The following is a 57,265-nucleotide window of genomic DNA, read 5'->3' as shown; positions in this document are numbered from 1 at the left end:
ACGATCAGGCCGCCGACCGGCAGCATAATGTTGGACGAGATGAAGTCCATCCAGTCGAAGAAGCTTTTTCCAGCCAGCGAAAGGCCTTGGACGGCACCGCCGACGGAAAGCGCCGACGGAAGCCCCACCATGAAGCAGGCTGTGGCCACTATGGCGCTCGCTTTGCTTCGCGACCAGCCCCAGCGCTCCATGACGAAGGCGACGGGCACCTCCAGCAGCGAGACGGCCGAAGTAATCGCGGCGATGGACAGCAGCAGGAAGAACAGCCCGCCGAACAAGGTGCCGAGCGGCATCGCCTCGAAGGCAACCGGCAGCGCCGCGAAGATCAGCCCCGGACCTTGGGAAACCTCAATGCCGAAGGCAAAGCAGGTCGGGAAAATAATGAGCCCGGCCAGCAGCGCGTACAGCACGTCCCCTCCGGTTACCGCCAGCGCTGCCTGCGACAGCGATTGCCTGCGGTCCACATAAGCTCCGTATGTCAAGATCGTGCCCATGCCGAGCGACAGCGAAAAGAACGCATGCCCCAGCGCGGCCAGCACCGACGTCGGCGTCAGCATGCTGAAATCCGGCCGCAGGAAATATTGGACGCCGCTCATCGCTCCCGGCAGCGTGATCGCCCTGATCATCATCATAATCAGCAGAACGAGCATCGCCGGAATGAGCAGCTTGTTGAACTTTTCGATGCCGGCGGCCACCCCGCGCCCGACGACCAGTGCGCAGATCGCCATCACCGCCAGCTGCCAGAACGCCGGAACCCAGCTACTCATCAGCTCCTCGAACTGCTGGCCGTAGCCGACGCCGGAGAACAGCGTGCCGGCGAAAGCCTTGATCGAGTAATGCACTGTCCAGCCCGCAACGACAGAGTAATACGACAAAATGATGAACGGGCACAAAATCGCCAGCCCGCCCAAAACGCCCCACTTCCGCTGGCCCGACAGCCGTCTCATTGAAGCGGAGGGATTCCCCCTGCCGCCGCGGCCGATTGTCAGCTCTGCCAGCAGAATCGGCAGCCCGATAACGAGCAGGCAAATAAGAAACAGCGCAAAAAATGCTGCTCCTCCGTATTTGCCCGTAATATAAGGGAACTTCCACATATTCCCGAGTCCTACAGCGCTTCCGATCGCGGCCATAATAAAGCCTTTGGCGGAAAAACGCTCCTGAGTCGTCCGGTCCGAATGCCCGGCTTGTCCCTGCGCTTGATGCCCTTCCATGTATGCCGCCCCTCTAATTCTGGTTGATTTGTATTTTTTGCCGAAAACAAAAAAAACCTAAGAGTAGTTATAGCCGGAAAAGAGGGGTTTTGTCTATGTAAATATTTTCCACAAGCCACATTTCGAGGGGCAAACGGCCGTCACGCGGCAGCGAATCGTTACCCTCGCCCCAGGCGGGACAACGCATACCGCCGGATAAAATACGCATCCTCCAGCGTCATTTCCGCTTCACTGCCGATTCCGTCCGGCGGGGGCTCGCCGATCCAGCGGATTTCCGCCTCCTGCCGCTCCTCATGCACCCGGCAGAACAGGAGCCGTTCCTCGTCAAGCCCGGCGAGCGCAGCGGCAGGCAGCGTGCCGCTCCACACCTTGCTCTTCAGCCCGCTGACCCACATGCGGGCCGATCCGTAGAAGCGCACCACGCCTTCGTCAAGCCACAGGAGCCGGTCGGCGGCATGGCTCCAATCGTTCAGTTCGTGCGTGGCCACCACGACGACGCTGCGCTGGGACAGCAGCGCCAGCTCATGTATGACCTGCTTCTGCTCCCAACGGTCCAGACCGCCGAGCGGCTCGTCGAGCAGCAGAAACGGCGGCGAGCCGAGGCAAGCCTGGGCGATGCCGATGAGCTGCTTCTGCCCTTGCGACAAGGTGCGGATCGGATGATCGGGATTGCCGCCGAACCGCAGCTTCTCCAGCCATAGCTCCGGCTCGCCGGGCTCCTCGATCCCTTTCAGCGAGCACATATAGCGCAGCAGCTTGCGCGGCGACATCTCCTCGTACAGCTCAAGTCCCGTCGGCAAATACCCGATGTTGCGGCGAATGAGCGGCAGATCGGTCGATACCCGCCGCCCGGCGTATTCAATGCTGCCGCCGTCCGGCGGTATCGCTGTGGCCAACAGCCGCAGCAGCGTCGACTTGCCCGCCCCGTTGCGGCCGACCAGCAGCGTCATGCCGACAGGCAGATCGAGCGACTCGACGCTCAGTTGGAAGCGGCCGCTGCCGACGATCGTATGGCGAAGCGATATCATCCGACCTGCCTCCTGCCGCGGGGAGCGCCGGCGTCCCAGCCCCAGGCGCCGCGCAGGCTGGCCCGGTACGAGACGAAGAGCAGCACCAGGCCGATGGCCAAGAGCGCCAGCTGAATCGTGCCCATAAGCCAGGGGAAGGCGAACAGCTTGCGCCCGAGCAGCTGCCCCATTCCTTGCATGACCGCCCACACGATGACGGAAGCGATCAGGCCGGTGCGAATGCCGCGCCGAAACGTAAGGGACGCGAGAATCCCGCTGATGAACAGCACGCCGCTCAGCCAATTGAGCAGGAAGGCGCCGGAGGGAAACGTCAGGCCCGTCAGCTTCAGAAATAAAGTGCCGGCCAAACCGAAGGCGACGATCATGCCGGTCACCACCAGCAGACGGCTGAGCAGCAGCAGCGCCGGAGGGAACGGAGTGACGCTCTCGACCATGCGCATCTCGGGATTCCAGGTGCGGAACGTGTACACGACGGCGGCCAGCAGGAATATCGGCAACACCAGCGAGAAGGCGTCGGTGAAGCCGTAAGCCGGATGGACGCTGCCGCTGCTGAGCAGCGTCATCATGCCTACCGCCAGGGCGCTGATCAGCCAGAACGGCTTGCCGTAGATGCGCGCCTGCTGGACGCATTGGCCGATCAGGGACGCCTTCCGCAGCGGCAGCGATCGCAGCTCCGCAAGCGTTTTGTCCTGCTCCCCGAGCTGCATGAATTCGGATTGCAGATTCAGAATGAGCCGCTGCGTGTCCTCCATGGTCGGGGTTCGCGTCACGTATTTCGACAGCTTCCCGCGCAGCTCCGTCTCCAGCTCCTCCAGCTCGGCATCGCTCACGTAGGGAACCGTATTATCTTTTTGTTGCATGTGCGGCATCTCCTTTGCCTGAAGGTTCGCCGGAAGAGGCGTCGTACCGGCGCTTAAGCTTTTTCAGCGATTGATACAGGCTCGACTTCACGGCAGACAGCGACATATCCATCACTTCCGCAATGTCCTGCAGCTTCAGATCCTGGAAAAAACGCAGGATCACGATCGCGCGCTGCGCCTCTGACAAGCTGTCCAAAGCCTGCAGCAGCTCCTTGCGCGTCTCCTGCCGCTCGTAGATGTCCACCACGGAGGACAGCGGGTCCGCCCGGTCGGGCAGCGTACCTGAGATCAGCACGTTCGAGCGGCTCTCCGCGCTTCGCCAGTAATCGAAGCAAAGATTTTTGGCGACGCGGTAGATCCACGGCTTCAGCTTCTCGGGAACCGGCCCGCGCCTTAGCTGGCGAATCAGGCGCACGAACGTCTCCTGCACGAAGTCCTCCGCCTTCTGCGGGTTGCGCAGCATGCGGTCCAGGTAGCTCAGCAGCGGCCCGTGATAGCGGTGCACGAACATCTCGAACGCCACCTGGTCGCCTTCGGCCATCCGTTCGGCCAACTGCTCGTCTGTGACCATCTTACCCCTCCTTTGCCTCCTCCCATACCCGGTACCAGTCTTGAGCCGAGATGATCGGGTAGATCTCCCGCTCCAACGAGTCCCGCACACCCAATCCTTCCCGGTAAAAAGCGTTCAAGGCCCTTTTTAGCCGCTCATGCCGGCCTTCGGCGATCTGCCGCTCCACAAAAGCGGCGATCGAATCCTCGCCGCTGCCGCCTGACCCGGGCGTGAATCGCGGCACGAGCGCTCCCCGTTCGCGCGCATCCCCCTGCTCGGCCTCGTACAGCCGGAAGAAGGCGTTTCTGATTTCAAACACGTACGATGGCGGCTCTCCCTGCCGATTCTCGAGGCTGCGGCCCATCTTCCTGTCGCCGAACAGGGAGGCCGAGACGACCTCGGCGAGCTGAAATGCGTCCAGATTATGATGCCTCGATTCGCCGATGATATAGCTGCGGCCGATGAGCAGCTGCTCATGCCCGGCCGTCTCCGACACGTCGCGCAGCGGAAAATAGAAAATGCGGCGGATTCCCGGGAGGGGCGGCTCGATCCATTCGTCGAAATAACGAGTCGCTTCGGCGTAAGCCCGCAAAAACCTCTCGGCTTCCCCCTGATTCGAAGGCGCCGTGACAATGGCCGCATCCGTCTCCGGTACGCGCACCTCGATCAAGCGGCCCGCCACCAGGTAAGCGCCCGCAGCCTGCCCATGGAACGAGCGGATCGGCGCGGAGGCGGCCGTCTCGCCGGCAGGCTCCAGCGTAGAGTACATTTTGCCGGGAAACCCGCTCAGCCGTACGGTGAACCAAGGCTCGCTTGCGGCCGTTTCCAACGCTCCGGCGGCGGCATACCGGTCGCCGTAGGCTTCCGGCGGGCCGGGCAACGGGTACCAGGCTGCCGCGGGCGGAAGATAGACGAACTTCCCGGCAGCGAAAGCGGTGGCCGTCTCCCTCGTCCGCTCGACCTGCGCCCAGTCGAATATTCTTCCTTCGTACGCCACCGTCAGCATGAAGCCCTCTTGCCGGCGAACCGTCCCGGACAGCAGCACCGTCAGGCGCTCCCCTTCCCTGGTCCAGAGCGCTTCCTCCCCGTCCACCTGCAGGCTGCGGACGGACAACCCGCGGTTCAAGGTGAAGTGCAGCTTCGCTTGTCCGCCCGCCGCCTCTGCCGGCAGCTTCATCGTCGCTCTTGCCAGGAGGCGGTCGTCCGCCTCGCGGCTCAGCTCGATGTCATACTCGGCGACGGCGAACCTGGCCGCGGAAGCCGCGCCCTGCGGCAGCGGCTGGGCGGGCTGCCCGGCCTCCCGCCGCTCCGCGCCGGCCATCCGCTCCTGCCACAGCATGGCGTACGGAGCGAACAGCGCGGCGCTGACCAGCACTCCGGCAGCCGCGGCGGCGGCCCAGCGTCCGGCCGATGCGCTCGGCCGCTTTCGCGACAGCAGCCAGACGCACAGGATCAGCAGCAGCGCGGCGAAGGAGATGACGAACCGGCGGGACAGCCGCAGCTCCCGCTCCGCCAGAAACGGTCCCCAGACCGGATTGTCCAGCGGCGAATCGAGCATAAATTGGTTCAAATGAAAAGTTTTCAGCACGTAGTAGCCCGATGCGGTGATAACGAACTGATCCAGAAAAAACGTGCCGAACATCCAGGCGCAAAATCCGATCAAATAGCTGATGCGGCTCGGAATCCCTACGGCCAGCGCCATGCCGAGCGCCAAGGTCACCGTATAAGATGAGGCGTATTGCGCGGCGAAAAAAGCCGTTTCTTCCGCCGCGGCGCTCCACGGCATCCCGCGCTGCAGCGCCAGCGCCGCATAGACCGCCGCCATCGCCGCGGTGAAGGTGTTCATATAGATCCAGGCGGTCGCATACTTCGCCGTGACGGGAATCGCCGCCGAGACCGGCAGGCTGGCCGTCCACTCGAAGCCGGGCCGATGCGTATCGCGGCGCACCAGCACAATGCCGAGCAGCATCGCCAGACCGAGGCTGAGCGTATGCTGCACGGTATGAAATCCGTAAGCGTACACATACAAATCCTGGGATTCATCGCCCGGCAGCCCCGTGAGCGCGCTGGCGAACCACAGCCCGTAGAGCGGCGGCAGCGCCCACAGCAAGGGAAATCCGAACAGCAGGCGGGATTCCAGCCGAAACTGCATCCGCCACTTAATCATGCCGCTCACCGCACATGACGGCAAGATACCCTTCCTCCAAGGAGGGTTCTGCCAGCCGCGCTCCTTCCCCCGGACAGCCCTCCGACAGCAGCCGGCATAAGACGGTTCCCCGCTCCGTGCGCTCGGAGCTTACGATGTGCCGGGAGTCCAGGCTGGCGAGCTGCCGCTCCGCAACCTCCCACTCCCAGACGCGCCCCTTCGCCGCCTCCGCCACTTGGCGCAGCGAGCCGGCCATGGCGATGCGGCCATTCTTGATGACCGCCGCCGACTGGCAGCAGCTTTCGATATCGGCGACGATCTGCGTCGACATCACGACGATGCGCCCGGCGCTGGAGCGGGCCAGCCAATGGCTGAAGCGGACCCGCTCCTCCGGGTCCAGCCCGGCCGTCGGCTCGTCGAGCACGACGAGCCGCGGATCGCCGAGCATAGCCTGCGCCAGGCCGAGCCGCCGCTTCATGCCGCTGGAGAACGACTGCACCTTGTTATCCGCCCGCTCGGCCAGCCGAACCTCCTCGAGCAGCCTGCGTGCCTCTTCCTTGAGCGGGCGGCCGCGGAGCCCTTTCATCGCCCCGATATGCTCCAGCAATTCGGCGGCCGTGAGCTGCCCGTACAGCTGGTACGCCTGCGGCAAATAGCCGATCCGCCTGCGAACCGCTTCCGGGCGCCGGAACGAGACGCCGTCCAGCTCCAGCTCGCCCGCCGTCGGGCGCAGCAGCGCGGCCAAGATGCGCATCAGCGTCGTTTTGCCGGCTCCGCTTGGGCCCAGCAGGCCGAATATGCCGCTGCCAACCGACAAATTGACGCTGCCGAGCGCCCAGCCGGTGCTTTTATAATACAAACTCACGTCCCGAATCGATAGCATAGTTCGGTTCCTTCCTTTGCCGTCTTGCAGCTTCGCCTGCATTTCTATGAATGAAGACGCAGCGGGGCAGCAAAAAGTCGGCGCGGGGACCGAAAAAAAGTTTGCAATTATTCCCTTTGGGCCCTGGACTTCTTCCCCTCGGTCCTGGCTTTGTCCGGGAACAGGCTTTGGGTAAAACGAATCCATTCCCGCGCGGCGATGGACAAATAGCTGTTTTTTCGCCAAATCATCGCCAGATGCCACGGTATGACCGGATCGACCAGACGCAGCGGTCGCGCCCGGGCAAGGTCGAGCGAGCGGCAGATCGTCTCGGGGAGCAGGGCAAGGCCAAGGCCGGCCGCCGCCATTTCGCGGATAAAATCCCATTGCGAGCTTTGATACAGCACCTCGGGCTGAAAGCCGGCCCGGTTGCACTTCTCGATCAAAATGCCGTGCAGGGCAAAATCCTCGCGAAACAAAATAAACGGCTCCGCCGCCAGCTCCTTCAGCGCTACCTGCCGCCGCGCGGCCAGCGGATGATTGACCGGCACGATGACTCTCAGCTCCTCCTGCACGATCGAGTACGTCTCGAACACGTCCTCATTCGTCGGCAGCAGCACGACGGCCATATCGAGCTCCCCTTCGGCCACGGCTTTCTCCAGCTTTTTCGAGCCTTCTTCCACCAGGTGGATGGCCAGGCCCGGATAGCGCTCGCGAAACCGGCTCATCACGCCGGGAAAAAAGCTGGAGCCGACCATGGGAGGCAGCCCGATGCGGATCGTTCCTTTGTTCAGATTCGTCAGATCGCTCAGCTCGGTCGTCAAATTGTGGAACGAATGAAGGATGTTCTGCCCCTGGTTCCAGATGACCTTACCAGCCTCGGTCAATTCCACGCGTTTGCCGATGCGCGCGAACAGCTCGACGCCGAGCTCCTCCTCGAGATTTTTGATCGCTTTGCTGAGGGTCGGCTGAGTAATGTGCAGAGCTTCGGCCGCCTTGGTGAAGCTGCGGTGGCGGGCCAACTCCAACACGTATTGCAAATGCCGAATTTCCATCGTTACCGTCTCTCTTTCTATGAGTTACTTTTCCCCGCGCTGCTCCTTCCTACGCCGCTCCTTCCCGTGCTGTTCCTTCCTGAGCTATTCCTTCCTGCGCCGCTCCTTCCCGTGCTACTCCTTCCTGAGCTATTCCTTCCTACGCTTCCACTGAAAGCTTCCGAATTTCTAATGCAAGTGACCAACGCTATTTTGCTGTATCGTGCCTTTTTCAAAATGTAACGAAACGGAGTAACGCTATTTGGCCAGAAACGCTGAATCTGGCAGCCAAACATGCCAAATAAGACCGCTCACTAGCGTTACAATTTCAAATCGATGGTATTTTGTACAACAACAACAGGACAAGCAACCTATTGACGGCCCAATGTTGTAAAATGTGCAGCATTTCCGGAGATGTTCCCGGATTGGATAGCCGAACGCGCCCAAATTGTTGCACAAAATGCAACATTACCCTTTTCTAGTGCAAAGAGGGCGAAAATACTGTATTTTTTGCAGGATTTGTCGCCTCATGTGCCCTGGGAGGCGATCTTGAAAATTTGGCGGTATACACTGGCAAAATTTCAACACCGAAGCCAACGACCGATGGCGCAAGAAAGCTCTCGTCTTGGCCATCTATAGACAAAAGGCATGTAAATCATTCGATATATTCATTGTACCAATGAAAAAAGTTCGTGTACACTTTTTTATCAAGAGGTGTCATCAACGATGGTTAACTTGATTAAAAGCTTAGGGCAAGTGCTGTTTTTTATTCTCGTATCGCTACTGATGAATCGTCTCGCGGATTGGCTGCATTGGAAAATACCGGGGAGCATTCTGGGGATCGGGCTCGTGTTCGCGCTGCTGCAGCTGAAAATTTTGAAGCTCGAATGGATCGATCTCGGGGCCAAGTGGCTGCTTGCTGAGATGCTGCTGTTCTTCATTCCGCCCGCGGCAGGCATGATTCAATATAAGGAACTGCTGCTCGATAGCGGGCTGCGCATTTTGCTCGTGATCGTATGCAGCACTGTCGTCGTCATGGCGTGCTCGGGGCTGCTGACGGAACGATTGGCAAGGGTTAGAAAGGGGGAGCGGTCCTGATGCTGGCTATCGCCTGTCTGCTTATGACCATCGCCATTTATTGGGCTATCAAGCGGCTGTACCGCCTCCGCCCGGTCATCATCCTGTCGCCGCTGCTGGTCACGCCGGTCGCCGTGATCGCCATCCTGCTGTGGAGCGGCATTCCTTACGAAACCTATAATGCCGGAACCCGCTGGCTCAGCGACATGATCGGGCCGGCGACCGTAGCGCTGGCGGTGCCTTTATACAAGAATGCCCATCTTCTGAAAAAGCATGCGCTCTCCATCGGCGTCAGCGTCTTGGCCGGATCGACGGCCGCCGTCGTCTCGTCGGTGTGGCTCGCCCGGGAACTGGGGCTGAGCGCGGAGATCGTCGACAGCCTCGCTCCCCGCTCCGCCACCACCCCGATTGCGCTCGCCATCGCGGGCATGAGCGGGGGATTGCCGGCGATGACGGCCTTGTTCGTGCTGATGACCGGACTGCTCGGCATGATGATCGGCCCGGCGGTGATCCGCCTGCTTAAGATTCGCGGCGACATCGCCCGCGGCGTGCTGTTCGGCACGAGCGCGCATACGGCGGGGACGTCCAAAGCGTTCGAGTTCGGAGCCGCGGCCGGATCGATCTCGAGCATCGCGATGATCCTGACCGCCTTCTTCACGCTGGTGACGGCTCCGTGGATTTTGGACTTGTTCGGATAAGATCGGGCCGCCGCACCGGGGCGGAGGCATTTCAGGCGCAGTCGAGACGAGCTCGCCCTTTTTCGTCGCGCCCCCTTTCACCGCTTGCGCCCGTGCGCCCGGCAACCTTTGCGCAGAGTCCGGCTAAGCCGGTGCCGGTGCCCGTCCGCCCTTCCGGCTGCATGAGGAAGCCCCTTAGCATATCCGATCACCTCCGTACAAAAGGGCCGTCCCCCCGCCCTCATAAGGATGTCAATCGTCCGCGAATCAAACACGTCATCCGTTACGTCATCCCCCCTCATGAGGATGCCCCCTAACGCCCCTATCCTTTAGCACTCCGTTACCACTCCGTCACCGAGCCGTCGGCGTTGCGCCACACCGGGTTGCGCCAGCGGTGGCCGGCGGCGGCCATCTCGCGCACCTTGGCCTCGTTGATCTCGATGCCCAGCCCCGGAGCGGTCAGGCGGCGTACAAAGCCGTCCTCATAATGGAACACCGCCGGGTCCTGCAAATAATCGAGCAGGTCGGAGCCTTGATTGTAATGAATGCCCAGGCTCTGCTCCTGTATGAAGGCGTTCGGCGTGCAAAAATCGAGCTGCAGCGAAGCGGCCAGCGCGATCGGCCCGAGCGGGCAGTGCGGCGCGACGGCGACGTCGAACGCCTCCGCCATGGCGGCGATTTTGCGCACCTCCCAAATGCCTCCCGCATGGCTGAGGTCCGGCTGGATAATGTCGACGCCGCCCTGCGCCAGCAGCCCTTTGAAATTCCAGCGCGTATACATCCGCTCGCCGGTGGCGATCGGCACGCTGGAGCCTTTGGCGATCTCGAGTATCGCCTCGTTGTTCTCCGGCAGCACCGGCTCCTCGATGAACATCGGGCGCAGCGGCTCCATCTCCTTGATCAGCGCCTTCGCCATCGTCTTGTGGACACGGCCGTGCAGATCGACGCCGATGCCCTTGTCCCAGCCGATTGCCTCGCGCACGGCGGAGAGCCGCTCCACCGCTTCCATTACCTTCTGCGGCGTATCGATCCATTCCATCTCGGCGGTGCCGTTCATCTTGACTGCGGTGTAGCCTTCGGCCATCTTCGCCTTGGCTTCCTCGGCCACCTCGGACGGCTTGTCGCCGCCAATCCAGGCGTACACGCGCATCTTGTCGCGCACCGGGCCGCCGAGCAGCTCGTACACGGGAACGCCGAGCCGTTTCCCCTTAATGTCCCACAGCGCCTGCTCGATCCCGGAGATCGCGCTGGTCAGCACCGGGCCCCCGCGGTAGAAGCCGCCGCGGTACAGCACCTGCCACAAGTCTTCGATATGCCCCGCTTCCTTGCCGATGAGAAAATCGCTCATCTCCTCGACCGCAGCCGCCACCGTATCGGCCTTGCCCTCCACGATCGGCTCCCCCCAGCCGGCTATGCCGTCGTCCGTCGTCACCTTCAGAAACAGCCAGCGCGGCGGCACCTTAAAGCACTCCATCGAACGTATTTTCGCCATGTTGTCCTCTCCCCTGTTTACGTCGTTTGCTTGCCGTTTCCATGTTCGCTGTCCGCGAATTCCCGCTCGAACGCGGCCTTCATATCCTCCAAATGGCTGCGCATCAGCGTCCGCGCCTGCGTCGGATTGCGCTCTGCGATCGCCCGGGCGATCAGATGGTGGTACGCCGAAGCCTTCTCGTCCATTCCCGGCCATTTCATGGAGCGCCTGCGGCTGTCTGTCAGCAGATCGCCAATGAGCGCCAGCATTTGCTGCATGATTTCGTTGTGCGACGCCTTGGCGATCAGCTCATGGAACAGCACGTCCTCCTTGAAAAAATCTTGCCGGCGCTCCACCTTCCGCTTCATCGCCTCCGCCGTCCCGACAATCGCCTCGACCTCCTCCGGCGTCGCCTTCTCGGCGGCCAGCGAGGCCAGCTCCGGCTCGATGATGAGCCTCGCCTCGGTCAGCTGCAGCATGGTGGCCTGCTCAAGGAAAGCGAGCCGGTCCTGCGGCTGTTCGCTCAGATCGTCCTCCACATACGTGCCTCGGCCCTGCTCGATGCGCAAAATTTTTTGCTTGCCGAGCACCCTGACCGCCTCGCGCACCGAGGAAACGCCGACGCCCAGCTCTTCCGCCAACTGCTCCAGCGGCGGAAGACGGTCGCCGGAGCGCCAGACGCCTGTTTGAATTTTCCGCTTGATTTCCTCGTAAACGGTTTCATAAGTCAGCTTTTTGCTCATGGTGAGTTGCGACAAATTCCTCCTTGCAGGCGGCGTTCATCCTCCAAATGCCAGAATATTGAAGATGAATTCGCTACATAATCATCTGATGATATTTTTAATTTATCATATTCATCATATGTTTTGAATAGTCAAATTCATTTTTTGGAACAATTTCTAGGCAGCAAAAAACCGGAGGAGGCTTTTTCCTCAACTCCGGTTATCGTACGGGCTTATGCTGCTGTCCGACTTATGTACGCCCCGTCCGGGCTCACGGCCGAAATCCGGCTCCATTCATGGCGTCATTGTGATATGTTCCTCGAACGACGGGTCCAGCGGCACGATCATAATATGCGTTTGCCCCGGGGCCAGCTTCGCCTCTTTCCCATCCGTCTCAAACCGGAACTTGGCGCCGCTGTTCTCCCGCTGCCACTGCCCCTGAACAGCCTTGCCGTCCTGCAAAATCCAGGCTGGGCCGCTGCCGGTCAGCTTCACGTCGCGCCGCCCTTCGCTGTCCAGAACGCGATGCCGGGCGCCCATAATAATGACGTTGGCGGCAGTAAGCTGCTCGTCGTTGTCCATGTCCTGATGCGGCTTGTCATTGACCAGGCGGCCATATACGCCCTTCTCTTCATCCCACTCGTAAGATACTTTGTAGCTTTGCAGCAGGAACGTAATGTCCGCGCGGGATACCGGCGTCGACGGCTGCGCCGCCGCGCTGACCGCTTCCCCCCGGGCCGTCCGCGCGAACGAAAACACGGGCGTCTCGGTTACCGGCGCCTTCGTATCGTAGCCGCGGTTTTCGGCGCCGGTCCGCAGCTTGTCCAGATTGGTGTACAGGTTGTGCGGCGCCTTGCGGAAGCTTTCCCGCCAATAAGAGCTACTTGCCATCGTAATCTCGTCCAGCGCCTCGATTTTTTCCTTGCGGATCTTTTCATAACCGTCCGGGCTGCCGCCCGCATGCGCCTGAATCGCGCCGAAGCTTTTGCCGATCTCGATAAAATAAGGCCGAATACTGCGCACCGGACCGATCGGGTCGTCGAAATCGCGGCTTTGGAACAAGGCGACGAGGCGGGTCACTTCCCCCTCCGCCAGCACCTCGAACAGGATATCCGCCTGGGTCAAGCCGCTCTGCGGCCTTGCTGCAGGATGATTGTTGATCATGACCATGATGGGGCGGTACTCTACCTTTTCCTGCAAGCCTTCGCCGGTCAACGGCGCAAAATAACGAGGCTCCGGAGGCTTAGGGGGCTCCGGATCAGGCTGCACGACGGGCGGGACCGGCTCCGCGGGCGGCGACGCAGCCGGCTTGGCCCCGCAGCCAGCCAGCGCCAACGCCAGGCAGCCGGCCAGCGCCGCGGGAAGTCCCCTTCGGCGCAGCCAACTCCTTATCTTCTGCCAGCGCGTTTGTTTCATGAACGAAATCACCTCTTCTTGTGCGACTATCTTGAAAATTCGACGAAGCTTATCGGCAAACTTTCAACACCGAAGGCGACGACCGATGACGAGGGGGGCACTCGTCATAAGTGTCTATTAATCTATATTTTGCCCTGCGCAAAATAGAATCATCAGGCCGAAAAAAGCTTCGGCCCCCGCCGCTGCCGGCTCACAGCAGGCTGTATCCAACAGGCCGCAAAACCGGCTAGCGCCCTTCTCACTATGCATCCGAACAGCCGGAAATCGCTTCGCGGCCTAGATGGCCCAGTTGTCATTTTCTCACATCTTTTGTCAAAATGGAATGGCAACTCTGCAAACAATGCCATAAACTGGCAGTGCGCTGCGGATTTTGTTACATTTTCCATTTCGCAGACGATGCCTTCATAGTAATGGCCTGTGGCCTCGACGCCTGGGAATAAGCGTACAGCCTCCGTGGCAGCAACAGCTTGCTCGATTTTGCGGCAAAAAAATTTCATATCCTAATCGCTCACCGAAAAAAAGTTTTTTTCAATGATGGAATCGAAATAATTGCATATCAAGGCTTTTTGGCGGAGCTTGGCCGCATCGATTGCTACGATGATGACTTGCTCCAGGTACATGGAATGAAGTTTCAACCTCGCTCACAGGTTTGACAATCGGATATCACCCCCCGGTGGCTTTACAGTTGGGGCATCCTGGACCAATAATGTTCCACAATTCTGGTCAGTTGCTGATCAAGATTACGTAACTTTCCAGTAAATAATGGGGCTGTCCCAAAAGTAGATTTACTTGCTTGATGGATAATTCAGCGGATCAAAAATCATGCGAAACAAAGAAATGGCGGTATCAGGAAGTTCACTCCTCCACCGCCATTTCTAAGCTCTTATGCCGCCTTTTTCTGCCGCGCCAATCTTCAGCCGTTTGGCCACTTACTCATCCAACGCCGCTCAATCCAGCCAACTGCGGACTTGCTGCGCAAATTGCGAGAGCAGCTCCGCCGATTCATACTTGCCGCTGAAGTCTTCGACACCGATATAGCCGTCGTAGCCGACCGATTTCAGATCGTCGATCACCTGCTTCCAGTTCACAATGCCCTCGGCAATCGGTTCCCAATACGATACCCAGCCTTGGGAGCCGTCCTCGCGCAGTTCGCCTTTTCGCCACCCGGTGTTCTTGATATGCACATGAGCCAGGTAAGGACCGAGCAGCTCCAGCCCCATCCGGAAGTTTTCGTAGCCTTCGTGAATCATATTGCCCGGATCGAACAGCACGCCGATATGCTCCGGGTTATAGCGGCTGACCAGCCGGTGAGCCAGCCCGGCGCTGGGGGTAATCGTGTGATGGTGGGTTTCCACGAGGCAGCGGATGCCGTACCGCTTGGCCAGCGGCTCCACCGCATCCAAATACCGGACCGCAACGTCGAACAGGTCGTTGTAGTTTTGCGTCCGGTTATAGCCCGGCACTCCGACGCGGATCATGGAAGCGCTTAGCTTTTGGGCCACCTGCAGCACCCGCTCGGTGCCTTCGATATCCCCGGCCGTCAAATAAGGCGTTACGGACAAACTGACAAGCTCGTGATTCTTGGCGGCGCGGTCGAAGCGGGCGATCTCCTCGTCGCTCGCTTGCGGATCGATGGAGCAGCGATTGTTGCGCCAGAAGGACGGCTTCTCTCCCTTCACTTCCTCGGGGACCTCCTTGAAGCGCCATTCGATGCCGTCCAACCCGGCGGCTTGCGCGGCGGCGGCCATCTGTTCCGGGGTCAGGTCGGGCGTCACGACGGTAAAAACGGATAATTTCATGCCGATTCCTCCAGTCCGTAATTTGCTCTACAGACCGATTATAACAGCCCCTTCCAGCCATAGCCAGAAAAATGTTCACGTGAACATAAAACGCTTACAAATAAGCGCAAAAAATTACCCGAACAGCCAACCGCTCAGGCTCAGTGTCCCCCACAAATATTGACGGTGCAGCAATTTGGCCAGGCGTCTGCCACCGTCTGCGCTCCCCATGGCGATCAGCAGCGGGGCGAGCTGCTCCGGATGAGGCACCGCTTCACGGGCGAAGGGAGCCAGCGTCTCATACCGAAACAGGTGCTCCGTGTTCCATGTCTCCAGATGCCGGGCCAGCCAGCGGTCGAAGTCCAGCGCCCAACTTCGGACATGAAGGCTTTTCCAATCCAGCTTCTCCATATTGCACACCGATCCGCCGCTGCCGACGATCAGCACGCTCGCGCCTCAGCCTGCCGAGCGACCGGCCGATGCGGTAATGCTCCTCGGCAACGAGCGCCGGGTTCACGGACATGGCGACGACCGGTATATCCGCGTCGGGATACATCAGCATCAGCGGCCCCCAAGCCCCGTGATCGAGGCCGCGGCTTCCGTCGAGCTCGCTGGCGATTCCGTCCGCGGCCAGCAGGCTGCGGATGCGCCTGGCGAGAGACGAGTCTCCCGAGGCCGGATATTGCAGCCGGTACAAATGGGCGGGGAACCCGAAGAAATCGTGCAGCGTCTCATACGTATCCGCGCAGCCGATGCGCTGCACCGGCGAAGACCAATAAGCGCTGAACACGACCACCGCTTCAGGTCTGGGCAGGATGCCGCCGAGCTTTCGGAGCCACGCGGCGTAATCGTGCTGCTCGGTCGCGAGCGTCGGCGCTCCGTGCGCCAGGAACAATGCGGGCAGTGCGGATGCGGTCACCGGGTTCCCCCCTCGGAATATCGATGCTTACAGATGCGGTTCAACCAGCGCGCTCAATTCCTGAGACGGTCTGAAGCCCACCTGCGTGCCGACTTCTTCGCCGTTCTTGAACAGCTTCAGCGTAGGAATGCTCATGACGCCGTAGCGGGCAGCCGATTCGGGATTGTCGTCCACGTTCACCTTGGCGATCGTCAGCTTGTCGCCGTATTTGACGCTCAGCTCCTCGAGCACGGGAGCGATCATTTTGCAAGGACCGCACCACGGAGCCCAGAAATCGACCAGAACGACACCTTCTTTAACCGTTTGCTCGAAATTCGCGTCGCTGACATTGATGATTGCCATCGCCATCATCCTTTCTATTATACGTTTGTTTGATGCAGAGCATGAAACTGAGACAACTCGGGTAACAGTTCAACCCTAAGAAAAACGTCTGTCGACGTCTACTCAAGGATGAACGACCGCGGTTCAGCGGTTGTTTTTCTTGCTACAGAAAGTCGCACTTCGCTTGATCGCTTTAGCAAAGTCAAATTTTTTCTGCAACGTAAAAAAAGAGCACCAGCCGCCGGTCACCTTTTCTCCGCCTGCGCGGCGCGCACCCTTTCCAGCATCCCGCTTACGGTAATTTGCCGCAAGTAATCGATCAGATGAGCCTCTGCCTCGGAGAACACCGCCCCCATCACCGCCGCCATATTGCCGGCGACCATGCATTCCTGGCTGTCGTCGCCGGAGCACCAGGTCGGCTTGATCGAGCCGTACGAGGTTTCCATATACAGATCGGCCAGCGTCACCTCTTCGGGTCTGGACGAGAGCATAAAGCCCCCACCGGTCCCTTCCTTGGCTTCCACATAGCCCGATTTGCGGAGCGAACTCATCACCTTGCGCACGCGGGCGGGATGGGTGCATACGTTGCGGGCGATCTCCTCGCTAGTCGCCATATGATCCGGTTTATAAGCGAGCAGCACCAGACTGTGCACCGCGATCGTGAATTCACTGTTCACCGCAAGTCCTCCCGTTGTTTTTCCTGCTTACTGTTATTATAGTAATTACAGTTACCCCTGTCAATGGGGCTGCTTCCGGTGGAGAGATGTATGGACCCCTGAATCGGCTCCTAACTGTCGAAAAGGATCTTCAGCCTTTGACGGAGCCGACCATCGCCCCTTTGGCGAAATGCTTTTGCAGGAACGGATACACCAGAATGACCGGTATCGTCGCGATCATGACCGCCGCCATCTTCAGCATCTCCGACGGCGGAGGCTGCGTGGAGACGTCATACGCCTCCAGATCCGTGTTGGTCGCGTCGATCAGCATATTGCGCAGCAGCACCTGAATCGGCCACTTTGCCGAATCGTTCAAATAAATGAGCGCGGAGAAGAACTGGTTCCAGTAGCCGACGGCGTAAAACAACCCGAAGGCGGCCAGCGCCGGCAGCGAAAGCGGCAGGATGATCGACGCAAAGGTGCGGATGTCATTGCTGCCGTCCATAGCAGCCGATTCGTCCAATTCGGCGGGGATGCTGTCGAAGAACGCCTTCATCAGCAGGACGCTCCAGCCGTTTGCCAGCCCCGGCAAAATAAGCGCCCAAGTGCTGTCGATCAAACCCAGATGGCGCACCAGCATATAGGCGGGAATAATGCCGGGGCTGAACAGGATCGTCAGCAGCACAAGCAGCATGATCAGGCGCCGGCCGCGCATCCGCCGTCTGGACAGCGCATATGCAAGCGCCGAAGTAACGATCAGCGAGCAGGCGGTGCCTACCGTTGCCAGATAGGCGCTGTTGCCGACGGAACGCATGAACGCCTTGGTCGACAGCAAATACTGATAGGCGGCCAAGCTCCAGTTATCGGGGAACAGCACCCACCGCTTCTGCAAAAATTCGGCCGGATCGGTCAGCGACACCACCAGCACATAATAAAACGGAAAACAGGTGACCAGGGCGAGCAGCCCCAGCACCGCGACATTGAATCCTTGGAACAGCCGGTCCGCAATCCCGGCGCTTGTTAACGATCGTCCCATGCTGTCTCCCTCCCGTTCCGCGCCTTGTTAAGTGAGGCCAGATCCCACTGAGCCCCATTAGACTCCACTAGAGTCCATACTCGCGCTGACGCTGATACTTCAAAAAATGCCGTCCTGCCCCAGCTTCTTCGCCAGCTTGTTGGCCAGCAGCACCAGAATAAGCCCGACTACCGACTTGAACAGCCCGATTGCGGTGCTGTAGCTGAACTCTCCGCGCTGGATGCCGATCCGATAAACATAGGTGTCGAACACCTCGGCGACCTCCGACACTGCCCCATTGTACATCAGAAAAATTTGCTCAAACCCGACATCCATAATGTCGCCGAGCCGCAGAATGAGCAGGATGCATATGACGTTCCGAATGGCGGGCAGCGTGACATGCCACATCTGCCTGAGGCGCCCGGCTCCGTCCATGCGCGCCGCCTCGTAAACTTGCGGATCGACGCCGGCAATCGCGGCCAGAAACACAATGGTGCCCCAGCCCGCTTCCTTCCACATCGACTGCAGCGTCACCAGCAGCCAGAACGTGTCGGGATTAGTCAGAAAGTCGATGCGCTCCCGTCCCGCCGCCTCCAGCAAATGATTGACCAGCCCTTCGCCCTTACCCAGCAGCATGAACGTCAGACCGGCAATGATGACCCAGGACAGGAAATGCGGCAAGTACAGCACCGACTGCACAAACCGCTTGTACAAGGCGCTGTGCAGCTCATTCAGCATTAACGCGATCACAATCGGCATCGGAAAAAAGAAGACGAGATTCAGCACATTGATCGCCATCGTATTGCGAAACAGCAGCCAAAAATCCGGCGTCTCGAAGAAAGTGCGAAAATGCTCCAGTCCGACCCACGGACTGCCGGAAATCCCCGCGAAGGGGGAATAGTCCTGAAAAGCGATGACGACTCCCCACATCGGGACATATTTAAACACCAGAAAGAAGAGAATGCCCGGCAGCGCAAGCAGGTACAAATACGGATCGCGGCACAAATCCCGCATCAGCCGACGCGGATAAGACCTGTGGGGAGGCGTCTTGGACTTGACGTCGTTGCTCCATTCATTTCGGTAGGCAGGGTCCGAACGCTCCATATGGCACCTCCGTTATTATTTGCCGCTGCGTTTCAGATAAGCGTTTGTAATTTCTTCCGTCATCTTGATGAACTGCGGTTCGCTCTGCGTCTTGGCCACAAAGTCGTCCCACGCGGACAGCGGCTCTCGGCCGATAACGATCTTCGCCTTCAGATCGGCGATGCGCTTCTCCAGATCCGGCAGCACCTTCTGCGCCGTTTCCGAGTACAATCCGACGCCAACGTCCGGCCTGCTGATTTTGGCCCGCTCCGCCTGCACCTGCTGCTTCTGTTCGTTAAATGCCTTCAGCTCGTCATTGGCCGGCGGCGACTCCAGCGCCGGATCGATCGAGTTGACGATCTGATTGAAATCGGAGGCGTTATCGGCCCTCAGCTTCTCGGGATCGACCACCTTGACGCCGTTTTGCACCGTGTGATGCACCCCTTCGAGTCCGAACCTTTGTACCGCGGATACCTCAGGTGATAACCAGGCGTCCACCAGCTTCAATATCCCTTTCAGCTTCTCCTCAGGCACGGTCTTCGGAATGGCCAGGATGCCGTCAAAGCCGGTTCCTTTCTGCACGTAGCCGTTCATCGAGACGAGCGGGTAGAAATCGGACTGCTTGTAAGACGGAACGATCTTCTTCAGCTCCGGCGCAAAGACGTTCGGACCGGTGCCGGTCTTGTCGATGACCCCTCCGGCCCTGTTGCCCTTGTAATAATCGCGAGCCTGCGAAAGCTTCAGCACCAGTTGGTCCTCCGGCAGCAGCTTCTCCTTGTACAGCTTGGCCAAATACTCCAGTGACTGACGCGTTTCCGGCAGGAACGGCGCATAGACCAGCTTGTTATCCTCCAGTTTCCAGGAGCCGGTGACTCCCGTGAAAATTTGCTGGAAGGCGCCCGACAGCGAATCGAAAGGCACGGACAGGCCGAACGTATCGTCCTTGCCGTTGCCGTCCGGATCCTGCTCCTTAAACGCCTTGAGCACCTCGTACAGCTCATCGGTCGTCGTCGGGGGCTTTAGCCCCAGCTGATCCAGCCAATCCTTGCGCAAAATCAGGAAGGACACATCGCCCGCGTCCCGTCCGCGGGGAATGCCGTAATTTCGGCCGTCCTCCTGCTTCGTCAGCTCCCAGGCGACTTCGGGGATGCCCTGCTGCAAATTCGGATAATCCTTGATATAAGGGGTAATATCCCAGAACGCCCCCTGCCTGACCAGCGTCCGGAAGGTGGTGCCGAACGGGTCCTTGATGACCGTCAAATCCGGGATTTGGCCGGAGGCGAGCGTAATATTCAATTTTTCCTCATACGCATTGTTAGAAATCCAGTTGATCGTCAGCTTCGTATTCGTACGCTTCTCGATCTCCCGTTTCAGCACATTGTCGTCGGCGGCTGGAGGCGTGCTGGGCGTCAGCGTCATGATGCTGACTTCCAATGGCGCATCCTGCTTGTCGCCTCCTGCATCGCCGGTTGCGGTTGCGCCGCCGGACACCGGTGCAGCCCCGCCGCCGCAGGCGCTGAGCGTCAACAGCACAGCACTGAGCGCCAGCGCGGCGCCAGCGCGAGCCCGTCTTGTTGTCGTCAGCGCGCCCGGCGGGGAGGACCTGTACATACGATGGTTTTCTGCAGTCATGGATATCCTTCTCCTATCCGTTTTAACCAAGTATGCGTCTTGGTTTTGTTGGTTTAATGTTATCATCATAACGCAGAAAACTCCTCGCGTTTTGTCCGATCGCGCCATAAATCGGACGGATTCTGCCTTATGTCAAGGTTGAACCGCTTACGCAAAAAGCCGTCTATATTCCATTTCGGCGAAATGGAATTAGACGGCTCGATTCAATCCGATATTGATTTACGATATGCTTCTTTGCTTCCCCTGCTTGCGGTAGCCGCTCGGGGAGCAGCCCACCAGACGCGTGAACAGCCGGTTGAAAAACGACGTATCGGCAAAGCCTACGGCCGTTGCGATCGCGTCCACGCTGCGGTTCGTGACGGTGAGCATATGCTTGGCCCGTTCGATGCGGATGTGCTGCAATGCCGTCGTGATGCTCTTGCCGGTCTCCTGCCGGAAGACGCGGTGCAGATGCCGCGGGCTGATCGAAAAGCGCTTGGCCAGCTCGGCCGTTGTCATTTTCTGATGGAAATTGTGTTCAAGATACTTGCAGATATTGCGGACCAAAATGTCATGTCCGACGGAAAGCGGCTTCTTCGGCCGTGCCGGAGCCTGCTGCATGCGATAAATGCGGGAGAGGCGGATTAGCATGTTGATTAATAGATGCCTGACGATGAGCTGTGCGCCGGCTCCGCCCTCCTTCCCTTCGCAGATCATATCCTCCAGTTGAGTCAACACTTCCGTCGACTCCCCGGAAGTGAGCGACAGCCTGCGCGGCATGCGAGCGGCGGCCCGATAGAAGGGCTGTATATAGGACAGCTCCAGCAGCGCCCCCGGCTCGGCAGGCAAATACGGCGCGATGGTTTCCCGCTGAAACAGACAATTGACAAGTTCCAGGCTATATTCCTTCACGTCGGGGAACGCATGGCTCTCCCCCGGCATGATGGCAAAAACATCTCCGGGCCGGACCTCATATTCATCCCGATTGATTCGGTGCCTTCCTTTGCCGTGCACTACATAAACCAATTCGATAAAGTCGTGCGCATGCTCCTCAAACAAATTATGCTGGCCGTGCGACGATCGCTGTACTAGGACCTGGCTTCCGTCCCGCTGGTAGCCTGAGAAGTATTTGATCTGCATCGTCATGAGACCCCCTAAAGCAGCTTCGGTTAGCGGCTGGGATTAAATATCCCGATCGGAAAAGTCGTATTAATATCAGCATACATGATAACGCGGATCGGGATCAAGACAATCCGGCCAACAATCTTGCGGATTCGGCCATATCCCCGGTCGTTGCTTTATTCTCCTGCCGTAACCTGTCATCTTGCTCGGGAGAATATCGGCTGCACCGATGAGGGCGCTACAAGAGATGAGAAAAATCGGTCCTGACTGCGATCGTCAAGACCGATTTTTTGATGCGATACGATGAAAGGGTTATTGATACATGCTGCCGCGGGCGTAGGTTTGCTGTTGATTGATTCCGGCCATGCCGAATTGCGCCACGGAATGCTCAAGCTGACGGCACATTTGGATGCACTGCTCCATTTTTTGAATCGCCACTTGATGCCCTTGCAGCGCCATTTGAATCATTTGGACCGCCTGACGCTCGCGCTGAGCCAGCATGTCCAACTGCTGCGCGTTTTGCTGCTCCTGCTGCAGCATCTGCTGATACTGCGCGCTCGCTTGCTGCGTTTGCTGGATCAGCTGGTGGATCGTTTGCTCGCATTGATTGATTTGCTGAGTAAGTTGGTGCATCGCTTGAAGTCCTCCTTAGGATCGCGTAGTTGGACGCCGTTGGACGCATGGCGCCCATTCTATTTTGGATGATCGCTATCTTGTTTATTCGGAGGTAAAATGATGCCAAAAGGCGGCCCCATTCCGCCAAGGAACGAAACCGCCTTAATGATTCATACCGTTAAAGCTTAATGTCGTAATATCCGGCCAACTCTTCCAGCATCTGATTCGCCGCTTTGACGCCCCCGGCCGTGTTCCAGATGACGTCGCTGACTTTGAACGCCTTGTTGTTTTTGACGACGTTCAAGTTTTTCCACAGCGGATCGTTCAAAAACTCCCTTTCCTGCTGTTCGCCCTTGCCGTCTCCCGTTTCATAAGTGAAATAGAACAGCAGGTCGGCGTCCACCTCCGGCAGACGTTCCTTCGGGATCTCCTCCATGAACATATCCTTGCCCTTATAATCTTGCCGGGCGATGCCGATTTGCTCAAAAATGACGCCGGAGAAGGAATCCTTGTAATAGATGCGCGTTTTGCCTGCCATGAAGCGAACGACGGATACTTTCTGCTTCAGCTTGTCGCCCGCCTTCGCTTTGAAGTCCTCGACACGTTTGTCGAAGGCGGCGATGATCTGATCGCCCTGCTCCTTCTTGTTCAGCGCATCGGCGTACAGCTTGAAGTTCGTCTTCCATTCGCCGCGCAGCGTTTCGGAAAAGACGGTCGGCGCGATCGCATTCAGTTGATCGTACACTTTCTCCTGACGCAGCTTGTTGCCGATAATCAGATCGGGCTTGAGCGAAGCGATCAGTTCCAGGTTCGGCTGGCTTTCAACGCCGACGACCTGCACCCCTTCCATCTCATCCTTGATGTGATCGTACCACGGGTCGCCCGTGAACGATTTAACGGCGGCAATCGGCTTGATGCCAAGCGCCAGCAGCGCCTCCGTGCCTTCGTTCGTCAGGATGACGACCTTCTGCGGGTTAGCCGGCACCGCCGTCTCGCCCATCGCGTGCTTGATCATGCGCGTCTCTCCGCCGCCCGTCTGGCCCTCCCCGACCGCCGGCGTCTGCGATGCCGCTCCATTGCCGCCGCTTTCGCCCGAATTGGACGCGGTGCCGCAAGCGGCAAGCCATATGGCCATCACGGCGAGTAGTGCGACCGACAACGCGGATTTGAACCAATGCTTGTTCGTGCTGAATGCCATCTCTGTAAAGACCTCCCGATGATATCGATTGCCGTAATCTTGAACGCAGCGCTCGACGCCCCGTTCCCTTTGATAATGATTATCAATTACAAACCTGATTGTAAGAGGAAGCTCATGGTTTGTCAATCGAATTTTTAATGATAATGATTTTCAAATTCATTGACAGTCGTGCGGCGTTCACTTACAATTAATAAGGTAAAATACGTTTATTCGGCATATCATTTTCGCTTAGAAAGGTTTCGGCATCCATGTTTAACCTGCTGCACCGGACAGCTTCCAAATCGATCGTGCTGATCGCCGCCGCGCTCGCGCTCGCCGCTGCCGTCGCCGCCAGCATCATGTTCGGCGTCACCTCGATCGGACTGGACCAGGTCATCGCTTCCTTTATCGCCTTTGACGGCTCGAACTCCCATATCATCATCCAGTCCACGCGCGTGCCGCGGGCGCTCATTGCCGCCGCCGTAGGGGCAAGCCTTGCTGTTGCAGGCGCGCTGATGCAGGCGGTGACGCGGAACCCGCTGGCTTCGCCGAGCCTATTTGGCATCAATGCGGGAGCGGCTTTCTTCATCGTCGTCTCGACCGCTCTGTTCAGCGCCCTGGAGATGAAGACTTATACCTGGATCGCTTTCCTGGGAGCAGCGCTCAGCGCCGGGATCGTTTACTTGCTGGGGTCGCTCGGAAGAGACGGACTGACTCCGCTTAAGATTACATTGGCCGGTTCAGCCGTCACCGCCTTTTTCGCTTCGATCACGCAGGGAATACTGCTGGTCAGCGGCAAGGCATTCGATCAGGTGCTCGTCTGGCTCGTCGGCTCGGTGGCGGACCGCACGCTGGACATGTTGACCGCCGTGCTCCCTTATATGCTCGCCGCTTTGCTCGGCGCCCTGCTGCTGTCGCCGCACATTAACGTGCTGGCGATGGGCGACGACGTCGCCAGCGGCCTCGGGCAGAAGACGGCGCTGATCAAGGGTCTCGCCGCGGTCGTCATCGTGCTGCTCTCGGGCGGCTCCGTCGCGGTAGCCGGGCCGGTCGTCTTCGTCGGCATTATCGTGCCGCACATCGCGCGCTACCTGGTCGGCACCGATTACCGCTGGATCGTGCCGTACTGCGCGGTGCTCGGAGCGCTGCTGCTGGTAGCGGCGGACATCGCCTCCCGCTTCGTCGCCATGCCGAAGGAAGTTCCCGTCGGCGTCGCCACGGCGCTGATCGGCGTGCCCTTCTTCGTCTACATCGCCCGCAAAGGAGGCGGCGTATCGTGAGAGGGGATTGGATCTTCCGCGGCAAACGGTTCTCCTTCCTGATCGGCAAAAGAACCGCCGCAGTGACGCTCGGCCTGTTCGCCGCCGCTATCCTCCTCGTTATTTTGTGTACGGGGATCGGCAGCACATTCATCACACCGGTCGATGTCGTCAAAACGGTATTCGGCGTCGGCAGCGACATGCACGAGACGATCATCCGCTCGCTGCGCCTGCCGCGCATCATCATTGCGGTGCTCGTAGGAGCGGCGCTGGCGGTATCGGGCGCTATCCTGCAAGGGGTCGTCCGCAACTCGCTCGCTTCGCCCGACATTATCGGGATCACGAACGGAGCGACGCTCGGCGCCGTCGCTTTCTTCTTCTATTTGAGCGACAAAGCGAGCATTGCCTGGCTCCCGGTGAGCGCCATGGCCGGCGCTTTCGGAGCCGCTTTCCTGGTATATACGTTCGCCTGGAAAAAAGGCGTCTCGCCGCTTAGGCTCGTCCTGATCGGCATCGGCCTGTCGGCGGCGATGAGCTCGCTGTCGTACATGATGCTCATTACCGGTCCGATCGTCATCGCCAACAAGGCGCTGACGTTCATGACCGGCAGCATCTACGGCGTCTCCTGGGAGAAGGATGTCTACCCGCTGCTCCCGTGGATGCTGGTGCTGCTGCCGCTCGTCTTCTTCTATGCGCGCCACTTGAATATCCAGGAGCTCGGCGACGATGTCGCCAGCGGCGCGGGAAGCGCGGTGCAGCGTCACCGCCTGATGCTGATTGCGCTCAGCGTCGCGCTGGCCGGCGCCGCCGTGGCGATCGGCGGGGCCATCGCCTTCATCGGCCTGCTGGCGCCGCATATGGCCCGGAAGCTGGTCGGCCCGTCGTTCGGCGGCGTGCTTCCCGTATCCGCCCTGCTCGGCGCGATGATTTTGCTGCTGGCCGATCTGGCCGGCCGCACGCTGTTCGTGCCGCTCGACATTCCGGCAGGCGTATTCACCGCGGCGATCGGCGCGCCATTCTTCGTGTACCTGCTATACCGCAGCCGCGCTCGTTAATATCAGATCAACAGAGAGGGAAGGAAAACGCCATGACCGACATGAACGCTCTCGAGTCCAAAAACCTGTGCTTGTTTTACGGGGACTGCCCGATTTTCCAGGGGCTGAACCTGTGCGTGCCGCAGGGCAAGATCACTGTCTTCATCGGCAGCAACGGCTGCGGCAAATCGACGCTGCTGCGCTCCCTGGCGCGCCTGCTCAAGCCGCGGGACGGCCAGGTCGTGCTGGACGGCAGCGACATCGCTACGCTGTCCACGAAGGAGGTCGCCAGACGCCTGGCCATTTTGCCGCAGGGCCCGTCCGCTCCGGAAGGCTTGACCGTGCTTCAGCTCGTGAAGCAGGGGCGCTATCCTTACCAAAACTGGCTGCAGCAGTGGTCGCAGGAAGACGAGATGATGGTGCGCAAGGCGCTCAGCCTGACGCAGCTGACCGATTTGGCCGACCGCAGCGTCGATTCCTTGTCCGGCGGCCAGCGGCAGCGCGCCTGGATCGCCATGACGCTGGCGCAGGGCACGCCGACGATTCTGCTCGACGAGCCGACGACCTATCTCGATCTGTCCCACCAGATCGAGGTGCTGGACCTGCTGCACGAGCTGAACGCCGGCGAGGGCCGCACGGTCGTCATGGTGCTGCACGACATCAACCTGGCCTGCCGTTACGCGGATCATATCGTCGCCATCAAGGATCGGAAAATATACGCTGAAGGCAAGCCGGAAAACGTCGTGACGGAAGAGCTCATCCGCAACGTATTCGACCTGGAAAGCCGCATCGTGGAAGATCCGCTGTTCCACACGCCGATGGTCGTCCCGTTCGGCAAAGGCAAGCGGCCGTCGGCTGCCTCCGCCCAGGCGGTGGACCGCTCTTGCGGCAAAGAGCTGATATTGGCCGAGGCTTGAGTTGCGGCCGGTGACGATCAGGCGGCTTCTGCCATTGCCCGTGCTATGTGAGGTAGGTAGTGAGCCGATTCTCCGCCTTCGCCGCAGCGACCGCGGATTCAAGCATAAAGGGGCTGTCCCCGCCGTCATCGCCGATGACGTGGGACGCCCCTTTTTATCGCATAAACTACTCCTTGTCCTTACCAAGCTTCTCCCTTATTTTCTCCAGGGATATATGTATCGCTCTAAGGTAACTTATCACGCAAATCAAGCCAATTATTTGAATCATGGAAATAACCTCCACGGATCGCCCCCCTCTCCGCTACTTAAATGATACGGCTGCAATTATTAAAAAATCACCTTGCCTTCAGTTAGACCCTTTATCGTGCAGCGTCGCCTACGTCTCATACAAAACTTGACCCGTCAGCGACAAATCGTAGCCGGAGATAGCCGCAAGCTCGCTGCGGAACGATTCCGACTTCAGGACGCGCGCGACCGCTTCGATCCATCGCCGGTTGGCGGGCGTTTTTAGCATGACCAGGTCGTATCGCTCCTGAATGAGCGGAATAAATTCGACGCCGCCCACAATAGCCGCCGCCTTTTCGATCCCTACGCCAACATCCGCTTCCCCCGCAGCGACCTTCCCGGCTACTCCGAGATGGTTGGATTCCTCCGCCTCGTAACCGTCCAGCCTCTCCCGCGGAATGCCGTGCAGCCGCAGCTGCTCATCGAGCAGGACGCGCGCGCCCGAGCCTTTTTCGCGGTTGACGAAGCGAAGGCCAGGCCGGCGCAAATCCCCCCAACCGCTGATCTGATGCGGGTTGCCGCGCTTGACATACAGCCCCGCACGCCGCGCGAGCAGGTTTACGACAAGATACGAGGAACCGACGAGAATTTTTCGGATATAAGGAAGATTGTATTCGCCCGTATCTCCATCCCACAAATGCGTGCTGACGATATCCGCTTCCCCGCGGTACATCGCGATCAGGCTGTCCAGGCTGCCGGCATAGGCGCGCAGCGGGCGTACCCCGGAAGCCTGCTTCTCCAGATGCTTCGCCAGCAGATCGAGGCTGATATCTTGCCCGGTAATGACGAGCGGCCGAACCGCGTGGTCCGAAGCGGCTGCCGTCCCGGAAGTCCCGGAGGAGGACACGGGTACCGCCGGGGCGGCGTAACGTTCCGCCTGCTGCGCCGCTTTTGCCCGCTGCTTGTAAGCCTCCAGGTCGGCCGCATCGACCCGCATCTGCTTGCCTACGCGGTAGGAGGGAAGCTCGCCCTTCTTGATCAGATCGTAAACGGTAAGCTTCGATATTTTAAGCAAACTGGCGATTTCTTCTGTCGTATAGGATACATCGCTGGCCATCGTGTTCTTCTCCTTGGCAATGTGTAGTTTTTTCCTTTTATTTTAACAAAAATGGCACAAAAGAGAATGGAAGTTCCATAAACGCTTCTGTATAATTATATTTAGTTATAATTAGTTATAATTATATATATTTAATTCAGCAAGGAGAACAGATGGATGATGTCATGGATGAAAAGCAACCGGCTCCCGACGCTCGTCCTTATCGCTCTGCTGCTGTCGGCATGCGGTACGGCCGTGCCTTCTGCTCCAGCGGCGAGCGGCGACATCGCTCCGACGTCCCCGGGCGGCGAGCCAGCCTCCTCCGAGTCTGCCGAGAAAGTGGAGCTAACCGTCTCCGCGGCGGCCAGCCTGACCGATGCGCTCAAAGAGATCGAGACCAATTACAAGTTAAAAAATCCGAGCGTGGCGCTGCATTTCAACTTCGGCTCCTCCGGTTCCCTGCAGCAGCAGATCGAGCAGGGCGCGCCGGCCGACCTTTTCCTGTCCGCAGCTACGAAAAACATGCAGGCCCTCGTCGACAAGCAGCTGATCGCCGAAGACAAGCATACGCCGTGGCTGGCGAACGAGCTCGTCGTCGTCGTTCCGTCGGACGGAGGCGCGGCGTTAAGCGGCATGGACGAGCTGACCAAGCCCGAGGTGAAGCATGTCGCTGTCGGGATTCCGGAGAGCGTGCCGGCGGGCCGCTATGCCAAGGAAGCGCTGGATAACGCGAAGCTTTGGGAGCCGCTGCTGGCCAAGCTGGTGCAGGGCAAAGACGTGCGGCAAGTGCTGCAGTATGTGGAGACCGGCAATGCGGATGCAGGCTTCGTCTACAAGACGGACGCCTTGACTTCGCAGAAGGTGAAGATAGCGTTCACCGTCGATCCGCAAACGTATAGCCCCGCCGAATATCCGATCGGCATCGTGAAGGCGACGAAGCATAGTAAAGAGGCCGGCGATTTCTACGAGTACCTGCAGACGAAGGAAGCGCTGGACGTCTTCGTCAAGCACGGCTTCTCCGCGGCCAAGAGGCCCTGAAGCGATATGATCTGGGCAGAGTTCTGGCCTCCGGTCAAGCTGTCGCTGCAGGTCGCCTTATTATCCAGCGTGCTGGCGCTCATCGCCGGATTATGGGCCGCCTTAAGCATGTCGCGGGCTTCGTTCCGCGGCAAGACGCTGCTGGAGACGGCGTTTATGCTGCCCTTGGTGCTTCCACCGACGGTCGTCGGCTTTTTGCTGCTCGTGCTGCTCGGGCGCAAAAGCTGGATCGGGCGGCTCATCGAGTCGATCTTTGCCGCGCCGATCGTGTTTTCGTGGTGGGCGGCCGTCGTCGCCGCGGTCGTCGTGTCTTTCCCGCTCGTCTATCAGACGATGAAAGCGGCCTTCGCCTCCGTCGATCGGGACCTGGAGGATGCCGGGCGCTCCATGGGCGCGAATGAACGGCAGGTGTTCCGTTACATCACGTTCCCGCTGATATGGCCCTCGTTCACGACCGCCTACATTCTCGGCTTTGCCCGCGGCCTCGGTGAATTCGGCGCCACACTGATGATTGCCGGCAACATTCCGGGCAAGACGCAGACGATCCCGACGGCCATCTACGTGGCGGTCGACGCGGGCAACATGACGATGGCCTGGACCTGGACGGGCGCGATGATCGTCATCTCCTTCATCATGCTGCTGCTGACCCGGCACAGGCCGGAAAGGCCGGAATCATAGCGAACCCGTTCGCCATAAGCGCAGCCGCCCTGCGGTGTCCTGGCAGCGATGGGCGGGACAGTGATCAGTGGGACAGCGATGACCGTGATAGCGATCAGCGGGATAGCGATCAGCGGGATAGCGATCAGCGGGATAGCGATGACCGAGACAGCGATCAGTGGGACAGCGATGGGCGGGACAGCGATGACCGTGATAGCGATTAACGGGATAGCGATCAGCAGGACAACGATCAGCGGCCGCGCAGCCATCTTTTCCTCCATGATCCATGAAAACTAAAGAACCTCCGGAGCGCTCGTCCCGAGCATTCCGGAGGTTCTTGTATCTGGCGAATATCGATCATGATTTCCGATCCGTTAAACGAGCGCTTTCTTGGCAATATCAGTCCGATAGTGCTTGCCTTCGAAACGGATTTTGTCCGCCTCGGCATAAGCTTTCGCTCTCGCCTCCGCGATGCTCGCTCCGAGCGCCGTTACGCCGAGCACACGGCCGCCATTCGTCACCACGCTGCCGTCCTCCCGCTTCGCGGTGCCGGCGTGGAAGACGAGCGCGTCCTGCACGTCCGGCAGGCCTTCAATCGGCAGCCCCTTCGGATAAGAACCCGGATAACCGCCGGAGGCGAGAATGACGCACACCGCCGCTTCGTCGCTCCACTCGATCTCCATCTGGCCGAGCCGACCGTTCACGGCAGCCAGGAATATATCGAGCAAATCCGTCTTCAGCCGCGGCAGCACGACCTGCGTCTCGGGGTCTCCGAAGCGCGCGTTGAATTCGATCGTCTTCGGCCCATCCGGCGTGATCATCAGCCCGGCGAACAGGACGCCGCGGAACGGGCGTCCTTCCGCGACCATCGCTTTGGCCGTCGGCTTCACGATCGTCTCGATCGCTTCCTCGATCACCGACGCCGGAATGTGCGGCAGCGGCGTGTACGTGCCCATGCCGCCGGTATTCGGTCCCTGATCGTTATCGAAGACCGGCTTGTGGTCCTGCGCCGGCACCATCGGCCGGACGACCTCCCCGTCCACGAACGACAGGATCGACATTTCCTGACCGGTCAAAAACTCCTCGATCACGACCTGGTTGCCGGACTCCCCGAACACCTTGGCCACCATGATGTCGTGAAGCGCCCGCTCCGCTTCTTCCATCGTCTGCGCCACGATAACGCCTTTGCCCGCAGCCAACCCGTCGGCCTTGATGACGATCGGCGCGCGCTGCTGCCGCAAATAGGCGAGAGCAGCGTCGTAATCCGAGAAAGACTCGTAAGCGGCCGTCGGAATGTTGTATTTTCGCAGCAGCTCCTTCGTAAATACCTTGCTGCCTTCGATGATCGCCGCGTTGGCGCGCGGTCCGAACACTTGCAGCCCCTTGGCCTCGAGATGGTCGACGATGCCGAGCGCCAGCGGATCGTCCGGGCCGATGACGACGAGATCGATGGCGTGATCGATCGCAAATTGCGCAATGTCGTCAAATTGATCTTCGTTGATCGGGACGCATTCAGCCACCTCGGCGATGCCGCCGTTGCCCGGCGCGCAGTACAGCTCTTGCACTTTGGGACTTTTGCGGAGCGCCCAGCAAATCGCATGCTCCCGGCCGCCCCGGCCTACTACCAGAATCCGCACTTGCTCGTCCTCCTCAGTCTTTGTTCACAATCAGCAGCTCGGCTGCCCCGCTGCCCAGGCGAATCGTTTTGACCAGCAGCGAGATTTTGTTCTCTTCGTTCAGCAGGCTCCAGTACGTATCCGCAATCTGCTGCGCATCGTCGAACAGCGGCACGAGCTGCGGCTCGCCCTGGAAGGACGGCAGCGGATTGCCGTCGCCCTCGTACGTATGGATAACGTGCCCGAACCCGGGCAGCGCCTTCTCGTAGGAGTATACGTGGCGCAGCGTCTGATCCTCCGTATTGCCGCTCGCCTTCAGGATCGACAGCTTGTAGGCGAACTGCGGGTCGCCCAAGTCGACGATGCCGCTGATCCGCGGCGTAAAGTTCGGCGCGTCCGGCTCGTAGGTGCGGCGGTTCAGCGCCGACTCGAATGTGCCGCCGGATTGCAGCTCATCGTAAATCGTATCCGTCTGGTCGCCGTTCGTGATGATATGCTTGCCGTCCTTATGCTTGGCCGGATAATAAATAATGAGCGACGGGTCCGTCAGCTTCGCCGGATCTTTCGCTTCCGTGCGCACGAAGCCATTCTCTTCCTGGATGAACACCCGGTTGCGGCTGTTCTCGCTGCGGCCCATGATCCAATACACCTGCACAAGGCGCGTGCCGTCCGGCGTCATGCCAATGACGATGCCGCGGCCGGGGTAGGCGTTCTCCCGCAGGCGGTTCAAGTAAGCGTCCGCTTGCGCGGCTCTGGACGTTGCTGTGATGGTCACTGTAGCTCCTCCTTCGTTTGCCTTAGTGATGGAACAGGCGGACGCCGGAGTAGCACATGACCATGCCGTAATCATTGGCGGCCTGAACCACTTCTTCGTCGCGCATCGAGCTGCCTGCCTGGACGACATATTTCACGCCGCTGCGGCTGGCCCGATCCAGGTTGTCGCGGAACGGCAGGAACGCGTCCGAGCCATAGGAGACGCCCTGCAGCTTGTTCAGCCAAGCCCGCTTCTCCTCCCGGCTAAGGCGCGCCGGCACTTCCTCGAAGCACTGCTCCCAGGCGGCCTGCTCGACCGGCGTCAGCTCTTCCTCCAGCCACAGGTCGATCGCATTGTTTTGCTCGGCGCGGGACAAGCCTTGGCGGAATTTCATGCCGAGCGCCGTCGGGTGCTGGCGAAGGAACCAGCGGTCGGCCTTGTCGCCGGCCAGGCGCGTACAGTGAATGCGCGACTGCTGGCCTGCGCCGATGCCGATCGTCTGTCCGTCCAGCGTATAGCAGATGGAGTTCGACTGCGTATATTTGAGCGTCACCAGGGCAATCAGCAGATCGCGCTTCGCCGTCTCCGGCAGCTCCTTGTTCTCCGTTACGATATGCTCCAGCGCGGATGCGTCGATGACGGCATCGTTGCGCTCCTGCTGCAGCGTCAAGCCGAACAGCGTGCGGCTCTCGAGCGGGTCCGGCACATAATCCGGGTCGATCTGCAGCACGAGATATTTGCCGCCCTTCTTGGCGCGGAGAATGTCCAGCGCTTCGTCGGTATATCCCGGAGCGACGACCAGATCGGATACTTCGCGCTTAAGCAGGTTCGCGGTCGAGACATCGACGACATCGCTGAGCGCGGCAGCGTCGCCGAAGGAGGACATCCGGTCGGCGCCGCGGGCGCGCGCATAAGCGGTCGCCAGCGGCGACAGCTCCAGCCCTTCGACGAAGTAGGCTTTGGCCAGCTCGGGCGTCAGCGGCGCGGCGACGGCCGCCCCTGCCGGGCTGACATGCTTGAACGATGCGGCAGCCGGCAGTCCGGTCGCTTTCCGCAGCTCGCGGGCAAGCTGGAAGCCGTTCAGGGCATCCAGCAGATTGATGTAGCCCGGGTCGCCGTTCAGGACGCGAATCGGCAGCTTGCCTTCGCCGAACAGCTTGGCCTGTTTTTGATGCGGGTTCATGCCGTAACGCAATTGCAACACATTCGTATCGCTGGCCGTTTGGCTCATTGTGCTATCCCATCCTTTGGTTGAATGATGACCCGGTTGTCGGCAAAGCGGATTCGGCCTTCCGCGATCCCCTGCACGACGTCGGGATAAAGCTCATGCTCGATCCGGTGAATTTTCTCCTCCAGCGAAGCTTCCGTATCGTCCGGCGCGATGGCGAGCGCCCGCTGGGCGATAATCGGGCCGCTGTCCAGCCCCCCGTCCACGTAATGCACGGTAACGCCGGTTACCTTGACGCCGTGGTCGAGCGCCTGGCGCACTGCATGCAGCCCCGGGAACGACGGCAGCAGCGACGGGTGAATATTGATCATACGCCCCCAGTAAGCTTCGACGAGCACGCTCGTAATGATCCGCATATATCCGGCCAGTACGACCAGCTCGATCCGTTCCTCGCGCAGCCGCTCCAGCAGCTCCTGCTCGTAAGCCTCGCGGGACGGGTAATCCTTCGGCCGGAACGTATGTACCGGCACGCCCGCCGCCTGCGCCCGGCCGACGACGGCCGCCGCTGGCTTGTCACAGACCAAAAGCCCGATGGTGACATCGAGCTTTCCGGCCTTCGCCGCATCGACCAGCGCCTGGAAATTGGACCCGCTTCCGGAGGCGAAGACCGCAATGCGCAGCGGCTTCGTCATACGGACACCCCGGAGAAAGCAACCGCCCGCTCGCCCGGCGTGACGCGCCCGAGCCTGTAGGCCTTCTCTCCGTTCGCCTCGAATACGCGCACCGCCGCATCCGCCTGCTCCTCCGAGACGATAACGACCATGCCGATGCCCATATTGAATGTGCGATACATATCGTCCTTGCTGATATGGCCTTCCCGCTGCATCAGCTCGAAAATCGGCAGCACCGGCCAGGAGCCTTCGTCGATGACCACGTTCACGCCTTCCGGCAGCACGCGCGGAATGTTCTCGAGGAACCCGCCGCCGGTAATGTGCGCCAGCCCCTTCAGTTCCACCTGCTCCAGCGCGGCCAGCACAGGCTTCACGTAGATTTTGGTCGGCGCCAGCAGCACGTCGCCGAGACGGCCGCCCAAGGCGTCGATATGCTGATCCAGACGGTACCCTTTCTCCTCCAGCAGCAGCCGTCTGACGAGCGAAAACCCGTTGGAATGCACGCCGCTGGAGGCGAGCCCGAGAACGACGTCTCCCGGACGAATTCGCGAACCGTCGATGATGTTTTTCTTATCGACAATGCCGACCGTGAAACCGGCGATGTCGTATTCCCCTTGCGAGTACATGCCCGGCATCTCCGCGGTTTCGCCGCCGATCAGGGCGCAGCCTGCCTGGAGACAGCCGTCGGCGATGCCTTTCACGATCGCTTCGATCTTCTCCGGAACGACTTTGTCGCACGCCAGGTAATCGAGGAAAAAGAGCGGCTCCGCGCCCTGCACGACGACGTCATTCACACACATGGCGACAGCGTCGATGCCGATCGTATCGTGCTTATCCATCGCGAAAGCGATCTTCAGCTTCGTGCCGACCCCGTCCGTGCCGGAGACGAGCACCGGCTCCTCATATTTATCTTTGTTCAGCCCGAACAATGCGCCGAAGCCCCCCAGCTCGGTCAGCACCTCGGGACGGAATGTCTTCTTGACATGCTTCTTCATCCGTTCAACCGCTTCGTTGCCGGCGGCGATGTCGACTCCGGCCTTTTTGTATGCGTCGGACATAAGTGTCAACCCCTCCCTATCGGATTACAGCCAATTCCGTGCTTAATCGCAGCCGCAGCCAAGCGCCTCTTCGTCCGGCACCGGCGTCGGATAGCGGTTGTCGAAGCACGAGGTGCACATGCCGCGGTTCTCCTCCACATTCGGGCGGCCGATCGAAGCGAGCAGCCCCTCTTTGCTCAGAAAATGAAGCGAATCCGCGTTGATCGCCTGTCGAATCTCCTCGACCGACTTGACGGCTGCGATCAATTCCTTGCGGTTCGGCGTGTCGATCCCGTAATAACAGGGATTCATGTACGGCGGCGAGCTGATGCGCACATGCACCTCGGTCGCGCCCGCCTCCCGCAGCAGGTTGACGATGCGCAGCGACGTCGTCCCGCGCACGATGGAGTCGTCGATCATGACGACCCGCTTGCCCTCGACGACTTTGCGCACGGCGCTCAGCTTCATCTTCACGCCTTGCTCGCGCAGCTCCTGGCTCGGTTGAATGAAGGTCCGGCCTGTGTAGCGGTTCTTGATCAGCCCGAGCTCGTACGGGATGCCCGTCTGCTCGGCAAAGCCGATCGCCGCGGAGATGCTCGAATCCGGCACGCCGGTGACGACGTCGGCGTCGACGAACGATTCGATCGCCAGCTGCCGGCCCATCCGCTTGCGGGCGGAGTGAATATTGATCGCGTCGATGTCGCTGTCCGGGCGCGCGAAATAGATGAACTCCATCGCGCAGATGGCGCGCCGCTTGATCGGCGAGAACCGGTCCTCCGTCAAAGCCCCGGTATGCAGATCGAGAACAAGCAGCTCGCCGGGAGCCATGTCGCGGTAATACGTGCCGCCGACTGCGTCGAAGGCGCACGATTCGGAGGCGAACAGCCAGGCGTTGCCGAGGCGGCCGATCACGAACGGCCGCAGCGCATGCGGGTCCAGGGCGGCGATCAGCTTGTCCTTGGTCAGAAACAGGAACGCGAATGCGCCAACGACCCGCTGCAGCGCCTCCTTGACAGCGCCGACGATATCGTCGTGGCGGGAGCGCGCGATCAGATGCGCGACGACTTCCGTGTCGCTCGTCGTCTGGAAGATCGAGCCCTGCTGCTCCAGCTCGCGCTTGATTTCCGGCGCGTTGGTGAGATTGCCGTTCGTGGCGATGGCCAGATCGCCTTCGCGGTACTTGAAGACGAGCGGCTGGGCGTTCGCCAGCTTGCTCTCGCCGGACGTCGAATAGCGCACATGGCCGATCGCCATGTTGCCGTTCATCCGGCCGAGGTTCGTATGATCGAACACTTCCTTGACGAGCCCCATCCCCCGGTGGTACTCGAAGTTCTCGCCGTTCGTTACGCAGATGCCGCAGCTCTCCTGGCCGCGATGCTGCAGCGCGTGCAGCCCGTAGTAGGAGAGGTTGGCCGCTTCGGGGTGACCGAACACCCCGAAGACGCCGCACTCTTCGCCGAGCTTGTCGAGAAGGCCGGCATGGGCGTTGACGCCCTCGTTATAGTAGTTTCCCGTCCACAGCCGTTGTCCGTCTTTTATTTCATCAGACATGGAATCGCATCCTTCCAGACCTGCTCCATTTGGGCGACAGGAAGCTCAATGGCCGGAGCGCCGTTCACGCGAATGCTAAGCTCCGCTCCGCCGACCGTACCGAGACGCTGAACCGGCACGCCCTGCGATTCGATGAAGCTTTGCAGCTTATCGGCGTTCTCCGGCGCCGCGCTCAGCAGAATGCGCGACTGGCTCTCGCTGAACAGGGCGATATCGCGGCGCAGATCGGTGGCGAAATCGACGCTTGCGCCGAGCCCGCCACTCATGCAGCTCTCCGCCAGCGCGACGGCCAGACCGCCCTCGGACAAGTCATGCGCCGAGGCGACGAGCCCTTGGCGGATCGCTTCCAGCACCGTATCCAGCAGCCGCTTCTCCACGTCCAGGTCGATGTGCGGCGGACGGCCTTCCGTCACGCCGTGAATGACGTACTGGAACTCGCTGCCGCCAAGCTCCGCCTTCGTCTCGCCGAGCAGCAGCACGACGTCGCCCTCGCGCTTGAAGCTTTGGGTCGTAATATGGGCCGTATCGTGCACAAGACCGACCATGCCGACGACCGGCGTCGGATAAATCGCGCCTTTGGCGTTCTCGTTGTACAGGCTGACGTTGCCGCCGATAACCGGCGTATTCAGCTTGCGGCACGCCTCGGCCATGCCGTCCGTCGCCTTCTCCAGCTGCCAGAAAATGTCGGGCTTCTCCGGGCTGCCGAAGTTCAGGTTATCGGTGATCGCCAGCGGCTCGGCTCCGGAGCAGACGTTGTTGCGCGCCCCTTCGGCGACGGCGATCATGCCGCCGATTTCCGGGTCGAGATACACATAACGGCCGTTGCAATCCGTCGACATGGCGAGCGCCTTCTTCGTGCCGCGGATCGTTACGACTGCCGCATCGGAGCCCGGCTGTACGGCCGTGCTGGTGCGCACCATGTAGTCGTATTGATTGTATACCCATTCCTTGCTGGCGACGGTCGGCGAAGCGAGCACCTTGAGCAGTGCATCCGCAAGATCCGTCACCTCCGGATAACGGGTCGTATCGATCGCCGCGCTCGCTTCGTAGTACGCCGGCACCCGGGAAGGCTTGTGATACACCGGACATTCGTCGACGAGCGCCTTGACCGGCATGTCGCCGACCAGCTCGCCGCGGTGAAACAGCTTCAGCCTGCCGTCGTCCGTCACTTTGCCGACCTTGACGCAGTCGAGCCCCCAGCGCTTGTAGATCGCCTTGGCCTGCTCCTCATGCTCCGGCCTTACGACGAACAGCATGCGCTCCTGGGATTCCGAGAGCATCATCTCATAGGCCGTCATGCCTTCTTCGCGCTGCGGCACTTCATCGAGATACAGCTCCATGCCGTTGCCGGCCTTGCTCGCCATCTCCGAGCTGGAACAGGTCAGCCCGGCCGCGCCCATGTCCTGAATGCCGACGACGATGCCGGAATCGATCAGCTCCAGCGTCGCCTCAAGCACCAGCTTCTCCATGAACGGATCGCCGACCTGCACGGCGGAGCGCTTCGCTTCCGATTCCTCCGTCAAATCCTCGGAGGCGAACGTTGCCCCGTGGATGCCGTCGCGGCCGGTGGCCGGTCCGACATAGAATACCGGGTTGCCGACGCCTTTGGCCACGCCCTTCTGAATCTTATCGTGATCGATCAGGCCGACGCACATCGCGTTGACGAGCGGGTTGCCCTCGTAGCTCTCGTCGAACATGACTTCGCCGCCCACGGTCGGAATGCCGATGCAGTTGCCGTAGCCGGCGATGCCGGAGACGACGTGCTCGAACAAATATTTGACGCGGTCGTTCGTGAGCTTCCCGAAGCGCAGCGAGTTCAGCAGCGCCACCGGTCGCGCGCCCATCGAGAAGATGTCGCGAATAATGCCGCCGACGCCCGTCGCCGCGCCTTGATACGGCTCGACCGCGGAAGGATGGTTGTGGCTTTCGATCTTGAACACGACCGCCTGGTTATCGCCGATGTCGACGATGCCGGCTCCTTCCCCGGGTCCCATCAGGACGCGCGGACCTGTCGTCGGAAACTTTTTCAGGACGACCTTGGAGTTTTTGTAGGAGCAATGCTCCGACCACATAACGCTGAACACGCCGATTTCCACATAGTTCGGCTTGCGGCCGAGAAAACCGCAAATTTTGGCGTATTCATCGTCGGTTACTCCGAACTGCTTGTATATTTGCTGATCGGCAATTTGCTCTGCCGTCGGCTCCTTAGCGGACAGCTGCTGCTGCGTCATGTTTTTCCCTCCAGGCGTTCAGGATCGAAGTGAACATCCGGCGGCCGTCCGCCGAACCGAGTATTTCATGCACGGCGCGCTCGGGGTGCGGCATCATGCCGACCACGTTGCCCGCCCGATTGCAAATGCCCGCGATATCGTCGACCGAACCGTTCGGATTGTTGCCGGCCTGATAGCGGAAGACGATCTGGTTGTTTGCTTTCAGCTCCGCCAGCGTCGCCTCGTCGCAATAGTAGTTGCCTTCGCCGTGAGCGATCGGGATATTGATCAACTCGCCCTGCTTGTAGTCGCGCGTGAACGGCGTCTCGGCGTTGACCACTTCGAGCAGCGAGGCGTGGCAGCGGAAATTGAGCGATTTGTTGCGCAGCAGCGCGCCCGGCAAAAGACCCGCCTCCGTCAAAATCTGAAAACCGTTGCAAATGCCGAGGACGTATTTGCCTTCCTCCGCCGCCTTGACCAGCTCGGCCATCACGGGAGCGAAGCGCGCGATCGCGCCGCAGCGCAGATAGTCGCCGTACGAAAAGCCGCCGGGAACAAGAATGCAGTCGTATTTGGAAAGATCGGTGGCCGTGTGCCATACATACTCGACCGGCTGGCCGATCACGTCTTCCACCGCTTTGTAGCAATCGATATCGCAGTTAGAGCCGGGGAACACGAGTACCGCAAAGTTCATTCTGGTTTGCTCCTTCCTTGCCCGGGCCGATTAGTTCAGCTCGAAGCGGTAGTCTTCGATCACCGTATTAGCCAGCAGCTTCTCGCACATCGCCTTCACCCGTTCTTCGGCGACAGCGCGGTCGTCCGTGTCAAGATCGACCTCCAGATATTTGCCGATCCGCACCTTGCCCACCTCGTTAAAGCCCATCGAATGCAGCGCCCCCTGCACGGCGGTTCCCTGCACGTCCAGCACGCTTTCCTTAATCGTTACATACACGGTCGCTTTCAACATCGTCCATCCGTTCTCCCTTCGGTGGGTTGATCGTATTCATTGATGATAGGAATGAGTCCCATGAAGCTCTGCCCGGGCCGGCAACCTACCTCCGGCCTACCTGCCGCCTACCTGCTGCGTCAGCCGCCGGTAAATGTCCCGGTAACGCGCCGACGTCTCTTCCACGACGCTTGCCGGCAGCGGGTCAGGCTTGCTGTTCTTGTCCCAGCCGCTGCCTGCCAAATAGGTGCGCACCGGCTCTTTGTCCATGCTGTCGATCTCGATGTCGTAGGCGAAATTTTCCTTGGCCCAGAATCGGGAAGAGTCCGGGGTAAAAATTTCGTCGATCAAGATGAGCTCGCCGTCCAGCAGGCCGAATTCGAACTTCGTATCGGCCAAAATGATGCCGCGCTGCTCGCAGTAATCGCGGGCGAATTCGTACAGCTCGATGCTCTTCGCCATCAGCTTGTCGGTCAGCTCCGCGCCGACCAGCTCTTTCATCCGCGCGATGGATATATCCTCGTCGTGACCGACGTCGTTTTTGGCGGCCGGCGTGAACAGCGGCTGCGGAAAACGCTCGTTCTTCCGCAACCCGGCGGGCAGCTCCTGGCCGTTGATTTGTCCGCTCGCCTGGTACTGCCTCCAGCCGCCGCCGGTGATATAACCGCGGACGACGCACTCGATGTCGATGCGCTCCGCTTTCTTCGTCACCATAATCCGGTCCTTCATGATGGCCGTATCCGTAATGACATCGCCCAAACGGTCCGCATCCGCATGCACGACATGGTTCGGAATGATATGCTTTGTCTTCTCGAACCAAAATTTGCTGAGACCGTTCAGCACATTGCCCTTGTCCGGCACGGCGGGCTCGAGCACCCAGTCGAAGGCCGAGATGCGATCGGTCACCGCGATCAGATAGTGTTCCCCGAGATCGTACAGCTCCCGAACCTTGCCCTTGTATTTCAGCGGCGCCTTGACATAAGCCTCGGCGCTAGCAATTGCCGTCGTCGCGCTCATCTTGACCTCAGCCTCCCTTTGCTTTAAATCAATCCCAGCTTGGCAAAAATCGTATCGACGTGCTTCAAATGCCAGTTCGGATTGAAGGCATCCTCGATCTCCTCCGGCGTCAGCGCCTCACGGATGGCCGGCGTACTCTCGATAATTTCGCGGAAAGAGCGCTGCTCCTCCCACGCCTGCATCGCCCGCGGCTGCACCGTATCGTACGCCTGCTCGCGGCTCCAGCCTTTGTCGATCAGCTTGGTCATGACGCGGCCGGAGAAGGGCACGCCGTAGGTGCTCTGCATGTTGCGCTTCATATTTTCCGGGAATACCGTCAAGTTTTTGATGATGTTGCCGAGGCGGTTCAGCATGTAGTTGAGCAGCTGCGTCGCGTCCGGCAGGATGATGCGCTCCACCGAGGAGTGCGAAATGTCGCGCTCATGCCACAGCGGCACGTTCTCGTACGCCGACACCATGTGGCCGCGGATGACGCGCGCCAGGCCGGAGATGTTCTCGCAGCCGATCGGGTTGCGCTTGTGCGGCATCGCCGACGAGCCTTTTTGCCCTTTGGCGAAAGGCTCCTCGACCTCGCGGAATTCGCTCTTCTGCAGCGCCCGGATTTCGGTTGCAAACTTGTCGAGCGAGGTGGCGATCAAAGCGAGCGTCGCCATATATTCCGCGTGGCGGTCGCGCTGCAGCGTTTGGGTCGAGATCGGCGCCGGCTTCGTGCCCAGCCTGGAGCAGACATATTGTTCGACGAACGGGTCGATGTTCGCGTACGTGCCGACCGCTCCGGAAATTTTGCCGTACTGGACGCCGTCCGCCGCGAAGCGGAAGCGCTCCAGGTTGCGCTTCATCTCCTCGTACCACAGCGCAAGCTTGAGGCCGAACGTCGTCGGCTCGGCATGCACGCCGTGCGTGCGGCCCATCATCGGCACATCCTTGTATTTCAACGCTTGCGAAGCCAAAATATCGATGAACTGCTTCAGATCGTTCTCCAAAATCTCGTTGGCCTGCTTCAGCAAATACCCGAGCGCCGTATCCACCACGTCGGTGGAAGTCAGTCCATAGTGTACCCATTTGCGCTCCGGTCCCAACGTCTCCGAGACGGCCCGCGTGAAGGCGATCACGTCATGGCGCGTTTCCTGCTCGATCTCGTAAATGCGGTCGATGCTGAAGCTTGCGTTCTTGCGCAGCGCCTGCACGTCCTCCTTCGGAATGACGCCAAGCTCGGACCACGCCTCACAGGCCAGCAGCTCCACCTCAAGATAAGCCTTGAATTTGTTCTCTTCAGTCCAAATGCGGGCCATCTCCGGCCGCGTGTAACGTTCGATCATCGTATATCCTCCGTTCGGGTTACTTGCCGCAAGACGCCGATGGCGCACGAATATGTCGTCGCCGGGCGTCCGCTTCGGTCCGTTGACATTGTGCCGATGGTCCTCATCAAATGTTCAAGCTATTTCCATACCCCGGACCGCTCGATCCAATCGAGCGCGTCCTGCACGTTATCGGTCAGCAGGTTGACATGCCCCATCTTGCGGTTGTCCTTCGCCTCGCTCTTGCCGTACAGATGAAGCTTGGCGGTCACGCCGGGCACGGCGGTCTGCGATTCGGGGCGCACCATCCACTCGAGCAAGGGCTGAACGTGCTGCCCCAGCACGTTGACCATCACGACGCCCGACAGCAGCTTCGCCGGTCCGAGCGGCAGATTGCATACCGCCCGCAGATGCTGCTCGAACTGCGAGGTGCGGCACGCCTCCATCGTATAATGCCCGGAATTGTGAGGCCGGGGAGCGAGTTCATTGACGAACAGTTCGCCTTCCTCGGTAAGGAACATCTCGACGGCGATCAAGCCGACGACATCGAGCGCCTCGGCGATGCGGACAGCCATTCGCTCCGCCTCCGCCAGCACCTGCCCGGAGGCTCTTGCCGGCACGATCGACAGGTGCAGGATGTTGTTCACATGCACGTTTTCGGCGGCGGGGAACGCCTTCACCTCGCCGCGCGGGCTGCGCGCCGCGATGACGGATATTTCCTTGGCGAAGCGGACAAACTGTTCCAGCACGAGCTCTCCTCCCGCCCTGGACAGCGTGCTGTAAGCGTCAGGAACCTCGGCCAGCTGGCGAATCACCCATTGGCCTTTGCCGTCGTAGCCGCCGGTCGCCGTCTTCAGCACGCAGGGCGTGCCGAACGCCTGAACGGCCTCAAGCAGCTCCGCCTCGCTGGCGATCGCCCGATACGGCGCCACCCGCACGCCGGCCGCTTCGATCGCGCGCTTCTCGCGAAGCCGGTGCTGGGTCGTATGCAGGAGGCGGCTGCCCTGCGGCACATACGACTGGGCCATCAGCAGCGCGGTCACGTCCGCGTCCACGTTCTCGAACTCATACGTGATCACGTCCGACAGCTCGGCCAGCTGCCGCGCCGCCGCCGCATCGTGATACGGCGCGGTAATTTGCCGGTCGGCTACCTGCCCGCAGGGCGCGTCGGGAGTCGGATCGAGCGTCACGAAGCGGTAACCCATCGCCCTGCCGGCCAAAGCCAGCATGCGGCCGAGCTGCCCTCCGCCCAGCACGCCGACGGTTGCCCCCGGGGGGATGACCTTGGACGGATCGTATGGCCGTGCAAGGTTCTTCGGTTTATTCTCCGCCGCGTTCATTCAAGCACGCTCTTTTCGATGACGCTGGCGGCGATGCGCTCTCTCCGCTCCGTCAGCTTGGCCTGCAGCGCCGGATCGAAGGCGGCCAATATTTGCGCGGCCAGCAGCCCCGCGTTCGTCGCCCCGGCATGGCCGATGGCCACGGTAGCTACCGGCACGCCGCCCGGCATCTGCACGATGGAGAGCAGCGAATCGAGGCCGTTCAAAGTGGACGACTTCACAGGCACGCCGATGACAGGCAGCACTGTTTTGGCCGCTACCATGCCGGGCAAATGCGCAGCGCCGCCCGCTCCGGCGACGATGACTTTAAGGCCGCGCGCCGCGGCCGTCTCGGCGTAATCGAACATCAGATCGGGCGTACGGTGGGCGGACACCACTTTCTTTTCATAAGGAACGCCAAGCTCCTCCAGCACGTCGCAAGCATGCTTCATCGTCTCCCAATCCGATTGGCTGCCCATAATGACTCCTACAAGCGCAGACATGTCAAACCTCCGTCATAATTAGATTGGATCGATCTTGCCAGAAAATTCTGCGGGATCCACACGCTGAATGTTCAGTGCGCAGGTGACGACCGATGGCGGCGTCCCCCTTAAAAAACAAAACGTCCTTCGGATAGCTTGCCCGCCGCTATACGGTAGATCGGCTATCGGGAGGACGACAAGATTATATCCCAAGCGCAAGCTAAGGCCAGCACCAGGTGCCGACCTTTTCCCGTAGAAAACGCTTGACGCTAAGGCTCGTAGTCCAAAAATTTATGGTTTTTGGGTAGAAACTTTCGGGCCATATCCCCGATATTATACGAGCAGCCTCGACATATTTCTCCAGCATGAAACATCTTTGCCGGTTGTTCAATAATTCCTTCTTTCGATCCTAGTTTATCAATGTTTTACACCGGATGTCAACTACAAAAACCGAACATTTAAGAAATAATCCCAAGCAATAGTTCGCATTTCAATCTCTATTTTTGTCGACTTGTTCGACCTCTTATCGCCCTCTCCAGCGCCGCAGCAGCGCCAGGCTTTCATCCACCTCTGCTGCCGAGAAATTGCCGCGTCGCAAGTCTTCCTCCGCAAGCGCCGACCACCGCTCATACATCCGGATGCCTTCCTCAAGCAGCTTCTCTCTGGTGTCGTTCGGAGATAGCGCATCCGCCTCCAGCAGCCGGAACAGCTCGTCCTCTGCCTTCGCGTAGCGTCCTTTTGCTTCAAAATATTGAATCAGCAGCTTGCGCGCCGCCGGCTCCGCGCCAACGGTATTGCTCTGCTCTAGCAGCTTGTCGATTTCTTCGTCGAACGCTTCCTCCAGCCCCTGCGCATCTCCCGATGTCCGAACGATCAGAAGAATCTCCATCGCTTTCTTCCTCCGCGCGACGGCCTCCGGGCTGTGCCCCATCTCCTCCAGCACGTCCGCTTCCGCGTCCAGCGCTTGGCCGAGCGCGAGCGCTTTGCCCGGATCGGGACCTCCCCCCGGAGACAGCAGCTTGAGCAACTCTCTTGCCGACAATCCTCCGACCAGCTTCGAATTCAGGCCGAGCAGTTGTTTCATCGCCTGTCCGAGCACTTCCATCGCCTGCTCGAACTGGCGGTTTTTCCGCAAAAACACCGTTTCGCCGACCGCCTTGGTCATTTGCTGGATGAGACGAAGTATATAATCCCGCTGGTACACGGTTGCCTCCCCCCTTTTTTCATTATATTATCATGCAGCCAATAAATCTTAAATCGCTGCGAAGCTGCAACCTTTTGAGCCGCTCGTCCGTCTGATGAATTGAAGAAAGCAAAATACGACACAAGCCGACATCCCGTCCCTGCCAATTCCAGGCAAACGATGGATGATTTTGTGCGTTGCGCATATTCCCTTCCCTATGATAAATTCTTAAAAGCCGAATCGGACAAGGTTTTTTACACTTGTGCGTACGGGGGACGATTTATTGGGGTGAATGATTGCACGAGCCGTCAGCCGGCTGGTGCGAGCTAGGGCGCCTGCCTGCCCGAACCCGTCAACTAACCTCGGAGGCTGTCATGGGAGGGACTTATGTTGAAAACACATTGGAAAGGCTTGCTGCTCGCACACATCTTGGCTTTGCTTGTTATTCTTCCTCAGTATCAGCCGGTTTACGCCCAAGAGGAGCCGCCGGTCAAGGCAGCAGAGGATGTGAAGGTGCAGGTCAACCATGAGCTGGTGCAGTTTCAGGGCGCCCAGCCTTTTCTGGATGAGAATCATACGCTGTACATGCCTGCCCGTCCTGTAGCGGACAAGCTTGGCTACGAGACGACCTGGGAACAGAAAGGCAATACGATTGAAGTGATATTGAAAGACGATCAAACGACCGTTTCCTTATTGGCCGGTACCGACCAGGTGCTCGTCAACGGCGAACCGACCGCATCGGCTTACAAAACTTTTTTGCTGGACGGTCGCTTGTACGTGCCGTTCCGGCTCATTTCCAACACGTTCGGCATTCAGACGCAGTGGGACGGCACCAACCGGATCGCCATTCTCGGCGCGGACGGGAAATATCATGCCCCCGCTTGGTATAAAGCGCAGGAGCGGCCGAAGTTCGCCAAGATCATTGAAGCGAAAGCGACGGCTTACACCGCAGCGGCCAGCGAGAACGGCGGCTGGGCCGGCAAAGATTATTTCGGCAACCCGCTTAAGCTGGGGACGATCGCGGTCGATCCCAAGATGATTCCGCTTGGCTCGAAAGTATATATTGAAGGCTATTCACATAAAGGCTTGCCGGAAGGCGGGATGTACGCCGTCGCTTCCGATATCGGCGGCTCGATCAAAGGCAACCGGGTCGATATATTCGTTCCGCAATCGCAATCCGAAGCCCGGCGCTTCGGCGTGCAGCAAGTGAAAATTTATGTACTTAACGAACAGAGCTAATCGTTGATCGTCCAAAGCCCGTTTCTCATCCAAGCACATCGCAGCTGTTTCCTTAAAGCGGGAACGGCTGTTTTTTATTGCCGCCCGTTTTTTCACATAGAATGTCCAGCAGCAAAAAGTAGCCAGCGGCTGACTCCAGGCGTCTCGCCGCACTCGGGGCAAGATGCCAAAAACGGGATTCCTGAAGGAATTCCGTTTTTTAGTGTAGGTGGGGTTTTAGGTTTGTTTTTATTATCGACGTACATTTTGCCGCTGCAACGTCATTCCCCGGCGATGCCGATCATCGCCGGGGAATGAATGACAAGGAGAACTATGCCAAATCGAGCGCTTTCAACTCTTCGTCCGTAAAGACGCGGGACCGCGTCAGGAAGCGGCGTCCTTCCGGTCCTTCCAGCGAGAACATGCCGCCCCTGCCGGGAACGACATCAATAATAAGCTGGGTATACTTCCAATATTCGTATTGCGCTTTGCTCATATAAAAATCGGCTCCCCCGATCTCCCCCAACCAGACATCGTGCTCTCCGATCAGAAACTCGCCTTTGCGGTAACACATCGGGGAGCTTCCGTCGCAGCACCCCCCTGATTGGTGGAACATGATCGGGCCGTGCTTGGCTTTCAGGAGCTCGATCAGCTCCAGCGCCGCGTCGGTGGCCAGAACTTTGCGCACTTCCTGCATGCCCCGCCCGCCTCCGCCCTTAAAAGAATCCCAGGGCATTCGGACTGTAGCTGACCAGCAAGTTCTTCGTCTGCTGGTAATGGGCGAGCATCATTTTGTGCGTTTCCCGGCCGATCCCCGAAACTTTGTAGCCTCCGAAGGCGGCGTGAGCCGGATAGGCATGATAGCAGTTGGTCCATACGCGGCCTGCCTGAATGCCTCTGCCGAACCGGTAAGCGATATTGATATCACGGGTCCAGACCCCCGCCCCCAATCCGTACAAGGTGTCGTTGGCGATCGCCAAAGCTTCTTCCCGATCTTTAAAGGTCGTCACGGCAACGACGGGACCGAAAATCTCCTCCTGGAAGATCCGCATTCGGTTGTGCCCTTTGAACACCGTCGGCTGGATGTAATAGCCTCCTTCCAGATCGCCCTTCATCTCCGCCCGTTGGCCGCCGATCAGGCATTCCGCGCCTTCCTGGTTGCCGATATCGATATAGGACAAAATTTTCTCCACCTGCTCGGAAGAAGCCTGGGCGCCGATCATCGTTTCCGTGTCGAGCGGGTTGCCCTGCTTGATCGCGGCCACGCGCTTCAACGCCCGCTCCATGAACGCTTCGTAAATCGATTCCTGAATCAACGCGCGGGACGGGCATGTGCAGACTTCGCCCTGGTTCAACGCGAACATGACAAACCCTTCTATCGCCTTATTCAAGAAGGCGTCGTCTTGAGCGCATACGTCCTCGAAGAAAATGTTAGGCGACTTCCCACCCAATTCCAGCGTCACCGGAATAATGTTTTGCGACGCATATTGCATGATCAGACGGCCGGTCGTCGTTTCCCCGGTAAATGCGATTTTCGCGATCCGGTTGCTCGAAGCAAGCGGTTTTCCCGCTTCCAGACCGAATCCGTTTACGATATTCAGCACACCCGGCGGCAGCAAATCGGCGATCAGCTCCGCCAGCACCATGATCGAGGCGGGCGTCTGCTCTGCGGGCTTCAGCACGATGCAGTTGCCTGCGGCCAAAGCCGGCGCGATCTTCCATGCGGCCATCAGCAGCGGGAAATTCCAGGGGATGATCTGGCCGACGACGCCCAGCGGTTCATGAAAATGATAGGCGACCGTGTCATCGTCCAATTCGGCGAGCGTTCCTTCCTGGGCCCGAATGCAGCCTGCGAAATAACGAAAATGATCGATCGCCAGCGGCAGGTCGGCAGCCAACGTCTCCCGGACCGGCTTGCCGTTATCCCACGTTTCGGCAACAGCAAGCATCTCCAGATTGGCTTCCATCCGATCGGCGATTTTTTGCAGGATCTGGGCACGCTGGGCGACCGGGGTGCGTCCCCAGGCGTCCTTGGCGGCATGGGCCGCATCCAGGGCAAGCTCAATATCCTCCGCCGTCGAGCGGGCTACTTCGCAGAACGGCCGGCCAGTTACCGGTGAAACGTTCTCAAAATATTGTCCTTGGACAGGCGCCACCCACTTCCCGCCGATAAAGTTGTCGTATCGTTTTTTGAATTCGATGTTGGAGCCGCTCTGCCCCGGTTGTGCGTAAATCATGCGCGCTTCCTCCTTTAATAATAAATTCGGATACGTCCAATTAAGGAGCAAAAAGCGTGCCAACCGAATTAAGGCGGCTGGGCCGGCGTTTGTTGAAAGCGTTTCTATGGAATTGCACCGATATGGAACACGCGGCGTGTATCGGATATCCCAAAATCGAACACTCCACAACCGCGATTCTTCCTTTTTCGAGCAACGGGACTATTTCTCATTCAGAATGTAGCGCAGCGTGCGGACGGTAATGTTTAACTGCCGGCTCAGCGATTGTCTGTCGGCATGCGGCCCGGCGAGCCCGTTTTCGATGATTTTTCTCCCGACTTCCGTTTCCATTCGCCTGATCCGGCTCATGACTTTTTTCAAGTCTACCCGGCCGGCGCCCTCCAGGCCCGCGACCAGCTGCTCCACAAACCTCCCGGCTTCCCGTTCCAGAAAATCGTCGAGCTGCCGTTCCGACGCCCTCGAACGGCTCTGCCGCGCGGCTTCGTCCAGCAAGAAGCGCGGAAGATGGCCGGCCTTGATCCGCTTGCACTCGTGAATGGCGTGCGTCTGATTAAGCACATTGAGCAACTGGCGGACGTTTCCCGGCCAGTCGTACGCTTGCAAAATTTCGATCGCGTCCGGCTCCAGCCCGCATGCTCCGCCATATTTCCGGTCCAGATAATGCTGCGCGATGAGCGGTATGTCGCCAGGCCGTTCCCGCAGAGGAGGGATCGACAGCTTCACTCCTTCCAGCCGGTACAATAGGTCGGCGCGAAACCGCTTGTTCTGAACCTCGGCTTCCAGATCGCGGTTCGTGGCCGAAATGATTCGCGTGTTGCTCTTGCGAATCTCCTCGCTCCCCACCCTCATGTATTCTCCCGTCTCCAGTACACGCAGCAATTTGACCTGAACGGACAGCGGCGCCTCGCCGATCTCGTCCATGAACAAGGTTCCGTTGTTCGCCAGCTCGAAATACCCTTTCCGGGACTTGATCGCACCGGAGAACGCCCCTTTCTCGTGGCCGAACAGCTCGCTCTCAAGCAGAGATTCCGGCACCGCGGCGCAGTTAATTCCGACGAACGGATGCGAAGCCCGCTGACTGGTTCCGTGTATGAATCGAGCCATCAATTCTTTGCCGGTTCCCGTTTCCCCCTCGATCACAATGTTGATCGGTTTGGGGGCCAGCTTTCCCGCCACGGCGAGCACGTTGCACAGCGGGCTCGTGGGGCCGCATATGATGCCGTATTCCGCCGCTGCCGGGTGAGGAAGCTCCTTGCCGCCGCCTGAGCGCGCGAGCGCCGCCTCGATCGCGCGCTCAAGACTGTCCAGGTCGTCGAACGGCTTTTCCAGATAGTCTTTGGCGCCCGCCTGCAGAGCCGATACGGCCGATTTGACGGTCCCGTATCCTGTCATCATCAGCACTTCGCATTCCGGATGGCTGGTTTTCGTTTTCGTAAGCAAGTCCAGTCCGTTCGCATCGGGCAGCTTCAAATCGATCAGGGCGAGGTGAAACGGGGACGGATGGCTGTGAAGAAGCTCTTCGGCTTCCCGCCCGGAATTCGCGGTCATCACCTTGCATTGTTTGTCCTCCAGCAAATATCGGAAGAAAGTGGTCACTTCGACTTCATCATCGATTACAAGCACGTTAGTCATGTTCAGTCCTCCCCTTCATGATCCGGAACAGGCAACAGCAGCGAGAATACGCTGTACTCGCCGACTCTGCTGTCCACCAGCAGCTTTCCTCCGTGGGACTCGGCAATGCCAAGACTTACCGACAAGCCGAGACCTGTGCCCTTCATTCGTTCCTTCGTGGTAAAAAAGGGATTGAAGATTTGGCTCAGATGCTCGCCTGCGATGCCGACCCCGTTGTCGCGTACATAGACAGATACGAACAGCCGCTCCTCGAGACGGGTAAGGCATGTCCCAACGGTTATTTCCGGATCGTTTTTTCCCTGGACGGCGTCTCTTGCGTTCAGAAGAAGATTGATGATGACCTGTTCGATCTGATTGCGGCTTCCCCTGACAGACGGCAGCGATTGCTCCGTCTCTTTCCGCACGGTGATGCCGGATACGACCAATTGATAGCCGACCAGCCCGAGCACATCGTCAATCAGCTCGGACAGCTGTATCGTTTCCGGCTGAACTTCCTCCTGCCTGGAGAAGATCAGCAAGTTCTGGATAATTTTTGTGCAGCGCAGGCCGCATTGATAAATGTCCGCCAGCATTTTGCCGTGCCGCCCCTCCTTCATAGCCCGCATCAGAAGCTGTACATGGCCGAGAATGGCGGTCAGGGGGCTGTTCAGCTCATGGGCGATCCCGGCCGCCATCTCGCCCAGCGCGGCCATTTTGGCGGATTGAATCAATTGCGCTTCAAGGTTGATTTTCTCGCTCACATCTTTGAACAGGAGGATGTTTTCGATGGAAATCCGGGCATGCTCCCCCAAACGCTGATAAAGCTCGAGCTCCTCGCGGGAATATTCCTTGTTCTGCCGGTTCTGCAGGGTGAGATAGCCGTATATTTTCCCCGTCTGATACTGCAAACCGACGGAAGCGCTGTAATAACCCGGCGTCACCTCTTGAAGCAAGCGATCAAATTCCTCGGGCGTCCAGGCATCATTCGCCCCAATCCGACGCTTGACGAAGCGGCATGACCAGCTTTCGCCTTCCCGCTCCGCGGCGTGAAACAATAGGCCAGTCTGGTCCGCCAGCGTCAGCATGAACCGGTCGAATGCGACAATTTGCGACAACTGGGCGGCCAAGTAGACGCTGACTTCCTCCCACGATTTTTCCACATGGATCTGGGCCAGTCGATTGATGACTTCCAGCTGCTTGTTTTTCTTCTTCAGTTCTTCAACGGTGGCGCTCAATTCGCTGTAATAGCTTTTGCGCGAAGACCGGATGCCGGTGAGCCTGTCGATCAATTCCTGTTTGCCGAGCATGCGTCCTCACTCCCCAATGCTTGGCGGAACAACCGCTTCACTTCCTCCGCTTCCAGATCGCGCGGGTTGGTGATCATGCAGGCGTCCTGAACGGCGTTGCCGCTCAGGAAATCGAGCTGATGCGCCTCCAGGCTCACATCGGCGAGCGAGCCCGGGATGTCGAGATCGAGCGCCAATTGTTTAACGGCCTGGATCGCCTTCCGGGCGGCCTGGGTCTGGCTCAGACCGCTTACGTTCTCCCCGAGCGCCGCGGCGATGTGGGCGTATTTCTCGGGAGCCGAAATCAGATTATACTCCATGACATGAGGTAGCAATATGGCGTTGATCTGGCCGTGCGGCAGGTCCAGCAGCCCCCCCAGTTGATGGGACATGGCGTGAACGGCGCCCAGGATCGAGTTGGAGAAGGCGATGCCTGCCTGCAAACTGGCCATCGCCATCGCTTCTTTGGCTTCGCGGTTATGCCGGCTGGCCGCGGACGGACGAAGATAGCCGGCAATCAACCGCATCGCCTGTAGCGAATACTGTTCCGTCAGCGGCGTTGCCGCCAGGGAAATATACGATTCAATGGCATGCGTCAGGGCATCCATTCCGGTATACGCCGTCAGGCGCGCGTCCATCGTCATTAAGGTTTGCGGATCGATAATCGCTATATCGGGGATTAACGATTTCGACACGATGGTCATTTTCAGCTTTCGTTCGGAATGGACGATAATGGCGAATTGGGATACTTCCGAACCGGACCCTGCGGTCGTCGGCACCATCACCATCGGCGGAAGCGGCCGGGTAACGAGATCGACGCCTTCATACCCGCGGATCTCTCCGCCGTTTGCGGCCAGCAGGGCGACCGCTTTGGCCGCGTCGATGGCGCTTCCTCCGCCGACGCCGATCACCGAGTTACAACCGTTTTCAATGTAGGCGCGGACGCCTTGTTCCACTTCGTAATCTTTCGGATTCGGAGTCGGCTCCGTCCAAAGACAATAATCCAGACGGCAAGCTTTCAGGTGGCGGACGATCGTCTCGACCCAACCGGCCCGCACCACCCCTGCGTCGGAGACGACAAACACTTTTTTCGCTCCTAGCCGAAGCATGCTTTCCCCGATTTGGCCGAGCGCATTCGTGCCGAAAATAATTTCGGGCGTCATGAACTTGAAAATTCCCATCGACATTCCCTCCCGTGCCTGTTGTGTTTCAATCTTCATGTTCTTGACGCAGTGCCGGAAAAATGTCACGGCAGCCGTTTTTTCGGCCGGTCGGCCGAATTTTTGGCATTGAAGCCGGCAAAACCGGCGAAATTCCGCAAATTCCGCTTGGCATGAATTTTGCGTCTTGTAGTAAGCGATGCCATTGCTTCAATGGCCGCATTTCCATCCAAAGGGAGGATTCCGAATGAAAGCTGCAGTCGTCAATCAGTTTCATCAGAAGCTCGAAATCAAAGAGGTGCCGGTTCCGAACGTCGGACCGGGAGAAGTGCTGGTCCGAATTACGGCATGCGGCGTGTGCCATACCGACCTGCACGCCGCCCACGGCGATTGGCCGGTGAAGCCCAAGCTTCCCTTGATCCCTGGTCATGAAGGCGTCGGTTACGTGGAAAAGCTCGGTCCTGGCGTCACTTCGCTGAAGATCGGCGACCGGGTCGGCATTCCGTGGCTGTACTCCGCTTGCGGCGAATGCGAGTATTGTTTGACCGGATGGGAGACGCTGTGCAAGCAGCAACAAAATGGCGGCTATTCGGTAGACGGCGGATACGCGGAGTATTGCGTGGCGCCTGCCGCTTACGTGGCGCGAATCCCGGACGGTGTCTCGGACGAAGAGATCGCTCCGATCCTGTGCGCGGGCGTAACGACGTATAAAGCGCTTAAAGTGACGGGCGCGAAGCCGGGCGAATGGGTCGCGATCTATGGGATCGGCGGTCTCGGTCATATCGCGCTTCAATACGCGAAGGCGATGGGCTTTCAGGTGATTGCCGTCGATATCAGCGACGACAAGCTGGAACTGGCCCGCAGCCTGGGAGCGGACTTGACCGTGAACGGAAGATCGGTCAACCCCGCAGAAGAAATCGACAAGCAGGTCGGCGGCGCTCACGCCTCGGTTTGCGTGGCAGTGAACGCGAAAGCGTTCGAGCAAGCCTATCGCTCCGTAAGACGAGGCGGCACGATGGTCGTTGTCGGCCTTCCTGCCAGCGAGCTGCCGATTCCGATCTTCGATACCGTTCTCAACGGCGTGACGGTCAAAGGATCTATCGTCGGCACGCGAAAAGATATGCAGGAAGCATTGGAGTTCGCCGCCCGCGGCCAAGTGAAGGCGATGATCGAAGTACAGCCGCTCGAAAGCATCAACGAAGTATTCGAACGCATGGAACAAGGAAACATTAACGGGCGGATCGTGTTGAAAATCAACTGATGTAAGCGCTGTCCAAAAAACCGCTCCGGTCTTGAACCGCGAGAAACACCATTACGTTGCGGAGTTCCGCGTAATGGTGTTTTTTTCATTGCCGGAATCGCCCCCCCCCTCCTTCCCGATTTGTCCTCCATCGTCGACCATATCGCCGGCAGGCCAATTCCGTTCCCGCGCCTTCAGGAGGCCGATTTTGCAGCTTCGGATTCGCGGCGGTTGCCGGCATGCGTTCGGTTTGATCGGATTCATGATCCTGTCATCTCCTCCTCATGTCCGAATAGGTCATCCCCCATTCTCATTTCATGCAAAAAACATGCCAAAGCGATTAACGCCGTGGCCAAATGCCGGCAGCCGCGCATCCAACCCGATAGGAAGGAAATCCATTTTTACATTCTGCACGCAAAACCTTCGTTTCGTGTATCATTTTGAAACATTCTTGCTTAAAACCGCACAACAAGTTCACAAATTTGTTATATTAGAATTAAGCTTTGTTTTGATGGAGGTGTATTGGCCATGTCGTTCCCGCGAGCAGACAAGCAGACGAATGTTGTGGAGAGTTCTTGGAAGCGCTGTCAAAAATACGGATTAAAGCGGTCCGATCCGGCGGACGACCGGTTGTTAACCGGAAAGCAATTGAATGAAATCCTTCATGAAAACGGGGTTTTGATCAGGCACGCCTCTCATCTGTTCGGGAAACTGGAACGCTTCATCAAACAAACGGGCCAAGTGGCTCTGCTGATCGACTTGCACGGCAACCTTATTTATTCGGCCGGCGATCCCGATTTTTCCAAACGCGCGGAAACGGTCCAATTGCAGGTAGGAGCCAATTGGTCGGAAAGCCGAAAAGGAACGAATGCCATCGGGGTGGCCATTGCGGAAAAAATTCCGGTCCGCGTCCATGCCGACGAACATTATTTTCAATCGAACCACTTCCTTACTTGCGCTTCCTCTCCGGTATTCAGCCCGACCGGGGAACTGATCGGCGTGATCAATTTCAGCACCAAACAGGAAAATTACAACGCTTTCAGTCTGGCGCTCGCCACGATGGCCGCAGAAGCCTTGCAGAACCGGTTGCTCATCGAATCTTCCGGGAAAGAACATCTGCTCGTTTTAAAGGAACTGGAATATTCGATGCAAACGAATCCGCTTCCGCTCGTATCGCTGGATGAAGACAATCGAATCATTCGCGCCAATCAAGCGGCGCTGCGGGTGATCGGCCAAGACGCCATCGGCAAGGAATTTTCCGGCATCGAAGGCTTCAGGATCGAAGAAATCCGCGATCACCGCCGGAAAGTATGGCGTTCCATGGCGGTTCAACAGAAAGTGATCGGCGTGAATCGCCTCTACACGTTTGCCGATATCGTCGGGTCGTGCCCGCGCATCATCGAGAAAAGTGAACTGGCGCGCAAGGCGGCGTTGACCGACTTTCCAATCCTGCTGCTGGGCGAAAGCGGCACCGGAAAGGAGTTGTTCGCGCAATCGATTCATACGGCGAGTTTGCGGGCCAGCGGCCCTTTTATTGCCGTCAATTGCAGCGCCATCCCCGAAAGTCTGGTGGAGAGCGAATTGTTCGGCTATGAGCGCGGTTCCTTTACCGGGGCCAACCGGGAAGGAAAGGCCGGAAAGTTCGAGGCCGCTCATAAAGGGACCATTTTTCTGGATGAAATCGGCGACATGTCTCTGCGCGCGCAAGCGGCTTTGCTCCGTGTTGTGCAGGAACGCACCGTCACCCCGGTCGGCAGTTCCAAGAGCAAGCCCATCGATGTGAGAATCATCGCCGCGACCCATAAAAATTTGCAAAACGAAATCCGGGAAGGACGGTTCCGCGCCGATCTGTATTACCGTTTGAAAGGAATTCAAATCACCTTGCCTCCGCTTCGCGAAAGAAGCGATCTTGTCGAGCTCGCCGAGCATTTGCTTCAGAAGCAAGGTTATCCGAACCCGCATTTATCCCAAGAGGCGGCAAACAAGCTGTGGCTGCATACATGGCCCGGGAATGTCCGCGAATTGAACAGCGTTTTGATCGAAGCGTCTTTTCTGGCTGACGGCGGTCCCATTCGTCCCGAACATCTGCAGTTTGAAGCCGATCCCCATTCCGCGCGGGAAGCGGTGACCGCCGATAAGGCCATCCCTTCGCTGAAAGACGCCGAGATTGAAGCGATCAAAAAGGCGCTGCAGGCGACGGGCTGGAACTTGAGCAAAGCCGCCGCCCTGTTGGATATCGCCAGAACGACCTTGTACCGAAAAATCGAAGAATACGGGATCGAGCGATAAAAACGGCAAGGACGAGAATCAAGGGGTGGCACATTGGGCCGCGCGCTCATCCTGAATGACGCCGCTCCGGTGAGGGGCTCCGATCTCGAGCACGCCATCCCGCATGCCTCGGATCTCGAGTCCGCCATCCCGCATAGCTCGGATCTCGAGCACGCCATCCCGCATAGCTCGGATCTCGAGTCCGCCATCCCGCATGCCTCGCGGGATTCGCCCAGAAACGGAACGGCGAAATCCGGGACGCCCAGCCTTCTGTAATCGGTAATCTGCAACATAATCTGTAACCGATAATCTATAACATATGCCGGCCTTCTGTAACCAATAATCTGCAACTGATAATATAGAATGACCAGCTCATGCAAAATAATACTGAACACATATTCCCTGGTCTCCCTAACCCCAATTGCCCGCAAGACGAAATCTCCCGAGAGCGCGTTTGGGCGCCGCGCTAGCGCTGTCCCTTCCCGGGCACACCCGGACCCTTGAGGCGGTCCGCTCCCGATCATCAGGTTGAACGCCATTCCTAGGCCCATTGAGGCGACGAATCCTGCAAAAAATGCAACATTTTCCGTATCCTACACGCTAGAGGTAGGGAAATGTTGCACTTTGTGCAACAATTTGAGCGCGTTTGGTTGCAAACCCGGGAATATCGCCCGAAATGTTGCACTTTTTACAACATTAGGCCGCTAGAGCGGTATATTTCCCCGTTTTTGTTGTACAGAATACAACATTTGTTGATTCACTTGAAAATTCTTGCGGTATCCACACGCTGAATTTTCTATACCACAGGTGACGTCCGATGACAAAAGGAATCGCTTGTCATAGGCGTCTCTCCCCGCGGCATCCGTCTCGTACCCGGCAAGTTGGTTGCTTTGGGCGCCTGTTCGTTTCGCCGATGGAAGCCAGCGGGATCGTCTCCGGCTCCAATTGAAGCTGTGGGATCGACTCGAAAGCGCACAGCGGTTTAGGCCCGGTTTCCCCCGCCCGGGGCACGGTCCTAGGGTTTAGATCCGGTTTCCCCGCCTGAGGCACAGCCCCAGCCGGGGCCCGGCCCAATTTCGCGCTGGACGCCTGAAGCAAAAAAAGAACCTCATCAGCTCGAAAAGCTAACAAGGTTCTTTGTCCGCTTGGCAACGTCCTACTCTCCCGGGACCCTTCGGTCCAAGTACCATCGGCGCTGGAAGGCTTAACGGTCGTGTTCGGTATGGGTACGCGTGGTTCCCTTCCGCCATCATCACCAAACGGGTATTCAGGTTCTCTGGGGCCCCCGCAAAGTATTCGGAATTCACTTCGCCAGCTTCTTCTTCACTTTGTGGGGTTCCATGTTGCTCCCTGAAAACTGGATACGAAACATACGCTGCAGCTTTTAGCATTTTAGTTAAGCCCTCGACCGATTAG

The 57,265-nt window shown here is 59.0% G+C and carries 53 protein-coding genes, 1 rRNA gene and 2 riboswitches (1 of these 56 cut by a window edge); of the genes, 12 read left to right on the top strand and 42 right to left on the bottom strand.

Annotated features, from left to right (window positions below):
* From F591_RS0115300 to F591_RS0115270, 7 genes are all read right to left on the bottom strand, one after another.
* Positions 1 to 1,211, bottom strand: partial view of a sodium-dependent transporter gene (locus F591_RS0115300; RefSeq protein ID WP_019535496.1) — the 5' portion only. 148 nt of this gene lie to the left of the window's left edge; the window shows 1,211 of its 1,359 coding nt (coding positions 1-1,211); the start codon lies at positions 1,209 to 1,211; its stop codon lies off the left edge, out of view.
* Between the two features lie 158 nt (positions 1,212 to 1,369).
* Entirely contained in the window at positions 1,370 to 2,239 is an 870-nt protein-coding gene (locus F591_RS32045; RefSeq protein ID WP_019535495.1) for an ATP-binding cassette domain-containing protein, read from the bottom strand.
* The gene (locus tag F591_RS32040) at positions 2,236 to 3,099 is read right to left on the bottom strand and encodes a hypothetical protein (protein WP_019535494.1); all 864 of its coding nucleotides are present in this window, start codon (positions 3,097 to 3,099) and stop codon (positions 2,236 to 2,238) included. The genes F591_RS32045 and F591_RS32040 overlap by 4 nt, the downstream gene beginning before the upstream one ends.
* A complete protein-coding gene (locus F591_RS28225; protein WP_019535493.1) occupies positions 3,083 to 3,670 on the bottom strand; it encodes an RNA polymerase sigma factor in 588 nt (195 codons plus the stop codon). Before F591_RS28225 ends, F591_RS32040 begins: the two co-directional genes overlap by 17 nt.
* Before the next feature lies 1 nt (position 3,671).
* Complete coding sequence (locus F591_RS0115280; RefSeq protein WP_156829591.1) at positions 3,672 to 5,840, bottom strand: hypothetical protein; 2,169 nt, start codon at positions 5,838 to 5,840, stop codon at positions 3,672 to 3,674.
* Positions 5,809 to 6,678, bottom strand: coding sequence for an ATP-binding cassette domain-containing protein (locus F591_RS0115275; protein WP_019535491.1), 870 nt, complete (start codon positions 6,676 to 6,678; stop codon positions 5,809 to 5,811). Before F591_RS0115275 ends, F591_RS0115280 begins: the two co-directional genes overlap by 32 nt.
* A 107-nt stretch (positions 6,679 to 6,785) precedes the next feature.
* On the bottom strand, positions 6,786 to 7,712 hold the full coding sequence (locus tag F591_RS0115270; protein ID WP_019535490.1) for a LysR family transcriptional regulator: 927 nt from the start codon (positions 7,710 to 7,712) through the stop codon (positions 6,786 to 6,788).
* A 705-nt stretch (positions 7,713 to 8,417) separates the two neighbouring features.
* Between F591_RS0115270 and F591_RS0115260 the strand changes: the two genes are divergently transcribed.
* Together F591_RS0115260 and F591_RS0115255 are read left to right on the top strand one after the other, a co-directional pair.
* Positions 8,418 to 8,789 carry a CidA/LrgA family protein gene (locus F591_RS0115260; protein ID WP_019535488.1) on the top strand — a complete coding sequence of 124 codons (372 nt, stop codon included), beginning with the start codon at positions 8,418 to 8,420 and terminating at the stop codon, positions 8,787 to 8,789.
* The gene (locus tag F591_RS0115255) at positions 8,789 to 9,466 is read left to right on the top strand and encodes an LrgB family protein (RefSeq protein WP_019535487.1); all 678 of its coding nucleotides are present in this window, start codon (positions 8,789 to 8,791) and stop codon (positions 9,464 to 9,466) included. The genes F591_RS0115260 and F591_RS0115255 overlap by 1 nt, the downstream gene beginning before the upstream one ends.
* Before the next feature lie 319 nt (positions 9,467 to 9,785).
* Here the strand turns inward: F591_RS0115255 and dgoD are convergent, their stop codons facing one another.
* The 13 genes from dgoD to F591_RS0115180 all read right to left on the bottom strand — a co-directional run bounded on the left by dgoD (position 9,786) and on the right by F591_RS0115180 (position 23,372).
* Entirely contained in the window at positions 9,786 to 10,937 is a 1,152-nt protein-coding gene (gene dgoD, locus F591_RS0115245; protein WP_019535485.1) for a galactonate dehydratase, read from the bottom strand.
* A 17-nt stretch (positions 10,938 to 10,954) separates the two neighbouring features.
* The gene (locus F591_RS0115240; protein WP_245581054.1) at positions 10,955 to 11,674 is read right to left on the bottom strand and encodes a FadR/GntR family transcriptional regulator; all 720 of its coding nucleotides are present in this window, start codon (positions 11,672 to 11,674) and stop codon (positions 10,955 to 10,957) included.
* Between the two features lie 258 nt (positions 11,675 to 11,932).
* Positions 11,933 to 13,054 carry a DUF3048 domain-containing protein gene (locus tag F591_RS0115235; protein ID WP_019535483.1) on the bottom strand — a complete coding sequence of 374 codons (1,122 nt, stop codon included), beginning with the start codon at positions 13,052 to 13,054 and terminating at the stop codon, positions 11,933 to 11,935.
* 947 nt (positions 13,055 to 14,001) lie between these two features.
* The gene (locus F591_RS0115225; RefSeq protein ID WP_019535481.1) at positions 14,002 to 14,853 is read right to left on the bottom strand and encodes a sugar phosphate isomerase/epimerase family protein; all 852 of its coding nucleotides are present in this window, start codon (positions 14,851 to 14,853) and stop codon (positions 14,002 to 14,004) included.
* 277 nt (positions 14,854 to 15,130) lie between these two features.
* On the bottom strand, positions 15,131 to 15,751 hold the full coding sequence (locus F591_RS28220) for a DODA-type extradiol aromatic ring-opening family dioxygenase (protein ID WP_342665596.1): 621 nt from the start codon (positions 15,749 to 15,751) through the stop codon (positions 15,131 to 15,133).
* Between the two features lie 27 nt (positions 15,752 to 15,778).
* Entirely contained in the window at positions 15,779 to 16,114 is a 336-nt protein-coding gene (gene trxA / locus F591_RS0115215; protein WP_425414360.1) for a thioredoxin, read from the bottom strand.
* Between the two features lie 203 nt (positions 16,115 to 16,317).
* Complete coding sequence (locus tag F591_RS0115210) at positions 16,318 to 16,749, bottom strand: RrF2 family transcriptional regulator (RefSeq protein ID WP_019535479.1); 432 nt, start codon at positions 16,747 to 16,749, stop codon at positions 16,318 to 16,320.
* A 130-nt stretch (positions 16,750 to 16,879) separates the two neighbouring features.
* Entirely contained in the window at positions 16,880 to 17,764 is an 885-nt protein-coding gene (locus tag F591_RS0115205) for a carbohydrate ABC transporter permease (RefSeq protein ID WP_019535478.1), read from the bottom strand.
* 99 nt (positions 17,765 to 17,863) lie between these two features.
* The gene (locus F591_RS0115200) at positions 17,864 to 18,847 is read right to left on the bottom strand and encodes an ABC transporter permease (protein WP_019535477.1); all 984 of its coding nucleotides are present in this window, start codon (positions 18,845 to 18,847) and stop codon (positions 17,864 to 17,866) included.
* A gap of 15 nt (positions 18,848 to 18,862) precedes the next feature.
* On the bottom strand, positions 18,863 to 20,458 hold the full coding sequence (locus F591_RS0115195; RefSeq protein WP_245581053.1) for an extracellular solute-binding protein: 1,596 nt from the start codon (positions 20,456 to 20,458) through the stop codon (positions 18,863 to 18,865).
* Positions 20,459 to 20,677: 219 nt separating this feature from the next.
* Positions 20,678 to 21,577 carry a helix-turn-helix domain-containing protein gene (locus F591_RS0115190; protein ID WP_026326643.1) on the bottom strand — a complete coding sequence of 300 codons (900 nt, stop codon included), beginning with the start codon at positions 21,575 to 21,577 and terminating at the stop codon, positions 20,678 to 20,680.
* A 294-nt stretch (positions 21,578 to 21,871) separates the two neighbouring features.
* A complete protein-coding gene (locus tag F591_RS0115185) occupies positions 21,872 to 22,192 on the bottom strand; it encodes a hypothetical protein (RefSeq protein WP_019535474.1) in 321 nt (106 codons plus the stop codon).
* A 160-nt stretch (positions 22,193 to 22,352) separates the two neighbouring features.
* A complete protein-coding gene (locus tag F591_RS0115180) occupies positions 22,353 to 23,372 on the bottom strand; it encodes an ABC transporter substrate-binding protein (protein ID WP_019535473.1) in 1,020 nt (339 codons plus the stop codon).
* A 248-nt stretch (positions 23,373 to 23,620) separates the two neighbouring features.
* On the opposite strand from F591_RS0115180, the gene F591_RS0115175 reads away from it, so the two are divergent.
* The 3 genes from F591_RS0115175 to F591_RS0115165 are packed head-to-tail and all read left to right on the top strand — an operon-like array spanning position 23,621 to position 26,561.
* A complete protein-coding gene (locus F591_RS0115175) occupies positions 23,621 to 24,631 on the top strand; it encodes a FecCD family ABC transporter permease (protein WP_019535472.1) in 1,011 nt (336 codons plus the stop codon).
* Positions 24,628 to 25,665 (top strand): FecCD family ABC transporter permease, encoded by a 1,038-nt coding sequence (locus F591_RS0115170; RefSeq protein WP_019535471.1) that lies wholly within the window; start codon positions 24,628 to 24,630, stop codon positions 25,663 to 25,665. Before F591_RS0115175 ends, F591_RS0115170 begins: the two co-directional genes overlap by 4 nt.
* A 41-nt stretch (positions 25,666 to 25,706) precedes the next feature.
* Entirely contained in the window at positions 25,707 to 26,561 is an 855-nt protein-coding gene (locus F591_RS0115165; protein WP_051109204.1) for an ABC transporter ATP-binding protein, read from the top strand.
* Positions 26,562 to 26,937: 376 nt separating this feature from the next.
* On the opposite strand, the gene F591_RS0115155 is transcribed toward F591_RS0115165, so the two are convergent.
* Positions 26,938 to 27,903 carry a helix-turn-helix transcriptional regulator gene (locus tag F591_RS0115155; RefSeq protein ID WP_019535468.1) on the bottom strand — a complete coding sequence of 322 codons (966 nt, stop codon included), beginning with the start codon at positions 27,901 to 27,903 and terminating at the stop codon, positions 26,938 to 26,940.
* 156 nt (positions 27,904 to 28,059) lie between these two features.
* Between F591_RS0115155 and modA the strand changes: the two genes are divergently transcribed.
* The 3 genes from modA (at position 28,060) to F591_RS0115140 (ending at position 29,874) form a co-directional block, all read left to right on the top strand.
* Positions 28,060 to 28,920, top strand: coding sequence for a molybdate ABC transporter substrate-binding protein (modA, locus tag F591_RS0115150; protein ID WP_019535467.1), 861 nt, complete (start codon positions 28,060 to 28,062; stop codon positions 28,918 to 28,920).
* A 6-nt stretch (positions 28,921 to 28,926) separates the two neighbouring features.
* Entirely contained in the window at positions 28,927 to 29,598 is a 672-nt protein-coding gene (gene modB, locus F591_RS0115145; RefSeq protein WP_019535466.1) for a molybdate ABC transporter permease subunit, read from the top strand.
* 78 nt (positions 29,599 to 29,676) lie between these two features.
* Positions 29,677 to 29,874, top strand: a complete 198-nt coding sequence (locus F591_RS0115140) for a hypothetical protein (protein ID WP_156829588.1) — start codon at positions 29,677 to 29,679, stop codon at positions 29,872 to 29,874.
* Positions 29,875 to 29,951: 77 nt separating this feature from the next.
* Here F591_RS0115140 and purD read toward each other — a convergent pair whose 3' ends face one another.
* The 14 genes from purD to F591_RS0115070 all read right to left on the bottom strand — a co-directional run bounded on the left by purD (position 29,952) and on the right by F591_RS0115070 (position 44,850).
* Complete coding sequence (purD, locus tag F591_RS0115135; protein ID WP_019535464.1) at positions 29,952 to 31,214, bottom strand: phosphoribosylamine--glycine ligase; 1,263 nt, start codon at positions 31,212 to 31,214, stop codon at positions 29,952 to 29,954.
* A 13-nt stretch (positions 31,215 to 31,227) separates the two neighbouring features.
* Complete coding sequence (locus tag F591_RS0115130) at positions 31,228 to 31,968, bottom strand: IMP cyclohydrolase (RefSeq protein WP_019535463.1); 741 nt, start codon at positions 31,966 to 31,968, stop codon at positions 31,228 to 31,230.
* 22 nt (positions 31,969 to 31,990) lie between these two features.
* Positions 31,991 to 33,178 (bottom strand): phosphoribosylaminoimidazolecarboxamide formyltransferase, encoded by a 1,188-nt coding sequence (locus F591_RS0115125; protein WP_019535462.1) that lies wholly within the window; start codon positions 33,176 to 33,178, stop codon positions 31,991 to 31,993.
* Positions 33,175 to 33,807: a phosphoribosylglycinamide formyltransferase gene (gene purN / locus F591_RS0115120; protein WP_019535461.1), complete on the bottom strand. Its 633-nt coding sequence runs from the start codon at positions 33,805 to 33,807 to the stop codon at positions 33,175 to 33,177. Before purN ends, F591_RS0115125 begins: the two co-directional genes overlap by 4 nt.
* Positions 33,804 to 34,844, bottom strand: a complete 1,041-nt coding sequence (gene purM / locus F591_RS0115115) for a phosphoribosylformylglycinamidine cyclo-ligase (RefSeq protein WP_019535460.1) — start codon at positions 34,842 to 34,844, stop codon at positions 33,804 to 33,806. The genes purN and purM overlap by 4 nt, the downstream gene beginning before the upstream one ends.
* Before the next feature lie 42 nt (positions 34,845 to 34,886).
* Complete coding sequence (gene purF / locus F591_RS0115110) at positions 34,887 to 36,374, bottom strand: amidophosphoribosyltransferase (RefSeq protein ID WP_019535459.1); 1,488 nt, start codon at positions 36,372 to 36,374, stop codon at positions 34,887 to 34,889.
* Positions 36,359 to 38,605 carry a phosphoribosylformylglycinamidine synthase subunit PurL gene (gene purL, locus F591_RS0115105; protein WP_019535458.1) on the bottom strand — a complete coding sequence of 749 codons (2,247 nt, stop codon included), beginning with the start codon at positions 38,603 to 38,605 and terminating at the stop codon, positions 36,359 to 36,361. Before purL ends, purF begins: the two co-directional genes overlap by 16 nt.
* Positions 38,580 to 39,278: a phosphoribosylformylglycinamidine synthase subunit PurQ gene (gene purQ / locus F591_RS0115100; RefSeq protein WP_019535457.1), complete on the bottom strand. Its 699-nt coding sequence runs from the start codon at positions 39,276 to 39,278 to the stop codon at positions 38,580 to 38,582. The genes purL and purQ overlap by 26 nt, the downstream gene beginning before the upstream one ends.
* Before the next feature lie 30 nt (positions 39,279 to 39,308).
* A complete protein-coding gene (purS, locus tag F591_RS0115095) occupies positions 39,309 to 39,551 on the bottom strand; it encodes a phosphoribosylformylglycinamidine synthase subunit PurS (RefSeq protein ID WP_019535456.1) in 243 nt (80 codons plus the stop codon).
* A 96-nt stretch (positions 39,552 to 39,647) separates the two neighbouring features.
* Complete coding sequence (locus tag F591_RS0115090; protein ID WP_019535455.1) at positions 39,648 to 40,547, bottom strand: phosphoribosylaminoimidazolesuccinocarboxamide synthase; 900 nt, start codon at positions 40,545 to 40,547, stop codon at positions 39,648 to 39,650.
* A 23-nt stretch (positions 40,548 to 40,570) separates the two neighbouring features.
* On the bottom strand, positions 40,571 to 41,866 hold the full coding sequence (gene purB, locus F591_RS0115085; protein ID WP_019535454.1) for an adenylosuccinate lyase: 1,296 nt from the start codon (positions 41,864 to 41,866) through the stop codon (positions 40,571 to 40,573).
* Between the two features lie 119 nt (positions 41,867 to 41,985).
* Complete coding sequence (gene purK / locus F591_RS0115080) at positions 41,986 to 43,185, bottom strand: 5-(carboxyamino)imidazole ribonucleotide synthase (protein ID WP_019535453.1); 1,200 nt, start codon at positions 43,183 to 43,185, stop codon at positions 41,986 to 41,988.
* Entirely contained in the window at positions 43,182 to 43,667 is a 486-nt protein-coding gene (gene purE / locus F591_RS0115075) for a 5-(carboxyamino)imidazole ribonucleotide mutase (RefSeq protein ID WP_026326641.1), read from the bottom strand. Before purE ends, purK begins: the two co-directional genes overlap by 4 nt.
* A gap of 238 nt (positions 43,668 to 43,905) precedes the next feature.
* Positions 43,906 to 44,007, bottom strand: a riboswitch (purine riboswitch).
* A gap of 162 nt (positions 44,008 to 44,169) precedes the next feature.
* Positions 44,170 to 44,850, bottom strand: a complete 681-nt coding sequence (locus F591_RS0115070) for a DUF6483 family protein (protein WP_019535451.1) — start codon at positions 44,848 to 44,850, stop codon at positions 44,170 to 44,172.
* Positions 44,851 to 45,052: 202 nt separating this feature from the next.
* Positions 45,053 to 45,215, top strand: a riboswitch (cyclic di-AMP (ydaO/yuaA leader).
* Between the two features lies 1 nt (position 45,216).
* Here F591_RS0115070 and F591_RS0115065 point away from each other — a divergent pair.
* Complete coding sequence (locus F591_RS0115065; RefSeq protein WP_019535450.1) at positions 45,217 to 46,068, top strand: stalk domain-containing protein; 852 nt, start codon at positions 45,217 to 45,219, stop codon at positions 46,066 to 46,068.
* A gap of 3 nt (positions 46,069 to 46,071) precedes the next feature.
* Positions 46,072 to 46,365 (top strand): hypothetical protein, encoded by a 294-nt coding sequence (locus F591_RS31495; RefSeq protein WP_156829587.1) that lies wholly within the window; start codon positions 46,072 to 46,074, stop codon positions 46,363 to 46,365.
* Between the two features lie 13 nt (positions 46,366 to 46,378).
* Here the strand turns inward: F591_RS31495 and F591_RS0115060 are convergent, their stop codons facing one another.
* The 5 genes from F591_RS0115060 to F591_RS28215 form a co-directional block, all read right to left on the bottom strand.
* A complete protein-coding gene (locus F591_RS0115060; protein ID WP_019535449.1) occupies positions 46,379 to 46,744 on the bottom strand; it encodes a DUF779 domain-containing protein in 366 nt (121 codons plus the stop codon).
* 19 nt (positions 46,745 to 46,763) lie between these two features.
* A complete protein-coding gene (gene adh, locus F591_RS0115055; protein WP_019535448.1) occupies positions 46,764 to 48,284 on the bottom strand; it encodes an aldehyde dehydrogenase in 1,521 nt (506 codons plus the stop codon).
* 201 nt (positions 48,285 to 48,485) lie between these two features.
* Positions 48,486 to 49,916, bottom strand: coding sequence for a sigma-54-dependent transcriptional regulator (locus F591_RS0115050; RefSeq protein ID WP_019535447.1), 1,431 nt, complete (start codon positions 49,914 to 49,916; stop codon positions 48,486 to 48,488).
* 2 nt (positions 49,917 to 49,918) lie between these two features.
* Positions 49,919 to 51,202 carry a sensor histidine kinase gene (locus tag F591_RS0115045; protein WP_019535446.1) on the bottom strand — a complete coding sequence of 428 codons (1,284 nt, stop codon included), beginning with the start codon at positions 51,200 to 51,202 and terminating at the stop codon, positions 49,919 to 49,921.
* Positions 51,181 to 52,362, bottom strand: a complete 1,182-nt coding sequence (locus tag F591_RS28215) for an iron-containing alcohol dehydrogenase (protein WP_019535445.1) — start codon at positions 52,360 to 52,362, stop codon at positions 51,181 to 51,183. The genes F591_RS0115045 and F591_RS28215 overlap by 22 nt, the downstream gene beginning before the upstream one ends.
* A 226-nt stretch (positions 52,363 to 52,588) precedes the next feature.
* Between F591_RS28215 and adhP the strand changes: the two genes are divergently transcribed.
* Positions 52,589 to 53,602: an alcohol dehydrogenase AdhP gene (gene adhP, locus F591_RS0115030; RefSeq protein ID WP_019535443.1), complete on the top strand. Its 1,014-nt coding sequence runs from the start codon at positions 52,589 to 52,591 to the stop codon at positions 53,600 to 53,602.
* A gap of 51 nt (positions 53,603 to 53,653) precedes the next feature.
* Here the strand turns inward: adhP and F591_RS0115025 are convergent, their stop codons facing one another.
* Entirely contained in the window at positions 53,654 to 53,845 is a 192-nt protein-coding gene (locus tag F591_RS0115025) for a hypothetical protein (protein WP_019535442.1), read from the bottom strand.
* A 264-nt stretch (positions 53,846 to 54,109) separates the two neighbouring features.
* Between F591_RS0115025 and F591_RS0115020 the strand changes: the two genes are divergently transcribed.
* Positions 54,110 to 55,870 carry a sigma-54-dependent Fis family transcriptional regulator gene (locus tag F591_RS0115020; protein ID WP_019535441.1) on the top strand — a complete coding sequence of 587 codons (1,761 nt, stop codon included), beginning with the start codon at positions 54,110 to 54,112 and terminating at the stop codon, positions 55,868 to 55,870.
* 1,122 nt (positions 55,871 to 56,992) lie between these two features.
* Here F591_RS0115020 and rrf read toward each other — a convergent pair.
* A 5S ribosomal RNA gene (gene rrf / locus F591_RS0115010) occupies positions 56,993 to 57,109 on the bottom strand.
* Positions 57,110 to 57,265: the final 156 nt, after the last annotated feature.

It is taken from the genome of Paenibacillus ginsengihumi DSM 21568 (assembly GCF_000380965.1).
Taxonomy (GTDB): domain Bacteria; phylum Bacillota; class Bacilli; order Paenibacillales; family NBRC-103111; genus Paenibacillus_G; species Paenibacillus_G ginsengihumi.
The sequence above is the reverse complement of the archived record's forward strand: the minus strand, read 5'-3'. Positions and strand labels throughout refer to the sequence as shown.

Excerpts from the sequence above, each read along its gene's own strand:
- F591_RS32045 (WP_019535495.1), bottom strand. The coding sequence starts at position 2,239 with ATGATATCGCTTCGCCATACGATCGTCGGCAGCGGCCGCTTCCAACTG.
- F591_RS32040 (WP_019535494.1), bottom strand. The coding sequence starts at position 3,099 with ATGCAACAAAAAGATAATACGGTTCCCTACGTGAGCGATGCCGAGCTG.
- F591_RS28225 (WP_019535493.1), bottom strand. The coding sequence starts at position 3,670 with ATGGTCACAGACGAGCAGTTGGCCGAACGGATGGCCGAAGGCGACCAG.
- F591_RS0115275 (WP_019535491.1), bottom strand. The coding sequence starts at position 6,678 with ATGCTATCGATTCGGGACGTGAGTTTGTATTATAAAAGCACCGGCTGG.
- F591_RS0115270 (WP_019535490.1), bottom strand. The coding sequence starts at position 7,712 with ATGGAAATTCGGCATTTGCAATACGTGTTGGAGTTGGCCCGCCACCGC.
- F591_RS0115260 (WP_019535488.1), top strand. The coding sequence starts at position 8,418 with ATGGTTAACTTGATTAAAAGCTTAGGGCAAGTGCTGTTTTTTATTCTC.
- F591_RS0115255 (WP_019535487.1), top strand. The coding sequence starts at position 8,789 with ATGCTGGCTATCGCCTGTCTGCTTATGACCATCGCCATTTATTGGGCT.
- dgoD (WP_019535485.1), bottom strand. The coding sequence starts at position 10,937 with ATGGCGAAAATACGTTCGATGGAGTGCTTTAAGGTGCCGCCGCGCTGG.
- F591_RS0115235 (WP_019535483.1), bottom strand. The coding sequence starts at position 13,054 with ATGAAACAAACGCGCTGGCAGAAGATAAGGAGTTGGCTGCGCCGAAGG.
- F591_RS0115225 (WP_019535481.1), bottom strand. The coding sequence starts at position 14,853 with ATGAAATTATCCGTTTTTACCGTCGTGACGCCCGACCTGACCCCGGAA.
- F591_RS0115205 (WP_019535478.1), bottom strand. The coding sequence starts at position 17,764 with ATGGGACGATCGTTAACAAGCGCCGGGATTGCGGACCGGCTGTTCCAA.
- F591_RS0115200 (WP_019535477.1), bottom strand. The coding sequence starts at position 18,847 with ATGGAGCGTTCGGACCCTGCCTACCGAAATGAATGGAGCAACGACGTC.
- F591_RS0115195 (WP_245581053.1), bottom strand. The coding sequence starts at position 20,458 with ATGACTGCAGAAAACCATCGTATGTACAGGTCCTCCCCGCCGGGCGCG.
- F591_RS0115190 (WP_026326643.1), bottom strand. The coding sequence starts at position 21,577 with ATGCAGATCAAATACTTCTCAGGCTACCAGCGGGACGGAAGCCAGGTC.
- F591_RS0115185 (WP_019535474.1), bottom strand. The coding sequence starts at position 22,192 with ATGCACCAACTTACTCAGCAAATCAATCAATGCGAGCAAACGATCCAC.
- F591_RS0115180 (WP_019535473.1), bottom strand. The coding sequence starts at position 23,372 with ATGGCATTCAGCACGAACAAGCATTGGTTCAAATCCGCGTTGTCGGTC.
- F591_RS0115175 (WP_019535472.1), top strand. The coding sequence starts at position 23,621 with ATGTTTAACCTGCTGCACCGGACAGCTTCCAAATCGATCGTGCTGATC.
- F591_RS0115165 (WP_051109204.1), top strand. The coding sequence starts at position 25,707 with ATGAACGCTCTCGAGTCCAAAAACCTGTGCTTGTTTTACGGGGACTGC.
- F591_RS0115155 (WP_019535468.1), bottom strand. The coding sequence starts at position 27,903 with ATGGCCAGCGATGTATCCTATACGACAGAAGAAATCGCCAGTTTGCTT.
- modA (WP_019535467.1), top strand. The coding sequence starts at position 28,060 with ATGATGTCATGGATGAAAAGCAACCGGCTCCCGACGCTCGTCCTTATC.
- modB (WP_019535466.1), top strand. The coding sequence starts at position 28,927 with ATGATCTGGGCAGAGTTCTGGCCTCCGGTCAAGCTGTCGCTGCAGGTC.
- F591_RS0115140 (WP_156829588.1), top strand. The coding sequence starts at position 29,677 with ATGACCGTGATAGCGATCAGCGGGATAGCGATCAGCGGGATAGCGATC.
- F591_RS0115125 (WP_019535462.1), bottom strand. The coding sequence starts at position 33,178 with ATGAGCCAAACGGCCAGCGATACGAATGTGTTGCAATTGCGTTACGGC.
- purN (WP_019535461.1), bottom strand. The coding sequence starts at position 33,807 with ATGACGAAGCCGCTGCGCATTGCGGTCTTCGCCTCCGGAAGCGGGTCC.
- purM (WP_019535460.1), bottom strand. The coding sequence starts at position 34,844 with ATGTCCGACGCATACAAAAAGGCCGGAGTCGACATCGCCGCCGGCAAC.
- purF (WP_019535459.1), bottom strand. The coding sequence starts at position 36,374 with ATGTCTGATGAAATAAAAGACGGACAACGGCTGTGGACGGGAAACTAC.
- purL (WP_019535458.1), bottom strand. The coding sequence starts at position 38,605 with ATGACGCAGCAGCAGCTGTCCGCTAAGGAGCCGACGGCAGAGCAAATT.
- purQ (WP_019535457.1), bottom strand. The coding sequence starts at position 39,278 with ATGAACTTTGCGGTACTCGTGTTCCCCGGCTCTAACTGCGATATCGAT.
- purS (WP_019535456.1), bottom strand. The coding sequence starts at position 39,551 with ATGTTGAAAGCGACCGTGTATGTAACGATTAAGGAAAGCGTGCTGGAC.
- F591_RS0115090 (WP_019535455.1), bottom strand. The coding sequence starts at position 40,547 with ATGAGCGCGACGACGGCAATTGCTAGCGCCGAGGCTTATGTCAAGGCG.
- purB (WP_019535454.1), bottom strand. The coding sequence starts at position 41,866 with ATGATCGAACGTTACACGCGGCCGGAGATGGCCCGCATTTGGACTGAA.
- purK (WP_019535453.1), bottom strand. The coding sequence starts at position 43,185 with ATGAACGCGGCGGAGAATAAACCGAAGAACCTTGCACGGCCATACGAT.
- purE (WP_026326641.1), bottom strand. The coding sequence starts at position 43,667 with ATGTCTGCGCTTGTAGGAGTCATTATGGGCAGCCAATCGGATTGGGAG.
- F591_RS0115065 (WP_019535450.1), top strand. The coding sequence starts at position 45,217 with ATGTTGAAAACACATTGGAAAGGCTTGCTGCTCGCACACATCTTGGCT.
- F591_RS0115060 (WP_019535449.1), bottom strand. The coding sequence starts at position 46,744 with ATGCAGGAAGTGCGCAAAGTTCTGGCCACCGACGCGGCGCTGGAGCTG.
- adh (WP_019535448.1), bottom strand. The coding sequence starts at position 48,284 with ATGATTTACGCACAACCGGGGCAGAGCGGCTCCAACATCGAATTCAAA.
- F591_RS0115050 (WP_019535447.1), bottom strand. The coding sequence starts at position 49,916 with ATGACTAACGTGCTTGTAATCGATGATGAAGTCGAAGTGACCACTTTC.
- F591_RS0115045 (WP_019535446.1), bottom strand. The coding sequence starts at position 51,202 with ATGCTCGGCAAACAGGAATTGATCGACAGGCTCACCGGCATCCGGTCT.
- F591_RS28215 (WP_019535445.1), bottom strand. The coding sequence starts at position 52,362 with ATGGGAATTTTCAAGTTCATGACGCCCGAAATTATTTTCGGCACGAAT.
- adhP (WP_019535443.1), top strand. The coding sequence starts at position 52,589 with ATGAAAGCTGCAGTCGTCAATCAGTTTCATCAGAAGCTCGAAATCAAA.
- F591_RS0115025 (WP_019535442.1), bottom strand. The coding sequence starts at position 53,845 with ATGAATCCGATCAAACCGAACGCATGCCGGCAACCGCCGCGAATCCGA.
- F591_RS0115020 (WP_019535441.1), top strand. The coding sequence starts at position 54,110 with ATGTCGTTCCCGCGAGCAGACAAGCAGACGAATGTTGTGGAGAGTTCT.